Annotated in this window: 53 protein-coding genes and 1 tRNA gene (1 of these 54 only partly in view); 23 read left to right on the forward strand and 31 right to left on the reverse strand. The window is 62.9% G+C overall.

Annotated features, from left to right (window positions below; genetic code table 11):
• Positions 1-111: 111 nt before the first annotated feature.
• The 5 genes from FXB40_RS05525 to FXB40_RS05545 all read right to left on the reverse strand — a co-directional run bounded on the left by FXB40_RS05525 (position 112) and on the right by FXB40_RS05545 (position 4,935).
• On the reverse strand, positions 112-981 hold the full coding sequence (locus FXB40_RS05525; protein WP_148771199.1) for an MBL fold metallo-hydrolase: 870 nt from the start codon (positions 979-981) through the stop codon (positions 112-114).
• Between the two features lie 30 nt (positions 982-1,011).
• Entirely contained in the window at positions 1,012-2,175 is a 1,164-nt protein-coding gene (locus FXB40_RS05530; RefSeq protein WP_148771200.1) for a serine hydrolase domain-containing protein, read from the reverse strand.
• Positions 2,176-2,200: 25 nt separating this feature from the next.
• Positions 2,201-2,812 (reverse strand): glutathione S-transferase family protein, encoded by a 612-nt coding sequence (locus FXB40_RS05535; protein ID WP_148771201.1) that lies wholly within the window; start codon positions 2,810-2,812, stop codon positions 2,201-2,203.
• 185 nt (positions 2,813-2,997) lie between these two features.
• Positions 2,998-3,840, reverse strand: coding sequence for a fumarylacetoacetate hydrolase family protein (locus FXB40_RS05540; RefSeq protein ID WP_148771202.1), 843 nt, complete (start codon positions 3,838-3,840; stop codon positions 2,998-3,000).
• Between the two features lie 234 nt (positions 3,841-4,074).
• Positions 4,075-4,935, reverse strand: a complete 861-nt coding sequence (locus FXB40_RS05545) for an MBL fold metallo-hydrolase (RefSeq protein ID WP_187436682.1) — start codon at positions 4,933-4,935, stop codon at positions 4,075-4,077.
• 120 nt (positions 4,936-5,055) lie between these two features.
• On the opposite strand from FXB40_RS05545, the gene FXB40_RS05550 reads away from it, so the two are divergent.
• Positions 5,056-5,487: a DUF3775 domain-containing protein gene (locus FXB40_RS05550; protein WP_148771204.1), complete on the forward strand. Its 432-nt coding sequence runs from the start codon at positions 5,056-5,058 to the stop codon at positions 5,485-5,487.
• A gap of 3 nt (positions 5,488-5,490) precedes the next feature.
• Here the strand turns inward: FXB40_RS05550 and FXB40_RS05555 are convergent, their stop codons facing one another.
• The 5 genes from FXB40_RS05555 to FXB40_RS05575 form a co-directional block, all read right to left on the reverse strand.
• The gene (locus FXB40_RS05555; protein WP_148771205.1) at positions 5,491-6,480 is read right to left on the reverse strand and encodes an NADPH:quinone reductase; all 990 of its coding nucleotides are present in this window, start codon (positions 6,478-6,480) and stop codon (positions 5,491-5,493) included.
• A gap of 163 nt (positions 6,481-6,643) precedes the next feature.
• Positions 6,644-7,426 (reverse strand): SDR family oxidoreductase, encoded by a 783-nt coding sequence (locus tag FXB40_RS05560; RefSeq protein WP_148771206.1) that lies wholly within the window; start codon positions 7,424-7,426, stop codon positions 6,644-6,646.
• 126 nt (positions 7,427-7,552) lie between these two features.
• The gene (locus tag FXB40_RS05565) at positions 7,553-8,065 is read right to left on the reverse strand and encodes a CvpA family protein (protein WP_148771207.1); all 513 of its coding nucleotides are present in this window, start codon (positions 8,063-8,065) and stop codon (positions 7,553-7,555) included.
• Positions 8,066-8,234: 169 nt separating this feature from the next.
• On the reverse strand, positions 8,235-9,827 hold the full coding sequence (locus FXB40_RS05570) for a GMC family oxidoreductase (protein ID WP_148771208.1): 1,593 nt from the start codon (positions 9,825-9,827) through the stop codon (positions 8,235-8,237).
• A 60-nt stretch (positions 9,828-9,887) separates the two neighbouring features.
• On the reverse strand, positions 9,888-11,264 hold the full coding sequence (locus FXB40_RS05575) for a coniferyl aldehyde dehydrogenase (RefSeq protein ID WP_430646682.1): 1,377 nt from the start codon (positions 11,262-11,264) through the stop codon (positions 9,888-9,890).
• Between the two features lie 381 nt (positions 11,265-11,645).
• On the opposite strand from FXB40_RS05575, the gene FXB40_RS05580 reads away from it, so the two are divergent.
• Positions 11,646-11,722: transfer RNA gene (locus FXB40_RS05580), tRNA-Met, on the forward strand.
• A gap of 125 nt (positions 11,723-11,847) precedes the next feature.
• On the opposite strand, the gene FXB40_RS05585 is transcribed toward FXB40_RS05580, so the two are convergent.
• Together FXB40_RS05585 and FXB40_RS05590 are read right to left on the reverse strand one after the other, a co-directional pair.
• Positions 11,848-12,762 (reverse strand): complex I NDUFA9 subunit family protein, encoded by a 915-nt coding sequence (locus FXB40_RS05585; protein WP_148771210.1) that lies wholly within the window; start codon positions 12,760-12,762, stop codon positions 11,848-11,850.
• Entirely contained in the window at positions 12,744-13,640 is an 897-nt protein-coding gene (locus FXB40_RS05590; RefSeq protein ID WP_148771211.1) for a DUF2189 domain-containing protein, read from the reverse strand. Before FXB40_RS05590 ends, FXB40_RS05585 begins: the two co-directional genes overlap by 19 nt.
• 553 nt (positions 13,641-14,193) lie before the next feature.
• On the opposite strand from FXB40_RS05590, the gene coxB reads away from it, so the two are divergent.
• From coxB to FXB40_RS05630, 7 genes are all read left to right on the forward strand, one after another.
• The gene (gene coxB / locus FXB40_RS05595; protein WP_148771212.1) at positions 14,194-15,027 is read left to right on the forward strand and encodes a cytochrome c oxidase subunit II; all 834 of its coding nucleotides are present in this window, start codon (positions 14,194-14,196) and stop codon (positions 15,025-15,027) included.
• A gap of 76 nt (positions 15,028-15,103) precedes the next feature.
• The gene (gene ctaD / locus FXB40_RS05600) at positions 15,104-16,879 is read left to right on the forward strand and encodes a cytochrome c oxidase subunit I (protein WP_148771213.1); all 1,776 of its coding nucleotides are present in this window, start codon (positions 15,104-15,106) and stop codon (positions 16,877-16,879) included.
• Entirely contained in the window at positions 16,876-17,580 is a 705-nt protein-coding gene (locus tag FXB40_RS05605) for a cytochrome c oxidase subunit 3 (RefSeq protein ID WP_148771214.1), read from the forward strand. Before ctaD ends, FXB40_RS05605 begins: the two co-directional genes overlap by 4 nt.
• A 15-nt stretch (positions 17,581-17,595) precedes the next feature.
• A complete protein-coding gene (locus tag FXB40_RS05610) occupies positions 17,596-18,318 on the forward strand; it encodes a heme-copper oxidase subunit III family protein (RefSeq protein ID WP_148771215.1) in 723 nt (240 codons plus the stop codon).
• A gap of 9 nt (positions 18,319-18,327) precedes the next feature.
• Positions 18,328-18,729 carry a cytochrome C oxidase subunit IV family protein gene (locus tag FXB40_RS05615; protein WP_187436683.1) on the forward strand — a complete coding sequence of 134 codons (402 nt, stop codon included), beginning with the start codon at positions 18,328-18,330 and terminating at the stop codon, positions 18,727-18,729.
• Between the two features lie 33 nt (positions 18,730-18,762).
• Complete coding sequence (locus FXB40_RS05620) at positions 18,763-19,056, forward strand: GYD domain-containing protein (RefSeq protein ID WP_148771216.1); 294 nt, start codon at positions 18,763-18,765, stop codon at positions 19,054-19,056.
• A gap of 169 nt (positions 19,057-19,225) precedes the next feature.
• Positions 19,226-19,444 carry a hypothetical protein gene (locus FXB40_RS05630; RefSeq protein ID WP_148771217.1) on the forward strand — a complete coding sequence of 73 codons (219 nt, stop codon included), beginning with the start codon at positions 19,226-19,228 and terminating at the stop codon, positions 19,442-19,444.
• A gap of 238 nt (positions 19,445-19,682) precedes the next feature.
• On the opposite strand, the gene FXB40_RS05635 is transcribed toward FXB40_RS05630, so the two are convergent.
• Genes FXB40_RS05635 through FXB40_RS05650 form a run of 4 tightly spaced genes read right to left on the reverse strand, consistent with a single transcriptional unit; the run spans position 19,683 to position 25,570 of the window.
• On the reverse strand, positions 19,683-20,378 hold the full coding sequence (locus FXB40_RS05635; RefSeq protein WP_148771218.1) for a DJ-1/PfpI family protein: 696 nt from the start codon (positions 20,376-20,378) through the stop codon (positions 19,683-19,685).
• A gap of 1 nt (position 20,379) precedes the next feature.
• Positions 20,380-21,519 (reverse strand): NAD(P)/FAD-dependent oxidoreductase, encoded by a 1,140-nt coding sequence (locus FXB40_RS05640; RefSeq protein WP_148771219.1) that lies wholly within the window; start codon positions 21,517-21,519, stop codon positions 20,380-20,382.
• Between the two features lie 12 nt (positions 21,520-21,531).
• Positions 21,532-23,547, reverse strand: a complete 2,016-nt coding sequence (locus FXB40_RS05645) for a LodA/GoxA family CTQ-dependent oxidase (protein WP_148771220.1) — start codon at positions 23,545-23,547, stop codon at positions 21,532-21,534.
• A gap of 7 nt (positions 23,548-23,554) precedes the next feature.
• Complete coding sequence (locus FXB40_RS05650) at positions 23,555-25,570, reverse strand: tyrosinase family protein (protein WP_148771221.1); 2,016 nt, start codon at positions 25,568-25,570, stop codon at positions 23,555-23,557.
• 348 nt (positions 25,571-25,918) lie between these two features.
• Here FXB40_RS05650 and FXB40_RS05655 point away from each other — a divergent pair, with 348 nt between their 5' ends.
• Positions 25,919-27,616, forward strand: coding sequence for a hypothetical protein (locus tag FXB40_RS05655; protein ID WP_148771222.1), 1,698 nt, complete (start codon positions 25,919-25,921; stop codon positions 27,614-27,616).
• A 65-nt stretch (positions 27,617-27,681) separates the two neighbouring features.
• Positions 27,682-28,590, forward strand: coding sequence for a PhzF family phenazine biosynthesis protein (locus tag FXB40_RS05660; RefSeq protein ID WP_148771223.1), 909 nt, complete (start codon positions 27,682-27,684; stop codon positions 28,588-28,590).
• A 34-nt stretch (positions 28,591-28,624) separates the two neighbouring features.
• Here FXB40_RS05660 and FXB40_RS05665 read toward each other — a convergent pair whose 3' ends face one another.
• Together FXB40_RS05665 and FXB40_RS47695 are read right to left on the reverse strand one after the other, a co-directional pair.
• Positions 28,625-29,581 (reverse strand): LysR family transcriptional regulator, encoded by a 957-nt coding sequence (locus tag FXB40_RS05665; protein WP_187436684.1) that lies wholly within the window; start codon positions 29,579-29,581, stop codon positions 28,625-28,627.
• 169 nt (positions 29,582-29,750) lie between these two features.
• Positions 29,751-29,891, reverse strand: coding sequence for a hypothetical protein (locus tag FXB40_RS47695; RefSeq protein ID WP_187436685.1), 141 nt, complete (start codon positions 29,889-29,891; stop codon positions 29,751-29,753).
• 305 nt (positions 29,892-30,196) lie between these two features.
• Here FXB40_RS47695 and FXB40_RS05670 point away from each other — a divergent pair, with 305 nt between their 5' ends.
• The gene (locus FXB40_RS05670; RefSeq protein WP_148771225.1) at positions 30,197-30,619 is read left to right on the forward strand and encodes a DoxX family protein; all 423 of its coding nucleotides are present in this window, start codon (positions 30,197-30,199) and stop codon (positions 30,617-30,619) included.
• Positions 30,620-30,727: 108 nt separating this feature from the next.
• On the opposite strand, the gene FXB40_RS05675 is transcribed toward FXB40_RS05670, so the two are convergent.
• On the reverse strand, positions 30,728-31,243 hold the full coding sequence (locus FXB40_RS05675; protein WP_148771226.1) for an Lrp/AsnC family transcriptional regulator: 516 nt from the start codon (positions 31,241-31,243) through the stop codon (positions 30,728-30,730).
• A 158-nt stretch (positions 31,244-31,401) separates the two neighbouring features.
• Between FXB40_RS05675 and megL the strand changes: the two genes are divergently transcribed.
• Positions 31,402-32,601 carry a methionine gamma-lyase gene (gene megL, locus FXB40_RS05680; RefSeq protein WP_148771227.1) on the forward strand — a complete coding sequence of 400 codons (1,200 nt, stop codon included), beginning with the start codon at positions 31,402-31,404 and terminating at the stop codon, positions 32,599-32,601.
• An 82-nt stretch (positions 32,602-32,683) separates the two neighbouring features.
• On the opposite strand, the gene FXB40_RS05685 is transcribed toward megL, so the two are convergent.
• Together FXB40_RS05685 and FXB40_RS05690 are read right to left on the reverse strand one after the other, a co-directional pair.
• The gene (locus FXB40_RS05685; protein WP_148771228.1) at positions 32,684-33,721 is read right to left on the reverse strand and encodes a thermonuclease family protein; all 1,038 of its coding nucleotides are present in this window, start codon (positions 33,719-33,721) and stop codon (positions 32,684-32,686) included.
• A 187-nt stretch (positions 33,722-33,908) separates the two neighbouring features.
• The gene (locus tag FXB40_RS05690; RefSeq protein WP_148771229.1) at positions 33,909-34,220 is read right to left on the reverse strand and encodes an ArsR/SmtB family transcription factor; all 312 of its coding nucleotides are present in this window, start codon (positions 34,218-34,220) and stop codon (positions 33,909-33,911) included.
• Between the two features lie 95 nt (positions 34,221-34,315).
• Between FXB40_RS05690 and FXB40_RS05695 the strand changes: the two genes are divergently transcribed.
• Positions 34,316-35,068 (forward strand): SDR family NAD(P)-dependent oxidoreductase, encoded by a 753-nt coding sequence (locus tag FXB40_RS05695; RefSeq protein WP_148771230.1) that lies wholly within the window; start codon positions 34,316-34,318, stop codon positions 35,066-35,068.
• Between the two features lie 245 nt (positions 35,069-35,313).
• Here FXB40_RS05695 and FXB40_RS05700 read toward each other — a convergent pair whose 3' ends face one another.
• Entirely contained in the window at positions 35,314-35,814 is a 501-nt protein-coding gene (locus tag FXB40_RS05700; protein WP_148771231.1) for a hypothetical protein, read from the reverse strand.
• A gap of 305 nt (positions 35,815-36,119) precedes the next feature.
• Between FXB40_RS05700 and FXB40_RS05705 the strand changes: the two genes are divergently transcribed.
• From FXB40_RS05705 to FXB40_RS05715, 3 genes are all read left to right on the forward strand, one after another.
• Positions 36,120-39,167 (forward strand): ATP-binding protein, encoded by a 3,048-nt coding sequence (locus FXB40_RS05705; protein WP_148771232.1) that lies wholly within the window; start codon positions 36,120-36,122, stop codon positions 39,165-39,167.
• Between the two features lie 271 nt (positions 39,168-39,438).
• Complete coding sequence (locus FXB40_RS05710; RefSeq protein WP_148771233.1) at positions 39,439-40,659, forward strand: OpgC domain-containing protein; 1,221 nt, start codon at positions 39,439-39,441, stop codon at positions 40,657-40,659.
• A 41-nt stretch (positions 40,660-40,700) separates the two neighbouring features.
• A complete protein-coding gene (locus FXB40_RS05715) occupies positions 40,701-41,195 on the forward strand; it encodes a DUF2059 domain-containing protein (protein WP_148771234.1) in 495 nt (164 codons plus the stop codon).
• Positions 41,196-41,204: 9 nt separating this feature from the next.
• On the opposite strand, the gene FXB40_RS05720 is transcribed toward FXB40_RS05715, so the two are convergent.
• From FXB40_RS05720 to FXB40_RS05745, 6 genes are all read right to left on the reverse strand, one after another.
• Positions 41,205-42,701, reverse strand: coding sequence for a sugar ABC transporter ATP-binding protein (locus FXB40_RS05720; RefSeq protein WP_148771235.1), 1,497 nt, complete (start codon positions 42,699-42,701; stop codon positions 41,205-41,207).
• The gene (locus tag FXB40_RS05725; RefSeq protein WP_187436686.1) at positions 42,698-43,795 is read right to left on the reverse strand and encodes a hypothetical protein; all 1,098 of its coding nucleotides are present in this window, start codon (positions 43,793-43,795) and stop codon (positions 42,698-42,700) included. The genes FXB40_RS05720 and FXB40_RS05725 overlap by 4 nt, the downstream gene beginning before the upstream one ends.
• Entirely contained in the window at positions 43,792-45,915 is a 2,124-nt protein-coding gene (locus tag FXB40_RS05730) for an ABC transporter permease (protein WP_148771237.1), read from the reverse strand. Before FXB40_RS05730 ends, FXB40_RS05725 begins: the two co-directional genes overlap by 4 nt.
• Before the next feature lie 78 nt (positions 45,916-45,993).
• Entirely contained in the window at positions 45,994-47,010 is a 1,017-nt protein-coding gene (locus FXB40_RS05735; RefSeq protein WP_148771238.1) for a sugar ABC transporter substrate-binding protein, read from the reverse strand.
• Between the two features lie 46 nt (positions 47,011-47,056).
• Positions 47,057-48,028: an ABC transporter permease gene (locus tag FXB40_RS05740; RefSeq protein WP_148771239.1), complete on the reverse strand. Its 972-nt coding sequence runs from the start codon at positions 48,026-48,028 to the stop codon at positions 47,057-47,059.
• A gap of 19 nt (positions 48,029-48,047) precedes the next feature.
• The gene (locus FXB40_RS05745) at positions 48,048-48,800 is read right to left on the reverse strand and encodes a TetR/AcrR family transcriptional regulator (RefSeq protein ID WP_148771240.1); all 753 of its coding nucleotides are present in this window, start codon (positions 48,798-48,800) and stop codon (positions 48,048-48,050) included.
• 376 nt (positions 48,801-49,176) lie between these two features.
• Between FXB40_RS05745 and FXB40_RS05750 the strand changes: the two genes are divergently transcribed.
• The 4 genes from FXB40_RS05750 to FXB40_RS05765 all read left to right on the forward strand — a co-directional run bounded on the left by FXB40_RS05750 (position 49,177) and on the right by FXB40_RS05765 (position 53,780).
• Positions 49,177-50,790 carry an acyl-CoA synthetase gene (locus FXB40_RS05750; RefSeq protein ID WP_148771241.1) on the forward strand — a complete coding sequence of 538 codons (1,614 nt, stop codon included), beginning with the start codon at positions 49,177-49,179 and terminating at the stop codon, positions 50,788-50,790.
• Positions 50,791-50,844: 54 nt separating this feature from the next.
• Positions 50,845-51,648 carry an MBL fold metallo-hydrolase gene (locus FXB40_RS05755; RefSeq protein ID WP_148771242.1) on the forward strand — a complete coding sequence of 268 codons (804 nt, stop codon included), beginning with the start codon at positions 50,845-50,847 and terminating at the stop codon, positions 51,646-51,648.
• Positions 51,649-51,797: 149 nt separating this feature from the next.
• Complete coding sequence (locus tag FXB40_RS05760; protein WP_148771243.1) at positions 51,798-52,817, forward strand: alpha/beta fold hydrolase; 1,020 nt, start codon at positions 51,798-51,800, stop codon at positions 52,815-52,817.
• A gap of 15 nt (positions 52,818-52,832) precedes the next feature.
• Positions 52,833-53,780: a fatty acid desaturase gene (locus FXB40_RS05765; protein WP_148771244.1), complete on the forward strand. Its 948-nt coding sequence runs from the start codon at positions 52,833-52,835 to the stop codon at positions 53,778-53,780.
• A gap of 57 nt (positions 53,781-53,837) precedes the next feature.
• Here FXB40_RS05765 and FXB40_RS05770 read toward each other — a convergent pair whose 3' ends face one another.
• Positions 53,838-54,074 (reverse strand): hypothetical protein, encoded by a 237-nt coding sequence (locus FXB40_RS05770; protein WP_148771245.1) that lies wholly within the window; start codon positions 54,072-54,074, stop codon positions 53,838-53,840.
• A gap of 137 nt (positions 54,075-54,211) precedes the next feature.
• On the reverse strand, positions 54,212-55,192 hold the full coding sequence (locus FXB40_RS05775) for a helix-turn-helix transcriptional regulator (RefSeq protein WP_148771246.1): 981 nt from the start codon (positions 55,190-55,192) through the stop codon (positions 54,212-54,214).
• Between the two features lie 87 nt (positions 55,193-55,279).
• Between FXB40_RS05775 and FXB40_RS05780 the strand changes: the two genes are divergently transcribed.
• Together FXB40_RS05780 and FXB40_RS05785 are read left to right on the forward strand one after the other, a co-directional pair.
• Complete coding sequence (locus tag FXB40_RS05780; RefSeq protein WP_148771247.1) at positions 55,280-55,924, forward strand: glutathione S-transferase family protein; 645 nt, start codon at positions 55,280-55,282, stop codon at positions 55,922-55,924.
• A complete protein-coding gene (locus tag FXB40_RS05785; RefSeq protein ID WP_246207403.1) occupies positions 55,902-56,375 on the forward strand; it encodes a DUF6157 family protein in 474 nt (157 codons plus the stop codon). The genes FXB40_RS05780 and FXB40_RS05785 overlap by 23 nt, the downstream gene beginning before the upstream one ends.
• Here FXB40_RS05785 and FXB40_RS05790 read toward each other — a convergent pair whose 3' ends face one another.
• A protein-coding gene (locus FXB40_RS05790; RefSeq protein WP_148771248.1) for an enoyl-CoA hydratase/isomerase family protein crosses the window boundary here: on the reverse strand, positions 56,376-56,502 show its 3' end. Its footprint extends 659 nt past the window's final position; only the last 127 of its 786 coding nucleotides appear in the window; its start codon lies beyond the right edge, outside the window — the gene reads right to left on this strand; it ends in the stop codon at positions 56,376-56,378.

The raw sequence follows: 56,502 nt of genomic DNA on the forward strand, positions 1-56,502 counted from the left end.
AGGCGTAACCCACCGCTTCTGTCTCTGCAGAACCCAAAGAGGTGGGTTACGCTCTGCGACTACGCTTCGCGCAGCCGCAGAGCTAACCCACCCTACGGCATCTCAGCTCAATCACACCGCCGCACACACGAACGCGTTGCCCTTGCGCTTGATCTTTCCCACCGACGGTGACGGGAAATGCGCGGTGCAGCACAGCGTGTCGGTGTCGCAATAGCGCTCCAGGAAGCTTCGGCGCGTGGTGGCCGCCTTGGCCGGGTCGACGTCGAACTTGATCGACAGCTCCGGATAGAGCGTCTGCAACGGCGAGTGCATGAGATCGCCGGAGAACACGGCATCGTCCTTGCCGCGTCCCATCGCGACGGCGATGTGGCCGGGCGTGTGGCCCGGCGTCGGCACGATGCGGACGTGATCGCCAATCTGGTGATCGTTGCCGACCAACTCGTGCCGCCTGGCCTCGACCACCGGCAGCACGCTATCGGCAAAGGGTGGGATCTCCGCCTTCGCATTCTCCGCGAACCAGTGGTCGTATTCCTGCTTGGCGAAAACGTAGCGCGCCTTGGGGAAGGTCGGCACCCAGCGGCCGTTCTCCAGCCGCGTGTTCCAGCCAACGTGATCGACATGCAGATGCGTGCACATCACGAAGTCGATGTCGCCGACGGAGACACCAGCGGCATTGAGTGCGCGCGCGTATGTGTCGTCGGTCTTCATGTTCCATGCCGGCCGCTGTGGCCGCGGCTTGTCGTTGCCGATGCAACTGTCGATCAAAATGGTGTGGTGCGGCGTCTTCACCACATAGGACTGGAAGCACAGGATCAAGACGTCCTGATCGTCCAGTGCCTTGGCTTCTCGCATCCAGGCGCGGTTCTCGGTCAGCACCTCCGGCGTCAGGCCGGGTATGAAGTCCAGCGCCGGGATGAAGGGGGCTTCCTGCTCGATGATTCGATGGATGGTGAGATCGCCGACGGAGTATTTCAGGCTCATGCTCGCTTCCCTTGTTCGCTTTCCTTGCGCTCAGTGCGCATCGCGCACGGATGGAATGACGATGTTGGAGAGGATGTCGATCGCGGCCAGCCCTTCCTTGGGTTGGCCGTATTGGGCCGCGGTGGTCATCATGACGAGATCAAGCTCGGGCACGATGAAGATGCGCTGGCCGCCCCAGCCGAAGGCGGCAACCCATTTGATTTCCCTGTTGCCGGCGAGCGAGCGGCCCATCCACCATTGATACCCATAGAACTGCGTGCTGCCGAAAAAGCCGATCGCCTGAAAGCGCGGTGTGGTCGATTGCGCAATCCAGTCGGCCGAAACGATTTGCTGGCCGTTCCACTGGCCGCGATCGAGCACGAGCTGGCCGATCTTCGCGGCATCGCGCGGCCGCAAGCGCAGGCCTGAGGCCGCTGCGATCTTGCCGTTCTTATAGGCCTTCCACTCGACATCGGTGATCCCGAGCGACTGGAACAGCGCTTCGCGCGCAAATGTCTCCAGCGGCTTGCCCGAGACGCGTTCGAGAATGTTGCCCAGCAGTTCAGTCCCGCCGCCATTATAGGTCCAGAGAGTGTCCGGCGGCGCAGCGATCGGCCTTGCGAGCACATAGCCGATCGGATCGGCTTCAAAGGTGAGATGCGGCTCGTCATTCTTCGGATCGGTCCAGGCCCGCGCCTCGTCCCATTGCATCCCCGAGGACATCGTCAGCAGATGGCGCAGCGTGATGGCGTCCCAGCCCGCCTGCTTCAACGCCTGATGGTCGGGGAAGAACTTGAGCACGGGTTCGTCGACTCCTGCGATCAGCTTGCGATCGATCGCGATGCCGACGAGCAGCGAAACGACACTCTTCGATGCCGAACGCAGGTCGTGCTTCGTCGTCGCGGAGAACACCTGCTGGCCGTCCGGTTGTCCCCAGGGTTCGTCGTAGCCGGGAATATACTGCTCGAAGACGAGCTTGCCATGGCGTGCGACGACAACCGAATGGACCGAGGTCGCGCGTTGCGCTAGTCGTGCAGCGATGCCGCAGAGTTGCGCGCCGTCGATGCCGACGCTGTCGGGTGACGCAGTGGTCCAGCCGTCGTCGATTGACGATGGCGATCCGCAGATATCTGCCTGAACGGACCTGGCTGAGACGGCGAACGCGAGCACGAGGCTCGCGCCGAGAATGCTGAGGCGGGAGAAGCGGTCGCGCATCGTCTTTCTCCCCGCCATCCGGATGCTACGCCGCCGGCGGCACCGAGATTTTCACCGAGGGTCGCTCCAGCATCTTCTGATGGAAGGCGTCGAGCTTCGGATAGGCCTTGCGCCAGCCGCAATCGGCAAAGCGGAAGTCGGCATAGCCGAGCACGCAAACGAGGCCGATCTGCGAAATGTCGAACGGCCCATTCAGCACATCAGGCATGTTCTCGAAGCGCGCCATGCCGGTCCAGGCCCGGTTCCAGTGGTCGTCCGACCACGCCTGCCATTGCAGGCCCTGCGGCCGCACCATCTTCTCGTAGCGGCACAGCAGCATGGAATCGAGCATGCCGTTGATCAGCGAGTGATTGGTCTTGGTCTTCCAGCGCTGCGGGCCGTAGTCCGGGATCAGGCTGCCGCCGGCCATCTCGTTGAGATATTCGACGATGACATAGGAGTCCAAAATCACGTCACCGTCATTGGTGATCAGCACCGGCAGCTTCTTCAGCGGCGTGATGCGCGAATAGTCCTCGTTGGCCTGGCCGGGCGCGACGGTTGCCGGCGTGAATTCGATCTTGTCGATCAACCCAAGCTCGATCGCGGCAATGCGCACCTTGCGGGCGAAGGGCGAGGCGGCGGAGAAGGAGAGTTTCATGGGGAATGACCTCTATCCAAACATACAGACCTCATCCTGAGGAGCGCGCCGCTTGGCGCGCGTCTCGAAGGATGGGCAACGGGAGGTGTTGTCTCGTCACCCGGCGCGAACGTCGGGGGACGGTGTTTGTGGCGCATCCTTCGAGACGCGCGCGTTGCGCGCTCCTCAGGATGAGGCCGGAGACCTTACGCCGCAATGATCTCCTGGCGCTGCTCGCCGAGGCCTTCGATGCCGAGCGTGATGACGTCGCCGACATTGAGGAAGGTCGGCGGCTTCATGCCGAGGCCGACGCCGGGCGGGGTGCCGGTGGTGATGATGTCGCCCGGCAGCAGGGTCATGAACAGCGAGACGTAGGAGATGCATTTGGCCATCGAGAAGATCATGGTCTTGGTCGAGCCGGTCTGGCGGCGCTGACCGTTGACGTCGAGCCACATCGACAGGTTCTGCACGTCCTTGATCTCGTCCTTGGTGGCGAGCCAGGGGCCGACCGGGCCGAACGTGTCGTGCGACTTGCCCTTGGTCCACTGACCCAGGCGCTCGGTCTGGAAGTTGCGCTCGGAGACGTCGTTGCAGACGCAATAGCCGGCGACGTGGTTCAGCGCATCGGCTTCCGAGATGTATTTTGCCTGGGTGCCGATGATCGCGGCGATCTCGACTTCCCAGTCGAGCTTGGTCGAGCCGCGCGGCTTCTCGACCTTATCGTTCGGGCCGGACAGCGAGGTGTTGGCCTTCATGAAGATGATCGGCTCGGTCGGAATCGCGGCGCCGGTCTCCTTGGCATGGTCGCTGTAATTGAGGCCAATGGCGACGAATTTCGAGATGCCGGTGACGGGCGCGCCGAACCGCGGCTTGCCGGAGACGGCAGGCAGCGAGGCCGGGTCGATGGCGGCTAGCTTCTTCAGCGAGTCCGGTGAATAGGCCTCGCCGGTGAAGTCCTTCACATGCGCCGACAGGTCGCGCAACTGGCCGGATTTGTCGATCAGGCCGGGCTTTTCCGCACCCTTTTCGCCGTAACGAACAAGCTTCATTCTGGTTTCTCCCTTGGGATGGACTGATCGGTTGAATAGCTTCATGGAACAGCGCGGCGGGAAATTCAACCGCTCAAAAGGGAGCGCATTGCAGCCCCGTCAATTCAGGCGATCGTAGGGTGGGCAAAGGCGCGAAGCGCCGTGCCCACCATCTCTTTCAGCAGGCCCGGGATCGTGGGCACGCGGAGCCTGTCATCGGGCGCGCATTCGCGTGACCCGGTGGCTTTGCCCTCCCTACGAAGCCTGTGATTGCAGCGCCTCGAACCTGAACGCATCCCCCTCGCGCCGGATATGCCCGGCCGAAAAATGCCCGCCGATCACCAGCGTCGGCGTATCGGCAAACCGGCCGAACAGCGCGACCCGCGTCGCGGCTGATTGTTTCTGGTCGAAATCCGCCGTCGAGGACCAGTCGAGATGGGCCATCTGGCAGGGGTGATGGGCGACGTCGCCGGCGAGCAGCCCCTGTTCCCCCTCGGACCGGATCAGGACGCTCATGTGGCCGGCACTGTGGCCGGGCGTCGGGATCATGCTGATCTCGTCGCTGAGCCGATGGTCGCCCGGGATCAGGTCGGCCCGATCGGCATCGACGATCGGCTTCACGGAATCGTTGAACACGGCCTGCTTGTCCGGCTCGGTCGAATGGTCGCGCCAATGCTCGTATTCGGTGCGGCCGAACAGGTAACGCGCCTTGGGAAATGTCGGCACCCATTTGCGGCCGACCAGCTTCGTGTTCCAGCCGACATGGTCGACGTGAAGATGCGTGCACAGCACGGTGTCGATGCTGTCGGGCTCGAAGCCCGCCGCCGCTATCATCTCAAGAAACGGCGTGTTGCGGTTATTCCAGACTGGGACGCTGCGGCCCTGCTTGTCATTGCCGAGCCCCGTATCGACCACGATCCGTTGCGACGGCGTCTCCAGCACCAGCGAATGGATCGACATTTTCAGCCGGCCTTCTTCGGTGGCGAAATGCGGGATCAGCCAGGGTAGCTTCTGGATCTCGTCGTTGCTGGCCAACGGCAGGATGAAGCGGGTCGAGCCGACCGTCTCCAATTCCACGATCTTGGTGATTTTGACTCGGCCGACCTTCCACTGCATCGGGCGTATCCCCATTTTCTTGCTTTCGCGAAAGATGCGGCCTTCCGCCGTCGAACGCAATGGATCATCTGTCGTGATGTTGCGTTATCGGAGAAGCCGGAACCAGCCAAGGGGGAGCCCATGCCAGAGCTCGCGATTTCCGCCGACAAGGTCGCCTTCATCATCGAGAAGGCCCGCGAATTCGACGTCAAGGAGGGGGCGTCCGATCCGGATTCCGGTTCGAATGCTGCCGATGACGACGAGATCGACGTGCTCGAGGACACGACGTCCGATCCGGTTGCAGCCGAACTCGCCGGCTTCATCCGGGCGCTGAACGAGGACGAGCAGCTTGATCTGGTCACGCTGATGTGGCTCGGCCGCGGGGATGGTGATTTGGACGAATGGGACGATCTGCGCGAGCGCGCCGTGGAAGCGCGCAGCGAGTACAAGGCGCCCCGGCGCGAGACGGTGCAATATCTGCTGGGCGAGCCGATGCTCGGCGATCTCTTGGCCGACGGCATGGATGAGCTCGGCATCGACTGGAGCGACGAGCGGACCACGCCGGTCTCGTAGTCCTTAGCGGGCGCAGTCGACGATCACGGTGCCGAGCTTGTCGCCCTTCTCGACGGCGAGATGGGCCTGCGCTGTATCGGACAGCGCGAACTGCGCCGCGACGTTGTGAAGTCGCGGGGCCGCCGCCAGCCATTTCGAAATGTCGGCCTGCGCCGCCGCGAGCAGCGCCGGCGGCAGCGCGAACAGCACCAGCGCGCGCAGCGCGATGCACTTCTCCATCAGCTCGCGCATCGGCAAATTTGGCGTGCGGTTGCCGTTAGTGGCGTAGACAGCAATCGTGGAATTCATCGCCATGAGCTTCAGCGTGGTGGCGATATTGCCGCCGAAATCGACGTCGACGACGCGATCGACGCCGCGTCCACCGGTGAAGGCCATCGCTTTGGCGACGACGTCCTCGTTCTTATAATTGACCGCGAGATCGGCGCCCGCGCGCCGCGCCTGCTCGCCCTTCATCGCCGAGCTGACGGTGGCGATCACCTGCGCGCCGCCCCATTTTGCCAGCTGCACCGCATAGTGCCCGACTGCACCGGCGCCGCCGGTGACAAGCACGGTCTTGCCGACGATCGGCCCGTCCGCAAACAGGCTGCACCATGCCGTCATCGCTGGAATGCCGAGCGTTGCGCCTTCGGCGAAGGAAACACTATCCGGCAGGGGCGTCACCAGTTGCTCGGCGAGTGCGATGTATTCCGCTGCCGTGCCGAAAGCGCGGCCGTTGCGCTGGCCGTTGAACAGCCAGACCCGGTCGCCGATCTCAAAGCGCGTCACGCCGTCGCCGATCTGATCGACAAAGCCCGCGCCGTCACTGTTCGGAATCACGCGCGAAAACTCCATCGCGCGATAGGAGCCGCCGCGTCGGCCGACATCAGCCGGATTGACGCCGGAGGCTTCCAGGCGAATGCGAACTTCGCCTGGGCCCGCGACCGACGTCGCCATCTCACCATAGGTGAGAACGTCGACCGCCGGCCCCGTCTGCTCGTACCAGACCGCTCTCATCTGGGGCCCGCTTTCCGAAGTTCGTGATCCATTGCTGCTACCTCGAACGCGAACTTCGGAAAGCGCGCTCCAGAAAGAAATTAAAAGCTCTAGTGCCGCTTATCGATTTGAAGTTCCTGAAAGGACTCGCGGCATACACCGCAGGAGCTTCAAATCGGCGGCGCTAGAGCGTTCCTGGGAAAGCACCACCATCGAGCAGGATGTTTTGCCCGGTGATGAAGCCGGCCTTGGCCCCGCACAGGAAGGCGCAGGCATAGCCGAACTCGTCGGGCTGGCCGAAGCGGCCGGCGGGGTTGAGTTTGGCGCGCTCGGCCAAAATCTGCTCCGGCGTGGTGCCGCGCTTGTCGGCTTCGGCCTTCGCGGTGCCGGTCAGGCGATCGGTCTCGAACGGGCCCGGCAGCAGGCCGTTGATGGTGACGTTATTGATCACGGTCTTGCGCGACAGACCGGCGATGAAGCCGGTGAGGCCGGCGCGCGCGCCGTTGGAAAGGCCGAGAATGTCGATCGGTGCTTTCACGGCGGCCGAGGTGATGTTGACGATGCGGCCGAACTTGCGCGCCATCATGCCGTCGACCGTCGACTTGATCAGCTCGATCGGCGTGAGCATGTTGGCGTCGATCGCCTTGATCCAGTCGTCGCGGGTCCAGTTGCGGAAATCGCCGGGCGGCGGGCCGCCGGCATTGTTGATGAGAATGTCCGGCTCGGGGCAGGCCTTGAGCACGGCTTCGCGGCCCGCAGGCGTGGTGATGTCGCCAACGATCTCGGTGACCTTCACGCTCGGATAGGCCTTCCGGATCTCGTCGGCCGTCTTCTTCAGCGCGTCGGCGCCGCGCGCGGTCAGCGTGACGTCAACGCCGGCTTCGGCCAGCGAGATGGCGCAAGCGCGCCCCAGGCCCTTGCTGGATGCACAGACGATGGCGCGGCGACCTTTGATCCCAAGATCCACTGTTTCACTCCCGTAATGTCAGGCAGGTTTTTGGACGGGCGGCACTCTAGCCAACATCAGCGCCGCTGATAAGGGACGTGCCCGCGTCAAAATGCATGGCGCGCGGCAGCGCGATGCAAATGCGGACTAGATGCGCCGCTCCTGCTTGAGCCGGTCGATCGCGGCGGCGGCCTCCGGCGGCAGCGTCTTGAAGCCCATCTGCCCGACCGCCGAGAACAGCGGCCGCAGCTGCGAGCCCGCGAGGAAGGGCGGCTGGCGGTTGGCCGGCACGATCTGGTCGAACACCAGCACCAGCGTGGTGGCGACGAGGCCGACCCGGATGGCGCCGAGCGCGGCGCCGCCGAGCCGGTCGCCGATCCCGGCATCGCGGACCGTGTCATCAAGCACGAAGCGGCCGATATATCCGAGCAGCATGCCGACCACGAGGAAGATGCTGAAGAGCCAGATCCAGTTCTGGAATTCCGGCGCATTCGGATTGCCGGTGATCTGCGGCACGACCATCGGCATCAGCGAAACCGCAATGGGGGCGGCGAGCAGATAGGCGAGTATGGTCATGGCGCTGCGCAGCAGGCCGGTCTTGAAGCCGAAGCCGATCGCGATGGCGAGCGCCGCATAGACCGCGAGATCGAAGCTATTCATGAGCGAAACCCTGCCTTGGAACGAATGAACGCCGAACCGATCGTTCCGGTTTCAGATCGCTAAAATCGTCTGTATTTTTTCGCTCCGACAGCTCAGGATTGTGTCCATTCAGGACTATTTGACGTCAGTAAAGAAACCCTCTCCTCGCGAGCGAGGAGAGGAAGAGGACCTACCGCACCTCCGCACGGATCATATCCGCCGCTTTTTCCCCGATCATGATGGTCGGCGCATTGGTGTTGCCGCCGACCAGCGTCGGCATGATCGAGGCATCGACGATGCGCAAGCCATCCACGCCATGCACCTTCAGCTCCGGATCGACCACGGCCATCGCGTCGGTGCCCATCTTGCAGGTGCCGACGGGATGATAGACCGTGTCGACGCGATTGCGCAGGATGGCGCGGATGTCGTCGTCTGTTCTCACGTCAGACGTGAACATGTCCTTCTTCTGCAACGCGCGCAGCGCAGGCGTCTCCATCAGCCGTCGGGTGGTCTTGAAGCCCGCGACCATGGCCTCGAGATCTTCCGCCTCGCCCAGAAAGTTAGGATCGATCATGGGTGCAGCGAGCGGATCGGCGCTTTTCAGCCAGACGCTGCCGTGGCTCTTCGGCCTGAGCAGGCAGACATGGCATGAGAGGCCAGCCTCCTTGTGCTTCTTGCGGCCGTGGTCGTCGAGCATCGCGATAACGAAGTGGAGCTGAATGTCCGGTACGTCGAGGTGGGCCTGCGTCTTCAGGAAGCCGCCGCACTCGGCGAAATTGGTGGTCATCAGGCCGCGTCGCTCCTTGCGGTAGCGCTGGATGGCGCGGAGCAGGGATGGCAACCGACCGAGCGAGGAGTGAACGAAGTGCGGATAGTCGGAGGCGTAGACGAACACGAAATCCGGATGGTCCTGCAGATTGCGCCCGACGCCCGGCAAATCATGCACGACGTCAATGCCGTGCGGTCGAAGCGCATCGCCGTCGCCGATGCCCGACAGCATCAATAGCTGCGGGGACTGGAAGGCGCCGCCGGCGAGGATCACCTCGCGGCGCGCGCGCAGTTGTTTGGTCTGCTTGCCCTGCACATATTCGATGCCGACCGCGCGGCCGCCTTCGAACAGGATTTTCGTGGCATGCGCCCCCGTCTCGACGCGCAGATTCGCGCGCTTGTCGATGTGGGGCTGCAGATAGGCGCGCGCCGCGCTCCAGCGCTCGCCCTTGTGCTGCGTCACCTGGTAGCTGCCGAGCCCTTCATGGTCCTCTTCATTGAAGTCCTCGCGGATGCGGAACTGCGCCTCGCGCGCGGCCTGATGGAAGATGTCATGGATCGGATTGTCCGAGCGCAGCCTGTTGACATGCAGCGGGCCGCCCTTGCCGTGATATTCGCCGTCGAAGTCGCTGTTGTTCTCCGAACGCTTGAAATAGGGCAGCACGTCTGCATACGACCAGCCGGCATTGCCGAGCGCGGCCCAATGATCGTAGTCCCATTTGTGGCCGCGGATGTAGACCATGGCGTTGATCGCCGAGGAGCCGCCGAGGCCCTTGCCGCGCGGCTGATAGCCGATACGGCCGTTCAATCCCTTCTGCGGCACGGTGTCGAAGGCCCAGTTGGCCGCAGCGTATGGCAGCGCGAGCCCGAACGGCGTGGTGATCCGCCAGCTGTCGTTGTTGCCGCCGGCATCGAGTAGCGCCACGGATGTCCCCGCATCCTCCGACAGCCGCCCCGCCACCGCACAACCGCCGGAGCCCGCGCCCACGACGACGAAATCGAATGTGTCAGTCACTGATGTTTCCCCCTCGGAATGGTTTTTGTTGTTGTCGTCATTGCGAGCGATGACGGATAGCTACGACATGAACCGCATCATCTTCTCAAGCCGCGCGATCTTGCCGCCATAGGGCGGATAGAGATCGGCGAGGCGGTTGAATTTTGAGCGATAGAACACCGGCTTCAGCTTGCTGAACGTCCTGAACCCCCATTCGCCGTGATAGGCGCCGGTGCCGGAGGCGCCGACGCCGCCCATCGGCTGGTTGGTTTGCGCGAAGTGAAACAGGCAGTCGTTGATGGTGACGCCGCCGGAGACAGTGCGCGCCAGCACCTCGTCGCGCGCGTCGCGATCCCTGCCGAACCAGTACAGCGCCAGCGGCCGGTCGCGACGGTTGATGAAGGCAATCGCTTCCGCCGGATCCTGATAACCGAGCACCGGCAGCACCGGGCCAAAGATCTCCTCCTGCATGGCCGCCATCTCTTCGGTCGCACCGACGATCAGCGTCGGCGGAAATTTGCGGTGCGCCTTCCAGTTCGGATCGTCCGCCTTCGCCGGTTGCAGGATCTTTGCGCCGCGCTGCGCGGCGTCCGCGACCAGCGCCTCAAGCCGCGCGTAATGACGATCGGAGATAACAGAGGTGTAGTCCTTGTTGGCGGGATCGGTGCCGAACATGCGCCGCATCTGCGCGCGCACCTTTTCAGTGAAGGCCTGCAATGAGCCCTCCGGCACCAGCACATAATCCGGTGCGATGCAGGTCTGCCCGGCATTGAGCAGTTTTCCGTAGGCGATACGCTCCGCCGCCTCGTCGAGATCGGCTGACACATCGATGATCGCCGGCGACTTGCCGCCGAGCTCGAGCGTGACCGGCGTGAGATTGCGGCCCGCCGCTTCCGCGACCAGCCGCCCTACTCGGGTCGAGCCGGTGAAGACGAGGTGATCGAACGGCAGGCTGGCAAATCCCTTTGCGATCTCGTCCTCGACCCCGGTGACGAGCAACTCGGTCGCATCGAACCTCTCGGCGACCGTCTCCTTCAGCAGCGCAGAGAAATGCGGCACGAGCTCGCTCGGCTTGATGATGACTCGGTTGCCGGCGGCGATGGCACCGATCGCGGGCGCCAGCGTCAGCTGCAGCGGATAATTCCAGGGCGCGATGATGCCGACGACGCCGAGCGGCTGCGGGATCAGCCGGTTGCGCGCGGGGAGGAATTGCAGCGCCGTCGCGACGCGCTGCGGCGCCATCCAGCTTTTCAAATGTTTGGTCGCGTACCGGATCTCGGAAAACACCAGCATCGTCTCGGCGATATTGGTCTCGACCGCCGAGCGGTGGCCGAAATCGGCCGAGATCGCCTGCCGAAAACGCTCTTCATTGTCGGCGACGACAGCGCGCAGCCGCGCCAGCCGGTCGAGCCGCGCGGTGCAATCGGGCGCCGGCTCGGCCCGCGACCGCGCGACCATGGCCTGGAAGCTGTCCGTCAGGGCGGCGAGCGGGGCGCTCGCCAGGGGGCGATCCAAGGTATTGTTCAAGGCGGTCCTCCCCAAATCCGGCGTTTCGCCTCTGTTTTGTTGCCGCAAGCTGGCGGTTTGTGGAACTTCTGGCAAGTGTGTGGCAAATCGGCCGGAATCCGCGCCCGTCACCTGTCATAAAGTCGAAAAAAACGTCCCCGCAGCCCTTTCCAAAGGCAGCCCGGGTTGGTACATACCCCTCGCACCCGACGGGCCTTGCCCCGGGATTGCCTTCCAGGGAAGCCTTCGGGACGGGAGAAGCAAGCCACGCGAACAGCGTCGGCCCTGATCTACCGTCCCCGGCATTTTCACGAAGGCAAAGCATCGGTTTAACGCGGGGTGGAGCAGCCCGGTAGCTCGTCAGGCTCATAACCTGAAGGTCATAGGTTCAAATCCTATCCCCGCAACCAAGTTGATAGAGAACCCCAGCGATCTCAATTGATTGCTGGGGTTTTCTTTTGATGACCGAGGCGACCCGAATAGCATTCGCGCGTGAACCGTCGGCCGTCAAGGCGGATGAGCCGGGACGCTTCTTTCATCCTCGATTCGCTAACATCCTCTGGAGGATTTCCTCGATCGACTGTGGCGAAATGCCAAGTTCGGCAAATCCAGGCATCTCCGGTGATGACACGGAGTCGATCCGCATCAGCTCCACTTGATTTCGGGTAAGGGGTGGACGAGGCAGTATTTCGCAGGCCCATGCCAGCGCGTGCCAAATGGCAAACGGGATTGGAATCAGGAGAGGCGCGAGGCCAGCTTGGTGCGCGATTGCTCTGAGCAGTTGCTCGTAAGAGTAGGGGGTCGGGCCGCCGAACTCAAAGACCGTCGGGTGGGTCTCGGCTCGCGCCATGATTCGGGCAACCGCCTCTGCAACGTCTTCGACATAGGCCGGTTGCAATCTGGTCCGGCCGCGGCCGAACATCGGATAGATCGGAAGCCGGCGAAGGAGCTTGAGGACGGTGCTGAGAAACGCGTCGTCCGGTCCGAACATCACAGCCGGGCGGACGATCATTGCATCGGGGAATTCAGCAAGGACCGCCCGTTCACCTTCGCCGCGCTTTCGGATGTAGTGGGATGGCGAGGCGGCGTCGGCACCGATCCCCGAAACGTGAACAAGTCGTTCGACTCCAGCCCGACGGGCCTGGGCTGCTACAAGTGGAGCCGCCTCGACGTGAACGGAGTGAAAAGTCTCCCCTCCGCGCTCGCGATAAAGGCTGACCGCGTTGACGGCGCCGTAGGCGCCGACCAGCGCATTCGCGACGGATCGCTCGTCGTGAATGTTGGCTGCTACGGATTGAAGTTGCACGTCCGGATGCCGTGACGCGATCCGGACGGGAAATTCGTGATTGCGCAGATGGCAAACAATGCGGTTGCCGAGGAAGCCGGTTCCGCCGAACACGGTGATGGTGCGACCGTTCGTTGCTGCTCTGGCTAGCGTTCGCGGCTCCATGGGAAGAGTGAGGCCGGGAAATCCGCCGCATAGCGGTGACCTATCGATGGGCGAGGTTGTTCTTCCGGCGGATTCGGATCAGGCTCGACCACCTTCCGATAAAGATGCCAGGTGGCATGACCGAGCACCGGCAGAACGACGGCGAGACCGACGAAGAACGGTAGCGAGCCGATCGCCAGCAGTGCCGCGACAACCAGACCCCATGCCGCCATCGGAACTGGATTTTCCCTCACGGCCCGCAGCGACGTCCGGATTGCGTCGATCGCAGTCGCATGCCGGTCGAGCATCAACGGAAACGACACGACACTGACGCACAGCGCCACGACGGCGAACAGGAAGCCGACGCCGCAGCCGACGATGATGAGCGACCATCCTTCCGGCGTCGTCAAGACACGCGTTGCGAAGTCAGGGATGGTTGCAGCCGGAGCGTGGCCGAAGGTTGCGACGTAGATCGCGTTCGCGGCGCCGATCCAGACCCCGAACAGAACGAGCAGGAGGATGCCGAGTTCGAGCATGGCGCCGAAAGATGGCGCGCGCAGCACCTGCACTGCATCCCAAGCTGCGGCTTCCTCTCCGCGCTCGCGGCGGCGACTGAGCTCGTAGAGACCGAGCGCGGCAAAAGGACCAATCAGCGTAAAGCCGGCGGCCAGCGGAAACAGCAGCGGCAGCACCGAATAGCCAACCACCAGTCTGAACAGGACAAGTCCGAGGACGGGATAGATCACGCACAGGACGACGGCGTGAGTCGGGACGGCCTTGAAGTCTTCCCAGCCCAGGCGCAACGCGTTGCCCAAGTCGGAAAGGCTGATCTTGCGAACGACAAAGGGGGTAGAGACGCCGAACACTTGCAGTTTGGGTCTTGCGAATACCGTGGCCATGGCTCCGGTCTCCTTGCCTGTGATCGCAGGGGAACGGAGCGCACCCACACGCGCGCATCCGTCTCGTGCGCGAAAATCGCGATCGGGCCCGGCAAATCAGGTTCAACGAGAAGGAGCTTTGCCGGACGACACCTGTCGCGACCGGTACAGTGAAATTAGTGCGATATGCGACAGAAGCAAGATGGCGCTCGCGATTGGGCGAATTGTGCATCCGCACAAATCGATCTGTTGCATCGCATCATCGAATGGCGGTGCCGACGGCTGTTCTCCGGCTTGCATTGCATTCGGGCCAGTACCCGCTGGACCAAGGCGGGCATACTCCTCTATTGACGCCGGGCTCGACGGGGACCATCTTGAAAACACTGAACGGCCCCAGCTCCTGTGAGATGAGCGGTCGTGACGTGCAGTTCGTGTCAACCTTCTACGTCGCGACCGGTCGATGGGCGAGACAAGAGGCACGATGATGGCGAAGATGAAATTCGCCATCGCGACAGACGTGAGCTCCGCCCTTTAGCGCGTATCCGCAGCCTCTAGTGGCAAGGATGCATAAGGGATGGCTGTAGCGATCATACTGATTTTGGTTGCAGTGGCCTCGGTGCTGTTTCACATCTTCAGCCCGTGGTGGTGGACCCCGCTCGCCTCAAACTGGCGCTATATCGACGACACCATCACCCTGACATTCTGGATCACCGGCGCGGTTTTCTTCGCGGTCGTCGCATTCATGGCCTATTGCGTCCTCCGCTTTCGACATACGGAGGGCAGGCGCGCAGTCTACAATCCCGAAAACAAGAAGCTCGAATGGTGGCTCAGCGTCGGGACTGCAATCGGCGTCGCCGCCATGCTGGCACCTGGCCTGATTGTCTGGCACCAGTTCGTCACAGTTCCGGCCGGCGCGACCGAGGTCGAGGTCATGGGACAGCAATGGCAATGGAGCTATCGGCTTCCCGGAAAGGACGGCCGGCTCGGGACTTCCGATGCCCGCAATGTCAGTGCCGAAAATCCCATGGGGTTGAATCCCGACGATCCCGCCGGACAAGACGATGTCGTCATTCAAAATGACGACTTGCACCTGCCGCTTGGGAAACCGGTGAAGGTGTTGCTCCGCTCGATTGACGTCCTGCATGATTTCTATGTGCCGGAGTTTCGGGCGAAGATGGATATGATACCGGGCTCGGTCACATATTACTGGTTCACGCCCACCCGCACCGGAACATTCGAGGTTCTCTGCGCGGAACTCTGCGGTGCCGCGCACGCGCAGATGCGGAGCAAGGTCGTCGTAGAAGAAGAGAAAGACTATCACGCGTGGCTGGAGAAGCAGCGCACGTTCGCCGAGCTTTCCGGGCAGCGGGATGTCGCGAAAGCGACTTACACGAGAGAGAGCGAATGAAAATATCGGCGAGGAGCGCCGCATAGCAGAGGGCGAACTCTTCGCTGAAGAGAGAGAGACCAAGGAGGGTATTCCGATGGTCGATGTCCCGTTTGACACCGTCGCAGGCGTCCCGCCCGCCGAAGTGGGCGAGGTCGAGCTCTATCATCCGAGAAGCTGGTGGACGAGGTACGTCTTTTCGCAGGACGCCAAGGTCATCGCCATCCAGTACTCGATCACGGCGATGTCCATTGGAATGGTTGCGCTGGTGCTGTCATGGCTGATGCGGCTGCAACTCGGATTCCCTGGCACGTTTTCCTTCATCGATCCGAACCAGTATCTCCAGTTTATCACCATGCACGGCATGATCATGGTGATCTATCTTCTCACCGCGCTGTTTCTGGGAGGTTTCGGCAATTACCTGATCCCGCTGATGGTCGGCGCCCGGGACATGGTGTTCCCCTATGTGAACATGCTGAGTTACTGGATCTACCTGCTCGCGGTCGTGGTGCTGGCCTCGACCTTTTTCGTGCCCGGCGGGCCCACCGGTGCCGGCTGGACGCTCTACCCGCCGCAGGCGATTCTCTCCGGTACTCCCGGGCAGGATTGGGGCATTGTCCTCATGCTGGCCTCCCTGATCCTGTTCATCATCGGCTTCACCATGGGTGGGCTGAATTACGTGGTGACGGTGCTGCAGGCGCGCACGCGCGGCATGACGTTGATGCGTCTGCCCTTGACGGTGTGGGGCATCTTCACGGCCACCGTCATGGCGCTGCTGGCGTTCCCGGCGCTGTTCGTCGCCTCGGTGATGCTGCTGCTCGACCGCCTGCTGGGAACCAGCTTTTTCATGCCCACGCTGGTCGAGATGGGCACGCTGACGAAATATGGCGGTGGCAGCCCGATCCTGTTCCAGCACCTGTTCTGGTTCTTCGGTCATCCCGAGGTCTACATCGTGGCGTTGCCGGCCTTCGGCATCATCTCCGATCTGATCAGCGTCCACGCGCGGAAGAACATCTTCGGCTATCGCATGATGGTCTGGGCGATCGTGGGAATTGGCGCGCTCAGCTTCGTCGTATGGGCGCACCACATGTATGTGAGCGGCATGCACCCCTATTTCGGGTTCTTCTTCGCAACCACGACGCTCATCATCGCCATCCCGACTGCGATCAAGGTTTACAATTGGGTGCTGACGCTTTGGCGCGGCGACATTCATCTCACCATCCCGATGCTGTTCGCGCTGGCCTTCATCGTCACTTTCGTCAACGGCGGCCTGACCGGCCTGTTTCTCGGCAACGTGGTCGTAGACGTTCCGTTGTCGGACACGATGTTCGTTGTCGCCCATTTTCACATGGTGATGGGTATTGCGCCGATCATGGCCGTGTTCGGCGGAATCTATCATTGGTATCCGAAAGTCACTGGACGAATGCTCAATGAGGCGCTCGGAAGATTCCACTTCTGGGTCTCGTTCCTCGGGGCCTATGCGATCTTCTTCCCCATGCACTATCTGGGCCTGTTGGGCATGCCCCGCCGCTATCATGACATCGGCGAAACGGCCTTCGTTCCGGCATCCGCCCATGACCTCAATGCGTTCATGAGCGTGGCGGCCCTGATCGTCGGCTTCGCCCAGCTCGTGTTTCTGTTCAATCTGATCTGGAGCCTGTTCAAAGGAAGAGAGGCCGGCGGCAATCCCTGGGGCGCCGCGTCGCTGGAATGGCAAACGCCAGAAACTCCGCCAGGGCACGGCAACTGGGGCAAGGAACTCCCGATCGTCTATCGTTGGGCCTACGATTACAGCGTTCCAGGCGCCGCCGGGGATTTCGTGCCGCAAAATGAACCGCCGGCTGGAGTGCTGGCGCAGGGGGCCCACCCGTGAGCGCCATCATCCTGTTCATGGCTGGAATAGCTGCAATTGCGGGATGGTGGCTCTCGCAACAGCGGCTGGCAGCCAAGCCATGGCTGGAGGAAGGCGTGATGGTCGATCTTCGCGAGGAGCGCACTTCGTCGCTGCCTCCGGCGAAGATCGGATTGGGCGTGTTTCTTGCGGTCGTCGGTTCGCTGTTTGCACTCTTCATCAGCGCTTACTCCATGCGCATGAACATGGTGGACTGGCGCACGCTGCCCGTGCCAGCGCTGCTGTGGTTCAACACGGGCGTCTTGGTCATGAGCAGCATCGCGCTGCAATGGGCACAGATGGCCGCGCGCCGAAACGACATGGACGTTGCACTCGTCGGCCTGCTCGCAGGGGGAGTGTCCGCCTTTATGTTCCTGGCTGGGCAGCTCCTGGCGTGGCAACAGCTGAACGCCGCGGGGTATTTCCTCGCGTCCAATCCAGCCAATTCGTTCTTCTACCTGATCACCGCGGTGCACGGGCTACATCTGATGGGCGGCCTGGTGGGCCTCGGCAGAACGACGGCCAAGGTATTGCGTAGCGCCGAGGCGAGCCAAATTCGCCTGAGTGTGGAACTCTGCACTATCTACTGGCACTTCCTGCTGTTGGTCTGGCTGGTCCTGCTCGGCCTGCTGACGGGCTGGACAGACAATTTCGTCGACATCTGTAGCCAGTTGCTGAGCTAGGGAGGCAAGGACCAGATGGCAGAAACGGCGCTGATAAACAACATAGAAGCCCCGGCGCGCCCTGCAGGGTGGCGAGGTATCGCCGCCGATTGGTCCTCGGATCAGCGCGCCTTCAAGAACGTCTCCTGGGGGAAGGCCATGATGTGGATCTTCCTCCTCAGCGACACCTTCATCTTCAGCTGTTTTCTGCTGTCATACATGACGACGCGAATGACCACGACCGTGCCGTGGCCCAACCCGAGCGAGGTCTTCGCCCTCACGATCGGAGACAAGAAAATCCCGCTCATCCTGATCGCTATCATGACCTTCATCCTGATCAGCAGCAGCGGGACGATGGCGATGGCGGTCAATTTCGGTTACCGCCGTGATCGCGCCAAAACGGCAGCCTTGATGCTGGCAACAGCGGCATTCGGCGCAACCTTCGTCGGGATGCAGGCGTTCGAATGGACCAAGCTGATCAGGGAGGGCGTGCGGCCCTGGGGCAATCCGTGGGGTGCGGAGCAGTTTGGATCGAGCTTTTTCATGATCACCGGCTTCCACGGCACCCACGTAACGATCGGCGTGATCTTCCTGATCGCCATTGCGCGAAAGGTTTGGCGCGGGGACTTCGATGTCGGAAGGCGTGGCTTTTTCACGAGCCGGAAGGGGCATTACGAGATCGTCGAAATCACCGGCCTGTACTGGCACTTCGTTGATCTCGTGTGGGTGTTCATCTTTGCGCTCTTTTATCTCTGGTGAGGTCGCAGCATGACAAACGTCGCGGTACATCTGGAAGCGCAGCAACCCTCGCTGCAAGCTGACGTGCATGACGCACTCGCATCAGGAACCACGCACACAAAGGGCCAGCAGCACCCGATCAAGCTTTATCTCGTGGTCTGGGGATGGCTGTTCGTGCTCAGCACCTGCTCCTATCTCGTCGACTATTTTGGCCTCCATGGCCATCTCCGATGGTCGCTGATCCTGCTGTTCATGGTGTTGAAGGCTGGCCTGATCGTTGCGGTCTTCATGCACATGGCCTGGGAGCGGCTGGCTTTGGCCTATGCGATCCTGCTGCCGCCGGTGCTGGTGTTGGTATTCGTGGCGATCATGGCGTTCGAAGCCGACTACACGCATCTGCTCCGGGTCTTGTTTTTCGCCCCAACGGCCTAGCTACCATTGCTTCGTACCAGGAGGAGGACGGCCATGACCACCTACGTCATGCTTGCGAATTGGACCGAGCAGGGCATCCTGAAGGCGAAGGACTCGCCACGCCGTCTGGACGCTGCGAAGAAAGCTCTCAAGGAGATGGACGGCGAGTTCAAATCTTTCTACCTGACCATGGGCGACTATGACATGGTCGCCATCTACGAAGCTCCGGACGATGCGGTGGCAGCACGTTTCAACCTGCAACTGGGCATGCTTGGAAACATCAGGACGCGCACGCTGAAGGCGTTTCCCGAAGCCGCCTATCGGGAAATCATCAACTCGCTGGGCTAGAGCGTTTTCCAGCGAAGTGGATACCGGTTCGCGTCAAGAGAACGCGTCAAAGCAGAAATCTAGAGCTTCCGTTCCGATTCTATCGGAATGGAAATGGCTCTCGTCGGCTCGGGGACTGCGCCGGCCGGAAGAAGTTCGCAAGGACGGCGTAAGGCGTCGAGGTTTGTGGATGCAATTTACCGTTGGGCTCAAGCTAAAAGGAAAAGCTGACCATGTCGTCTTGGACGCACAGGACGCGCTCGCCGCCGCGCTGAAGGTGAAGGCAGAGTTTCCGGAAGCCGTCATCATGTACGTACGCCCACAAAACCGGCGTGGCGACATACGTCATCCGTCACAAGCGTTCGCCGAAGACGTTGTTCGAGGAGAGAGGCCGGTGGAACCGGGATAGCGACATAAAAGACAGGCCGGGAATCGTCCTCGGCCCCTGATGGATCGAACCAAGAGCGGAGCTTTATCGATCGCTTGGTGGTGCGTGACCCGGCTAGATCTGAACCATCAGCGAGTGTCGGTATCGGTGGTTGCGCCTCCCCGCAACCAAATTCGGACTTCACCGGTTCCGATACGAAAATGGCCCGCATCGCGCGGGCCATTTTTGTTTTGGGATAAGGGCGTCGACGCCTTCGGTCTTACGTCGCTGCCTGCTGCGGGTAGAAGATCGGCGCCTGCGGATCACGGTGCCAGTCATATTCTGCGGCCGTGGCGGCATTCTCGGCGACTGCTCGGCCGGCAAGCCGTGAGACGAGATAGAAGCCCATGTCGGTCCCGGCAGACACGCCCGCGCTGGTGACATATTTTCCGGCGTCGACCCAGCGCGACACGCTGTCCCACAGCACCTTGGGACCGTACCCCGCCACCCAGCTGAAGGCGGAATGGTTGGTCGCGGCAGGCCGGCCATCGAGAAGCCCGGCGCGTGCCAGGACCGCGGCACCTGTGCAGACCGACGTCATGGTGGAGATCCTGGCATCCATCTCATGGACCCACGCCAGCAGCGCCTTGACCTCTTTCGGATGCTTCTTTTCATCGAGCAGCGGCCGCGTGCCTTCGCCGCCCGGTATCATCAGCAGATCGAGCGGCTCCTTGAGCGCGCGCGCAAAATCCCAGTCGGGCGCGACCGAAGGTCCGTTGCTGCTCTTGACGTTTTTGCCATCGCGGCTGATCAGCTTGATCTCGAAGGGATAGGCGGGTGGCGCGTCATAGGACGTGCCGAGGAAGCGCGAAATCGAGAACGCCTCGACGAATCCCCAGACATCGATCGGCTCGAATCCGTCGAACACGACGATTCCGATCCGCTGAGTGCGGGGGAAGACCTTGTTGCCTGCCATCCTACGGTTCTCCTGCTGAATGCATGGCCGGTTCGCGATCGAACGGCTCGGCCGCGTGCCGGCGCTGCCAGAATGCCGATCCGCTCCAGCGCCGCTCCATGCGATAGACGGCGCGCCTGTCTCGCCGATAGCGACGGTACTCGGCTTCGATCAGCCGGCGGTATTTCGCGCCGGCGCCTTCGACGCCGCGGATCGCATCGAGCAGGACGAACGCGCCGAGCTTGCCGGTGCGCAACGCTTTCATGATGCCGGCCGATGACAGTGGATCCCAGCTCGAGACCGCGTCTCCCACCGCAACCCAGCTCCGGCCGCAGGGTTGATCGAGGCAATGCGAGCGTGCGGGCCAGGTGAACACGCGCTCCGCGGTCTCCGCCATGTCAGCGCGTGCCGCCGTCAGTGGTGCCGCGCGCAATTGTGCGAGCCAGGGTCCAAGCCGGGCGCTGGAATTGTGATGGACGATGTCGCTGTCGCTCATCCATGCCAGCACCAGCCGGTTGCCCGGCAGCACGGTCGAGTACCACCATCCGTGCTCGCAGGCCTCGACCAGCGTCGCGTGATCCGCGGCGGCATCCTCGCGAAGGTGGACGGCGGCGGCGACGCCGACCAGGCGATCGGCAAAACATCTGCGACTGCCCTGGCTCGTCGCAAACCGCGCCGATCGTCCCGTGGCATCCGCGACGAAGCGCGCTTCGACGTCGACGCGCCGCCCTTGGCGGTCGAGCGAAAGCTGCCATGTTTCGGATTCCGCAACTGCGGACAGGAAGCGCGCGCCGCGCCAGATCTCTACGCCTCCAGCCTCAGCTGCGGCTCGCAAAGTCTCATCGAAGCGGACGCGGTCGAGGTGCCAGGCACTGCCGCGCGTCGAAAAGATAAAGTCGTGCGCATGAAGGCGGTCGCTTCCCCACGCGGCCTCGGACCGGACGCCCTCGATCAGTCCATCGCGCATGACGTCGTCCCAGCAGCCCAGTCCGTTCAGGAGTTGCGCGGCGCCCGGCGCGAGCGTTTCCCCGATCCGCCAGTCCGTCGCGATGTCGGCCTCGGCGATCAGGATTTTCAGATCAGGCTCGTTACGCCTCAGCTCAAGCGCCAGCGCCGTTCCGGCAGGGCCTCCCCCGAGGATGGCCACATCGTAAGACGACATGTTTGCGTCGCCTTACGATTTGGGTTGATCCGGCGGAGTGGGTGCAAACCCGTATTGTCCGTCGCTCTTGACGATAAAGCGCAGCGACGCCCACGCCGTGGTCATGGCGAGATCGCCGGCATTGTTCTGAGCCGTCGGCGACCACGGCAGCCCGTTGAAAATGAAGGGGCGATGCACCGGCCACCAATAGGTCAGTTGATAGGCCTGCGCGACGGGATCACCGACGCTGTCCGGCTCGATGTTGTTCCAGTCGCGATAGGTGATGTCGATCGGCTGGTTGGTGCATTCGTTGAAATCGGATTGCCACGGCAGCGCGCTGTATTTGGTGATGTCGCCCGGCTCCAACCCGTCCTTGAGGTCGGCTGCGCCTGGTTGCGAGAGCTCGCCCTGCGACGGCGGCGCCGGCTTGATCCGGTAAGCGGCGGAATAGATCGCGGGATTGCGCATGATCCAGCCCGCCTCTGCGCCCGGACAGAATGCCCCCCCAAGCGCTGCAGCCAGCGCGCCGCGATCAAGCGCTGCGCCCGGTCCCGGATGCATTGGCCCGGGTGTGATTCCTTCGGTCTTCTCATCGATGAAGAGCCCGTCGGCCCATTGCTTGAGCAGGAACAGCATGGTGTCGGTCAGGCGCAGGAATTTCGAAGGCGCCGTGTTCGAGAGCGCATTGTCCCCGCACAGAAGCGGCATCGCGAACAACTTGCCGCTCGGGAGGTCCGGACCAGGTGGCGCCAGCAGTTCGTTTTCCTGCCCGGGTTTGCGCAGCACGCCATAGAGCAGATGGCGCATGTCACGGCGGCGGCGGCGATCCGCCTCCGGCTCGCCCGGAAATGGCGGTACGGACAGATCGGAGAAATCAAAATTGCCGCCCGGCGCCGTGTTGTGCGGGTTTCCACCGGTCAGCGCATCGGCGTCCATGAAATTCTGCGCATCGAGTGGGCGCAACAGGATCGGCAGGATGTCGCGGCGGAAATACGGGCGAAAGTCGGTGTTCCATTTCGCCTGCGCGCGCCAAAGCCGCAAGCCAGCCTCGTCCTGCGGGACCACGGTCGATCCCGTGTACGGCGGAATGCCGTAGAGATAGGGCACGTAGCCGAATTGTCGAACGGCGATGTCGAACACCAGATCGTCCATGGTAACGACATCGACGGCCTGTGGCACATACCGGGGGTAACCGACGACGACCCAGGCCGGATCGATCGCAGCCGGCGCGAGAACGGGCCTGCCCGGCGGTGTGACAGGACGGTCGTCGATTGCGACCACGGTGCCGATGAAGCGCGCATTGACCGGTCCGTCGGATATGTCGTCGAACCAGCCGTCATTGTTGGCGTATTCCTCGATCTTCGGATTGCCAAACCCCTCGAGCATCGAACCTGAATTGCCGAAGCCGCCGAGCACCAGAAGCCGGTTCTTGTTCGCCATCTGGGTGCATCGCAGCTCCCCCAGCTCGGAAATCGAGTTCGGCACGAGTTCGGGAGGGAAGCTGGTCGGCCCGGGATTGTTCTTGTCGAAGACGGCCTGCTGCGTTCCCGTGAAGCTCACGGTTCGCGGTCCGGGGTCGATGATAAGGCGCTGGCGCTCCTCGTCATTGGTGATGTCGGCGTTGCGAAGCGGATGGTCGGACGTATAGCCGTGCTCGCCATCGGTCTCCGCGAACGCGTACCAGCTCGCCTTTTTGTTGGCGAGATAAGCCGTCCACTGGATGTCGTCGATCCGCAACGTCAGCAGCTGGCCGTTCCTGCGATTGACGATGTTGACCTGATCGCCGATGGCGGCCTCACGCCCCTCCGGCGATTTGTCGTCGTAGACGAAGACGCGAAAGCGCGCCGCCTGGCGCAGGATCCGGCCCTTGTCGTCAATGAAATATTTGACGCTCTCTTCTTCGCCGTTCTTGTCCAGCACGGGGTTGCCGCGATCGTCGCATTTGATCGGCAAATGTCCGCCCGTGTCCGGGGAGATGCAGAACTTGTCCGGCGAGTTGCCGAGCCGCGCGATGCCGATCGCGGGATGAATGCGAAAAATTGTTGCCATGACGGACCTATTGTCTCGTTATCGAGAACCGATCGAAGAAGTTGAGTGAAACGCCGTCGATCTTCAGTGCGTCCGCCGCCGGTGTTCCGTCGGTGTTGAGGACGACGAGGTTGACACTGAACGAGGTCGCGCCCTGCGCCCTGAGCCGCTTCACCGCCTCAGTGGCATCGATCCTGAAATTGCCCGGTGTCTTGTGCGGACGCGGCCGCAGATCGAAGCGCGCGGTCCGCGGTTCCGGGACGTCGCAATGGCCGGGGCCTCCGACGCAGACACCGGTGAACATGCTGACCAGCCCGACATAGTTGGGATTGCCGCGCGTCGGTGTCTCGACGGTCGCGCCCGGAGTGTTGAGAAAGGCGCGGATGTGAAAACCGGGGCGCGTGACGTATTGAACCGCGTGCAGGCGGATCTCCGCGTGGCTGTGGTCGGCAACCACCTTGGGATGGACGGGAGCCGCGGCGGACTGGAAGCGCTGGATCGGCACGGCGCTGTTGGTCACGAACATGTTCGCCGCCATCATGTATTCGTATCCGAGCCGCGAAATGCTGGCGGTATCGGCCACGGTGAAATTCCACGGCGGCAGGACGTCGCCGGGATCGTCGGGGCCGCCGCTGGGGTTGCGACGCTGCCATTCCGCCCACAGCCGGTCGCAATTGCTGTGATGGCCCCAGAAGATCGGATCGAACGCGGTGGTGCCGGGATCCTGCATGTCGCCAAACGGCTGTTCGCCCTTCACGGTGTCGGAGAACGGGTTCTTGCCGCCCGAGAAATTGTGAATCAGATTGTGGACGGTCTCGAGCGCGCCGAAGAACTGGTTGCCGCGGCTGCCGCTGGCGAAATCGAAAAAGCTTTCGATGTTGAGAATGCGCTCGACGTCGTCGGGCGTCGGGTAGGCTTCAAAGATCAGGTCCGCATTGCCGCCGGGCCATCGCTTCCAGTCCCAGAGCGGATTGATGTCGGCGAGGACCGACTTGATCGCCGCGTCACTCTCCGGGGCCGCGCCATAGCTGATATGGGCGGCGGCGAACAGCCGCGCGCCGGAATTGAAGTTTTTTCCGATGGTGCCGCGCAGACCGGCGAGCACTTCAGCCGACACCTTGCCGCCGTCGGTCAGCTTGCGCAGCCCGTCCTCGTCGATCCAGCACCGGTAGGCGAGGGGCACGCAGCCGTTGTCGTTTGCGACCTTGCCCATGTCCGCGAGCGACGCCTTGACGTTCTCGCTGTCGGCCGCCCAATCCCAGTAGGGCAGTGTCACGGTCGGATCGATGTCCTGGAGCTGCTTTTCGAAGCCGTACAGATAGGCCCGGTGCCAGGTCAGAAACTGCTCCCAGCCGTGCTGGCATTGGTTGGCGTGGATGCGGGCCCAATAGGCGAAGCTGCGCTCGTCCTGCGGATAGGCATCGAGGGACTTCATTTGCGCGATCGCGGCACGCAAGCGGCGCAACTCCTCGTCGGACAGATAGGTCACGTTCTTGCGCGCGCGCACGCCGCCGGAATCCTCCGCGAGCTGGTTGGTCGGCCCCGTGAACAAGGCGTGCGGCGCGTCCCCCGTCACCAGAGCGCGCGTGAGGGCGCTGGCCTGTGCAGCGCCGACATGGTGCTTGTCCTCTTCCGATCCCGGACAGCCGTCGGTGATCCACTGCGCGATGAACGCAATGTCGGCTTCGCCGACGCGTTTGCCGCCCCAGGGAAGCGGCGGAAACTGCGTGCCGTCGAACGGATATTGGCCACGCAGGCCCTTGATGAGCCCCGCGTCGTCGCCATTGCCGGGCGAGGCTGCGGCTGAGTGCTCGTCGCAGCCACCATGACAGCAAGATGATGGCTTGGCTGCCGGCAAGTGACCGTCCCCGCCGCGCATCATCGGGACGCCATAGAGCTCGAAAGCTCTCAGTTCCGGCAGCGGCAAATTCCAGAAGCGCGGGTGCGACATGTAGCTTGCCGTCGAAGCGCTGGCAGCGGCTTCCATGATGGCCCGAAACCGGTCGTAGCGCGAGGGCGGCGTGGCTTCGCTCAAATCCGGCATGCCTTGTTCTCCTGGCGAGACGTCGCGGCCGCTTGCTTCTCGCGCACGACACGCAGCGCCGTCTCAATTGCACGCACTCATCGCATTCAGGTCAGCGAAGTGTCGGAGGTGAATTCCAGCTCGACCTGGAAGGCAACGAGATCCACCAAATATCTGTGACCGACAGCCGGGAAAGCGCGCGTCAAGGGCACCTCCTGTTGTCGAATTGATTCAATAACACTCCAGGCTGACGAACACCGAACGCGTTCACGCCTTGGTCATTGCTTTTTCAAATATGCAATTTAAGGTAGCGCGTATTCCGCCTGCAGTCAACGAACACCTGGCGGTGCGCCGAGGAAGGACACTGCGATGATTTGCTTCTCCAAAAAATTTCTCACATCTGTTTTCAACGTCACGACGGCCATCGCTGCGGCCGCAACGCTCGCGTTACCGGCAGTCGCGCACGCACAGGCGACGCCGCCCTATCTTGCGTCGTTTCCCGGTTTCGCACCTGCACTGACGCCGGACATGCCCGGCGATGTCGACATCGCATTGAAGCAGCGGTTAGAGCGGGCCCAGGAATTTTCCAAGGTGCAGCGTGAGTTCGACCTCAATGCCTGGCAGATGTTCCTCGCGCTCAACTGGCCGACGAACGACCAGGGACAGTCCGCACCGCGCATCGAAGACACCGGATTCGGGCCGCCGCACTGGACCCTGTGGCACGATTCGAGCTCGATCTTCCAAGCCAAGGGCGCCGTCCCGGAATCCTGCGGCAAGCCGCCGCAACAGCGGCAGTTCGTGCTGTCGCGAAATCTCGCCGCACCCGTGAGCGCGGGCCTGCCGGCGTTCCGGGGCCCGAACGAGGCCAGCGTCGCCTCGCGCTCGACGCGCTTCCTCGGCGTCATCTCGGCGGTCGGCGAGCTCAACGTGTCCAAGCTTGGCGGCGACATTCAGCAGGCCTTCACCGGGCCCTTGATCGACCAGAACGGAAACTTCGTGTTCTACGAGATCATGATAGATCCGAACGAGGTCAATTACCTCTGCGACAACAAGCTCTACAACATCAACGGTCAGGTGGCGTTTTCGACGAGCGGCGGCAAGGTCGACATGCCGACCGGCCATCCGCAGCAGAACTGGAGCGGCTCGTTCGAACTGAAGCTCGCCTGGAAGGTGATCGGCGGCACCGGCGACCACAAGGACGATCCGAGCCGCTTCTTCACCCAGCGCGCCGAGATCATCGATCAGGGCGATGACGGCAAGCCGGTCAAGAAGACGGTTGAGGTTGGGCTCGTCGGCATGCACATCGGTCACAAGAGCGAGACCTCGCCGCAATGGATCTGGGCCACCTTCGAACAAATCGACAATCTCGACGTCGACCAGGTGGCGCATCCCAATCTGCATCCTTCCTTCTTCGATCCCGGCTGCCCGCTCTGCACCGTCAATGTTCAGCCGCAGACGGACCCGAACACGCGGCTGTATCCGCGGACGCCGGTGCAGGCCTCGCGCACGATTCCGATTCCTGCCGACAAGGTGGCATTGAATCGCGAGGCGCAGGCCGTGCTCGCGAAGCTCGGATCGGTTTGGCAATATTACCAGCTGGTCGACACGCAATGGCCGACCGCGCCGTCATCCAAGCCCTCCGCCTGGAATAGCGGACTGAGCCAGGCCGTGAGCAACAAGCCGGGTGGTCAGCCGACCCCGGTCTTTCTGACGAACATCACGATGGAGACCTACTTCCAGTCCGGCAACCAGCCGGCCTGCAATCAGGAAGAAAATGTTCCGAGCACCGTGACTTGCCCGCCGGACTATCCGTCGGTGCCCCCGGGCGGCGCGATTGCGGCCTATACGCCGGATCCGCCGATCTGGACGACGCCGCTCAACAACGGTGGCGCCGCCAAGCCTGGAATCTCGACACAGATCATGGCAACCGAAAGCTGCATGGGGTGCCATTCTTCGGCTGGCATCGTGACCGCTTACGATCCGCAGACGGGAGCCAAGAAGACGGCAGGCCAGTTGTCGGCCGACTTCTCCTGGCTCCTGTCGAAAAAGGCACAATTTGCGCCGTAGGGCCGGTTCCGGTACGAAAGTGGCCCGCTTGAAGCGGGCCATTTTTGTTTTGGGGCCGCTATCCGATGACCGAGGTCGAGCTTGTCAACGTGTTCACTCACATGGGGCGGGGCGGCAACCCCTGTCCAATTGTCATCGATGCATCGAACCTTCCTGCCGCGGCGATGCAGTCGGTGGCTCAGCATTTTGGGCATGAGTCGGGCTTCGTCCTGCCGTCACCGGGACTCGACTCTGACTATTCCTTCCGGTTCTGGGTTCCGCGACACGAGATGGAGATGTGCGGTCACGCGACGATCGGCGCGCTCTGGGTCCTCGCGACCAAGGGGCGCTTGCCCGCTGAACAGGTCCGCATCGAGACGCGCAGTGGATCGGTGACGGGCTATGTCGATCGTGCGGGCTCGGGCGATCCGTCCGTCGAGATCAGCCAGCCGGTCGGAAAGGTCGTTGATCTCTCGCGCGCCGATGAGGAGGATATTCTGTCGACGCTCAAGCTATCGCGCCGCGATCTGCTCGACCTGCCCATCCAGAACGCCGTCACCTCGCGCGTGAAGACGCTCATCCCGATGAAGGGCGTGCGCGAGCTCAACGCGCTAGTGCCGGATCCGTCACCGATCGAGGCGTGCTGTGGACGGATCGGATCCACGGGACTTTATCCTTACGCCATCGACCACCAGGGCGAACGGCGTTTCGAGGCGCGGCAGTTTCCGAAATCGTCGGGCTACCCGGAAGATGCTGCCACCGGCATCGCCGCCGCGGCGCTGGCGTTCGGGCTGCTCAGGAACGGCCTTGTCGACCGCAATAGCGAGCGGATCACCGTCATGCAGGGGCGGGCCATGGATGCCTTGTCCGAAATCCGCGTGCGCTTCGGCTTTGCCGGCGAGAGGCCTGTCGGTTGTCTTCTTGGAGGCTCCGTGACGCTCGTGGAGTCGCGCGTCCTGCAACTTGAGGACGCGAGGCCCGCGGCTGATTCATGACGGCGCGCCAGCCTTGAGCCTTCAAACCTGGCCTTCAGACCTGAGCCTTCAGCGCGGTAGCGAGAAAATCGATCGTGGCGCGAACGCCGGGCAGCATGCCGCGCCGGGACGGAAACACCAGATGGATGATGCCGTCCTTGGCGCTCCAGTCCGGCAGAATGCGGACCAGCAGTCCATCGCGGAGCGCATCCTGACATTGAATTTCGGGCAGCAGGGCCACGCCGATCCCGGCTTGGGCTGCCTGGATGAGAATGGCAAAGTCACCGGCCGAGACTTTCGGCTCGACCGCGATCGAGGCCTTTTGCCCGCGGGGGCCTGAAAGCTCCCATGTGCGCGGGCCGGGCATTTCCGTTGCATCGAGCAGCGGCAGCCGCGAAAGGTCGGTCGCCTCTTTGGGCGCTCCATGTTCGCTGAGGAGGGCGGCGTTCGCGACCAGGATCCTCCGGCTGATCCCGATCTTGCGCATTTGCATCTCGCTGTCGGTATCGAGGCTTTCCCGGATGCGAATGGCGACGTCGACCTGCTCTTCGATCAGGTTGATGGGCCGGTTGGTGATGAGGAACTGGGTCCTGAGGCGCGGATATTTCGTGAAAAGCTCGGGCAGTCGTGGCGCAAGCGCCCTCTGGACGCCGACGGGGCAACCGATGCGGACGAGGCCCTGAGGTTCGGATTTCATCCGCAAGGCGACTTCATCGACGGCGTCTGCGGCGTCGACCACGGTTTGCGCGTACCGATAAACGTCCCGCCCGACCGCCGTGATGCTCAGGCGGCGCGTCGAGCGCTCGATCAGGCGAACGCCCAACTGCTCCTCCAGGAGCGCGACGTGGCGGCTGATCCTGGACTTCGGCAAGCCGAGTGCGCGGGCCGCTGCCGAAAACCCCTCGTGCTTGACCACAGCCGCGAAGAAGTAGAGATCGTTGAAGTCCCGCATGAAGGGCGCCGCCGGATCGATTCCTCCCGCGTTCGGCGGGATCAGGGCATTCATCCGCATCATAATTCCTCCCGGCTTTCAACGCCGAATCGCTGCTGTCGACCGGAAAGCGGGTCGAAAGCCATCCAATGGAAATCCCGGTGATCGGTCGCATCGGCGTCTCCGCCTGATGTCCATGGCCATGACGCCCGCGGCAAGAATCGCCCCAAGCATCGCGCCAAGTCGCGCTTCAGAGCTCATCGTCCACGCAGGTCTTCGGCGTGGCGATGTCGCCGTCGTCTCCGTCGTCGTCCCGCGGCACCGGTGTCAGACAGGCGTGCTGGAAGCTCCGCAGCGTTGCGATCAGTTTGATTTTCAACATGTCGAACATGATCCGTCTCCTTCGATGAGCCGGTTATAGAGACGCTTGATCCGCCGCATTAGCCGGCGCGGGTCGGACGGAGCGTTCCATTGGCTGAACGACGTCGGGCAGGGCCCCCGATAGCTGGCGATCGTTCACCAGATGGAACGATCCGTCTGAAATTGACCGACTAATCGCCAGACCGGTTCAGGCCGATAACAGCGGGGAAGCGAACGCCGACAGGGTTCGCGACCGGCGAGGCCAAGGCCTGTCAAGGCTTTCGAAGTCAAGGCTTGGCTCGCCGAAATTCAATCATTCGAGCAAGGATCACGATCATGAGCTACACCCGTTATCTTCCCTTCGCCGGCCGTCTTCTGATCGGCCTCCCGTTTGCCATGAGCGGCCTCGGCAAGCTGGGCGCCTATGCGGGGACCACGGCCCTCATCGCCTCGGCCGGACTGCCGCTTCCGCCGCTCGCTTTTGCCGTGGCTGTCGCCGTCGAGCTCGGCGGTGGCCTGCTGCTGATCGCCGGCTACCAGGCCCGCGCTGTGGGACTTGCACTCGCCGTGTTCTCGATCGCGACCGCTGTTGCGTTCCACAGCAACTTCGCCGATCAGAACCAGATGATTCACTTCCTGAAGAACGTGATGATGGCGGGCGGATTGCTCCAGATCGCGGCCTTCGGCGCCGGTGCTCTCAGCATCGACAACCGCGCGAAGGGCACGGCGTCTTACGCCGGGGCAACGGTTACCGGCTAAGCCAATCTGACCGGTCTTGGTAGCAAATGGCCCGCATTGTGCGGGCCATTTTTGTTTTGAGGATGCGAGTCCTGACGTCATCGCGAGGTATGCTCGAGTCTGAGGATATCATCTCAGCGAACGGAAGACGGGGAGCTCGTAGCGCCGCCTGGCGTCGAAAATGATCGACGTCTCGATGCGCGTGACGCCTGGCCGGATCGTGAACTGATCGAGAGCAAGATCCTTGAGGTGCTGGGTGTCGTGGACCACGACATGAACAACCAGATCGTAGCGCCCGGAGACGAGGAAGGCTGACCTCACTTCGGGCACGCTGACAATGTCGTCCAAGAACTGGTCGACGATGCCCCGGTTGTGTTTCGAGAGCTCGATCATCAGCAGGGCTTCGAGCCCGATGCCGAGCGCCTTGGGGTTCACTTCGACATGAGTGCCCCAGAGGATGCCGGTCTCACGCATCCGTCTGACCCGCTCATGCGTGGTGGAGGGTGCAAGGCCGATTTCGGCGGCGATCTCTTTGACCGAGAGCCGGGCGTTATTCTGCAAAAGGCGCAAAATGCCGACGTCAATTCGGTCGAGGTCGGGGACCTGAGCGATATCCCATGATTCATTCGGTCGATCTTTATCCATGCCGATGTAATATCAGCATAATGTCGAATTTGGCAGATTAATTATGGCTGAGGGGGGGGCCGATCGCCGCTTGTTTGACGGACACAGCCGCGGCGAGCCGGACAGCTCGCGGGGCGGCTGGCAGCCGCATTGCGCGCTCCGAGCCGGGAAGGATTGTGATGTCACGACGTAACGAACAACAGGGGTTCGCCACCAGATCGATCCATTTCGGATACGATCCTCTCGACTACCACGGCGCTCTGAACCCGCCCGTCTTCCTGACATCGACATACGCCTTCGACAAAACGGAGTCCGGCAGCGCGCGTTTTGCCGGCGAAGCACAGGGATACATCTACGGTCGCGTCGGCAACCCGACGGCCAATGTCCTGGAGACCCGTCTCGCCGCGCTGGAAGAGGGTGAAGCCGGCCTTGCGACGTCATCGGGCATGGGGGCGCTGACAGCGGTCATCTGGACGCTCGCCAGGACCGGGGACGAGATCATTGCCGACAAGACGCTTTATGGCTGCACCTTCGCCCTGCTTCACCATCAACTCGGGCGATTCGGAATCACCACGCGCTTTGTGGATATGACTGACGCGAGCAATGTTGCGGCTGCGATCGGCCCGAAGACGCGACTGGTCATCACGGAAACGCCGTCCAATCCGAACATGCGCGTCGTCGACATCGCCGCCATTTCCGAAATCACCGCCGGGCACGGAGCGTTGTTCGTCGTCGACAACACCTACTGCACACCCTATCTGCAGCGACCTCTGACGCTCGGTGCCGATATCGTCGTTCATTCGGCGACGAAATATCTCGGCGGCCACGGCGACCTGCTGGCGGGCGTCGTCGTCTCGCGCAAGGAGCTGGTCGACCAGTTTCGTTTCATCGGTATCAAGGAAATGAACGGCGCATGCATTTCCGCGCTGGATGCATTCCTTGTTCTTCGGGGCCTCAAGACCCTGTCGCTGCGAATGGATCGCCATTGCGCGACCGCCGAACGATTGGCCCACGACCTCGAGAGCCATCCTGCGGTCGCGCGCGTTTTCTTTCCCGGCCTGTCCAGCCATCCTCAGCATGCTCTCGCGACCCGGCAAATGAAGGCCTATGGCGGCATGATCGCGATGGAACTCAAGGGCGGGCTCGCCGCCGGCAAGGCGTTCATGGATGCGACGGCCTTGGTGACCCGTGCGGTCAGCCTCGGGGACGCCGAGACCCTGGTTCAGCATCCCGCCAGCATGACGCACGCGACATACGCGCCCGAAGAACGTGCCAGGCACGGATTCACCGATGGGCTCATCCGCTTGTCGGTCGGCCTGGAGGATTACGAGGATTTGCGTAGCGATATCTTCGGCGCTCTCTCTAGGATCGAGCAATAGAATAGTTCAGGCTAGCTGATCGATCTGCTTCGGTCCATTCAGCAGCTTCGAGATACGGCGGCCTCAACGGCCTGGTTCAGGCTCAGAACCCCGTAATCACCTTCCCATCCGCCCCCACCAGCGTCGACGGCGCTTCGCCGAACACCAGCCCGTCCGGCTGAAACTTGATCGTCTTGCCGCCCTCGACGAACTCGGCAAAATTCCTTGGTGTTGCCGAGTGCACGCCGTTGGTCAGGAAATCGTCGATCTCGTAGCAGGTATCGGGCTTGCCGCCGGAGCCTTCGCCCAGAAACTTCTGGAAATTCTGGCTCGTCACCTTGGCCTTCTTGCGCGCCGACCAGTTGGTCTGGCGGCGGAAGAGTTTTGGCAGGATCACCGGGCCCTTGTCGGTCGCGAGCACGTCGGTCTCGTTCCTCTTGGGCTCGCGCAGGTCGAAGTCGAAGGCGGGGATGGCTTTGGCGAGGTTCTTCCAGACCGGCAGCTTCTTGGTGCGCGTGGTCTTGGTCAACGCGAGGAAGGCCTTGATCTCGTCGTCGTTCATCGAGGAGTAGAACGTCGGATAGGCAAAGCCCTGCTCGACCAGCCAGTGGTTGATGTCGACCGTTTTGTTCGCAACGGTGACCTCGATGTCGCCGACCATCCGCCCATAGGTGTCGAACACCTCGTTCGGCGTATCGACGTGGGTGAACACCCGGCAGGCGAGTGTTGCCTCGCCTGTGTCGCTGAGGAAATCATGCAGCGCCTTGGTCGACGTCGCGCCGAGGAATTGCCGGTAGGAATGCGTGACCTCGTGATAGGCCTGCCGCTTGGCGTCGGTGAGGCCCTTCTTTTCGGCTGGCGACAGCGGCGACGGCATATAGTGCAGCTCGGGCGCGTCGATGCCCTGGAGGCGGATGGTAAGCTTGCCGTTCTTGATCGGCGCCGTGTTGGTCCGCCCCTTGACCTTGGCGTTGTCGAAAACGTGGGTCGGCTGGAACGGCGATGAATCGTTCTTGCGGAAACGGATCGCGTCCGGGGCGACGTTCACCACGACCTTGGTGGTGTCGGCATCCGATCGCCCCTCCGGCCAGAACTGGCTGACCTCGATCGTGCCTTCGACCTCGAGCAATCCAACCGGCATCGGCCGCTCCTCCCATGAGCCTGCGGCCGCAAGGCGACTCGCAGGCAATGAAACGGAGCGGACCATCTTCGTACGACAGGCCCATGACGGAAGAAGGTGCGGAGACACACCGCCGCAGTGCTGGCTTGGCCCGCTTCCAACCCCGCAACAAGAAGCGCAAGCTTTGACCAAGAGCAGACGAACGCGCTCAGTCAGGAAAGCTCAGGATCATTTTTAACAGTTTTGGAAATCGTGCATTGATGTCCTCCTCGCGCACGACATTGCGGTGCTGGACACCCTGCTTTGACGTCCGGATCAGGCCGGCCTCCCGCAGAATGCGAAAATGGTTCGATAGTGTCGATTTCGCCATGTCAGGGCAAGGCGCCGCCTCGGTGCACGACATGCAAGCGCTCTGAGCGACCAGGCTTTTGACGATACGCAGCCGCATGGGATCCGCGAGGGCTCCGAGCACTCCGGCCAGCGTAATCTCATCCCGCGATGGGTGAACGAACTGCACCATGCCCAAAATATAGCATGCCCCTTGTAGTCGTTCAATAGTTCACTAGTATTGAACTATTGAATATCGGCATCCCGCCGAACAACGGAAGACATGCGATGACCAAGAGACTCGAAGGCAAAGTTGCGCTCGTGACCGGCGCATCCAAAGGCATTGGTGCCGAAATCGCCACTCGGCTCGCGGCGGAGGGTGCGGCGGTCGCCGTCAACTACAGCAGCAGCAAGCAGGCTGCCGACCGCGTGGTCGCCGCCATCGTCGAGAAGGGTGGCAAAGCCGTCGCCGTCCACGGCAACCTGGCCGATGCCAAAAACGTAAAAGGCGTGGTCGCGGAGACTGTGAAGGCGTTCGGTCCGATCGACATCCTCGTCAACAATGCGGGCGTTTACGAGTTCGCGCCGCTCGAGGCCATCACGCCTGAGCATTTCCACAAGCATTTCGATCTCAATGTGCTCGGTCTTCTCTTGATCTCGGGGGAGGCGGTGCAGCACTTCAATCCCAAGGGCGGAAGCATCATCAACATCAGCTCCGGCGTATCGACCATCGCGCCGGCGAACACCGCGGTCTACACCGCGACGAAAGCATCGGTCGATGCGATCTCCTCGGTGCTGTCGAAGGAGCTTGCGCCGCGCAAGATCCGCGTCAACGCCGTCAATCCGGGCATGATCGCCACCGAAGGCGTCGTGTCCGCCGGCCTGCACGAGGGCGACATGCGCAACTGGATCGAATCCGCCACTCCGCTCGGCCGCATCGGCAAGGTCGAGGAGATCGCCGCCGCGGTGGCCTTCTTCGCGTCGGACGACGCGTCCTACATCACGGGCGAGACGCTTCACGTCACCGGAGGCCTTCGCTGACGAAGCGTGTGCTTTGGCGGGACTTCACCCGTTCCGATGAGAAGATGGCCTGCCTCGCGCGGGCCATTTTTATTTGGCGCAAGCCAATGGAACTACGAAACTACGGTGACGGGAGAAGGTACGGAGACACACCGCCGCAGCGCTGGCTTGGCCCGCTTCTAACCCACGCAACAAAAAGCGCGAGCCGGCAAAGTGCCGGCCCGCGCCGTTCAGATCAGAAGATGCTGTTGCGATCTAGCCCAAGCTCAAGCCTTCGCCGGCTTATGCGGACAGACCATCGTCAGATTGAGCAGCGTCGGCGTCTTGCTGTCGCCCTCGTACTCCCACTCCAGCCGAATCTCGTGCCGGTCGGCGTTACGGTCGGTCGGCTCGTGCGTGATGATGTTGGTCTTCATCGGAATCGGCGGCTCCGCGTTGAAGCACTTGCGGACGCAGGCATCGAGCAGCGCGCATCGGGTCAGCGGAACGACCTTGGGTTCGTCCTTGGACAGCGGGGTGGTGTTCGGCTGGTTGGTGAGGTCGAGACGGGCGCGGCCCTTCTCCTTCTGCCAGTGCTTCGCGCTGCCCTGCGGCCACTTGCTCTTCGGCGTCAAAATTAGGTGATACTGGCCGTATTCCAGCGTCGGCAGGTGGATGTTTTCCGATGCTTTGAGCTTTTTGACGCTCTTCTTCATGTTCTCCAAAGGAAAGTAATTCGCATTCATCAGATCCTTAAATGGCCGGCCCGTATAAACTCGCATGCCCATATGTTTGCCCCTCAATGAGTCCCTTGGCTTCCCCGGGAAATATGCCGCTCTGCGAAACTTGCCGGCTGGAACGAGAGCCTGGCAGCCCACGATTCGCAGCCTCTTTTCCGCGCGACATTCATGAGGCTACCACCAGAGACTGTGAATCGTCCAGATTGTCACCCGCTTTGGCAGCTCTCCGCCGGGGATGGAGCGCCTGCCCTGTTACTAGGCGTTGCTAAGCAAGGTTCGATCAGCGATCTTGTTGCGATCCGCGCGCGGGAGCCCGATCGACAGTGCCTTTGGAATCACTTGAGAGCGCGGGAATGCATTGCGCTGCATGTCAGTCGACACTCGCCCCAGGCGACAGCCGGTGCCCTAAATGCGGCGCGGCGGTTCGGCGGGCGGATCCGGACAGCGAACGCCGATTCGTCACGATCCTCCGCGCCGACGTGATCGATTCCACCGGCCTCGTCGCCGAGCTCGATCCGGAGGCAGCGGTCTCGCGCCTGGAGCCGGCGCTGGCCGCCATGCGCGGCGCGGTCCGACAATTCGGCGGCATCGTCAGCAAGGAGCTGGGCGACGGGCTTGCCGCGGTGTTCGGTGCCCCGATCGCGGACGACAACCATGCGCCGCTGGCGTGCCATGCCGCGATCGAGCTGGTCCGGCGCGTTGCCAGCCTCGGTGATCCCGCCCTTCAGGTCCGGGTCGGCCTGCACTCCGGCCACGTCGTTGCCTACATGGTCGCCAGCGAATTCTCCAAGGTCTACGAGATCGGCGGCGCCGCCCAGCATCTGGCCGCGCGGCTGGAGCAGGAGGCCGAGGCGAACCAGATCTACGTCTCGGAAGCCTGTCAAAATCTCGCCGACGGGCATGTCCGGTTCGAGCATCTGGGCGGCAAATCGCTGCGCGGCTTCAGCCAGCCCGTGCCGGTCTACCGGATCGTGGGTGCCAGCGATCTGTCGAGCTGGCGGGTCCGGCGCGCCCGCAGCGTCTCCCGATTCGTCGATCGTACCACCGAGCGAGCCCTGCTGGACCGCGCGGCCGGGCAGGCCAGGGCCAGCCGGCAGACCGTCCTGCTGCTCGGCGATGCCGGCATCGGCAAATCACGGCTGGGGCACGAGTTCGCCCAGAAGCTCAGGGCCGAGGGCTGGCGGCTGATCGACGCCGAGTGCAGCCCGAATCTCCAGGGCGCTCCCTTCAGCACGCTCAAGCGAATCCTGCTGTCGGCCATGGACGCAGCCGCAAGGGACCCCGGCAATCCCGGCGACCCCCTGAAGGACCTGACCGCGATCCAGCAGAGCGCCCTCGACGCGGTGCTCGATGTGCCGATCGCGAACCCGCAATGGGACGAGCTCGAGCCTCATGCCCGCGGGCGCGTGATCTCCGATGCGAGCTGCGCCGTCATCCGGAGCCTGGCCAGTCGCCAGCCGACGGTCCTCCTGTTGGAGGATCTGCACTGGATCGACCGGGCCAGCGACGTCGTCGTGGCCGCCATTGCCTCGCTGGCGGCGCCCGATCTTCTCGTGCTGTTCACCTCCCGCCCGAACGGCATGCCGGTCTGGATCGCGCGCTGCCACGCCGAGGTCGTCGCGATGCGGCCGCTCGACGACGATTCGGGACTGGCAATGCTGTCCGACATGCTCGGATCATCCGAGACGAATGCCGATCTGAAGAGCCGGATCATCTCCCATACCGCCAACGTACCGCTGTTCATCGAGGAGGTTTGCCGGGGCTTGAAGGACAGCGGTACCTTGCGTGGCGAGTGGGGCGACCTCGCATTGGTGCGCCCGATCGACGAGCTCGGTATTCCCACCAGCATTCAGGGCGTGATCGCGGCGCGCCTCGACCGCGTGTCGAAGCAGGAGCGGTCCGTCTTGCAGGTCGCGGCCGCGCTGGGGTCGCGGTCGAGCGAGGCCATGCTGCGGAAGATTGCGATCCTGCCGGAAGATGCCCTGCGCGGCTGCCTCGTCTCGCTCGATCGCGCCGAGCTGCTGGTCCGGATCGACAGCGAATTGGAAGATTCGCTGGAGTTCCGCCACGAGATGGTCCGTCAGGTCACCTACGATTCGATGGTCGAAAAGGTGCGCGAGGATATCCACGCCCGCATTCTTGCCGCACTCGAAGGCACCGAGGCTGAGGATTCCGACAAGCTCTGCTATCACGCCACGCGGGCCAAGGATTGGGACAAGGCGTTCGCTTACGGCCGGGCCTCGGCGCGAAAATGCCTGGCGCGATCCGCCTTCACCGATGCTGCGGACTATTTCGAGACCGCGATGCGATCGCTGGATATGACGCCGGTGACCCCCACGCGGGAAGCGAGCGCTGTGGATATTCGCATCGAGGCCCGCGCGGCGTTCATTGCATCCGGCCACCTCTCCGAATGGCTGAACCTCGGCAAGGAAGCCGAGCGTCGCGCCGATGCAATCAACGACATCGGTCGGAAGGTGGCGGCGATGACGGTCATGGCGGCAGCGCAGAATTTCTATGGCTCGCCGGCCGAAGCGGTCGCGCTCAACGAGGAAGTCGTGGGCCTCGCAGAGCAATCGGACAGCTCGGGCTGGCTCAACGCCGCGCAATACGGCCTCGGTCAGGTGTACTTCCTCGCCGGCCGCTATCGCGAGGCGGACGGTTTGTTCGCACGAACCCGCGCCCAATTGATGGGGCCGGAGGCGAGTGCGCCCTTCGGGACGACAGCGAAATACGCGTTGCTGCTTTGCTGCATGATGGGCAGCATCAATCACACCGTCATGGGCGACCTGGACGCCGCCGAACAGGTCCAGCGACACGCCGACGCGATCGCGGATGAAACCAACCGCCCCTATGACCGCGTCGCAGCGGCCTATAGCGGCGGCTGGCTGAAGCTGGGCCGGGGCGATCTCGCGGCAGGCGTGGCGATCCTCGAACAGGGTTTCGTGCTCGCGCAAAAGCACGGCATCCGGCTGTTCGTGCCGGTGCTCGCCTGCCATCTCGGCATCGCCTATCTGGAGCAGGGCCTGTTCGACCGGGCGCGCGGCATGCTGGCCGAGGCGCGCGAAGAGGCCCGCAGCGTCGGCTACACCTCGGCGGTGCTGCGCTCGTCGATCTACCTGGCTTTGGCGACCAACCAGCTCGGCGATGCCCAGGCGGCCCAGAACATGCTGCGCGAGGCGCGCAACACCGCGCGCCAGCAGGGTTTTTCCGGCCTCGAGGCCGAGGCCCTGTTCGGCGAGGCCGTGGTGACGCCGCCATCGAACGAGGAGAACCGGACCATCATCCTCTCCGCGCTGCGCGCCGCGATCGCGATCGCCTCCGAGAGCGGTGCGAAGCCGCTGCTGCAGAAGGCCGAGGCGATGCTGAACGGCATGCTCGCCGCGGGCGATCAGCTGACCTGAGCCGCGGTCGCGAGGCCTTTCGTTTTTGCCCGACGGGTCAACCAGGTTTCGCAGGCGGCGCAAGCACTTAGCTACTGTGCATGGGGTTGTTTTCGCAGTCCTTTGTTGAGAGGCCGGCGCGTCGTCATGACAAAGTCCCTTGCGCGGACCTCAAGGTCGGCTACCGTTCGGTTCTAGTCGCCGGATCAGGTGACGATTTGATTGATCTATTTTAGCATCCGAATTCATCGGCGCCGCGACGGCGCGACGCCCACCGGACCGAGGCGGGGCCATGACCATACGGGACCAGCAAGCTCTCTTGGCTCCGGTCGAGCGCGATTTGCGGCTCGACCTCTTCCGCGGCATCGGCCTGTGGATGATCTTCCTCGATCACATCCCGCACGACGTCGTGGCCTGGCTGACCTTGCGCAATTACGGTTTCAGCGATGCTGCCGAGTTCTTCGTCTTCATCTCCGGCTACCTGGTCGGCTGGATCTACGGGCCGATCGTCGCCGGCGGCTGGTTCCTCGCCGCGCTGAAGCGGCTGTGGCGGCGCGCGGCGGAAATGTATGTCGCCCACATCATGCTGTTCCTGCTGTTCACGGCGCAGATCGCCCGCACGATCAGGAGGTTCGACAACCCGATGTATGCGGACGAATTCAACGTTCACAGTTTTCTCGACCATCCGGACATCCTGATCGGGCAGGCGCTGTCGCTGCGCTATAAGCCGGTCAATCTCGACGTGCTGCCGCTCTACATCACGCTGGTGCTCGCAGCGCCCTTCATCATTTGGTGCCTGGTGCGCCGGCCGAACCTGACACTTGCTGCCTCCGCGGTGCTCTATGTGCTGTCGCGCTGGTTCGACTGGAACATCGCTTCCTATCCGCCGGGCACGACCTGGTACTTCAATCCGTTCTGCTGGCAGCTCATGTTCGTCGTCGCCGCGTGGTGCGGCGTCGGCCAGATCGAGAAGATCGCCAAATGGGTCTGGTCGAAGCCGGTGATGGGCCTGGCGGCGGCATGGATTGCGTTCGCCCTCCTGATCGTGATGACATGGCACATTCACGCGCTCGAGGCCCTGATCCCGAAATGGATGATCAAGGCGATCTATCCGATCGACAAGACCGACCTCGACATGCTGCGCTTCACGCATTTCCTGGCGCTCGGGATCTGGGTGACCTATTTCGTCCCGCGCCACTGGAAGGCATTGCATTTGAAATGGCTGCGCCCGGTCATCCTGTGCGGCCAGCACTCGCTCCCGATCTTTTGCCTCAGCGTGTTCCTGTCGTTCTCGGCGCATTGGATCCTGATGCAATACACAAGGGGCGTCTGGGAGCAGCTCGCCGTCTCCTTCGCCGGCTTCGCCATCATGGTCGGCGCCGCGTGGCTGCTCGACCGCGCCGAGCGGGTGCCCAGCCTCTTCGTCAAGGTGACCGATGTCGACGACGAGCCGGAGCCTAGCGCCGAAGGCGCAACGGTAAAGGTCATCGCCGCAGCTCCCGTTAGCCGCTGAGGGCCCATCGCGTCGCGCGGGCGATTTTTCAGGGGATATCCATGTCGAGACTCTTGTTGACGATGGCCGGCGCCCTTCTGCTCCTCATCTGCAACGCATCGGCGCAGGCGCAGGCGCCGTCGCCCGAGGCGATGGATGCTGCGCGAAAACTCGTCACCACGCTGAAGATCGCGGATCAGTATCGCGCGGCTCTCCCGCAGCTCATGCTCAAACTGAGACCCGTGGTCGCCCAGGACAGGCCGGAGATCGAGCACGATTATGATGCGATGACCGCGCCGGGCTCCGACATCTACGCACCGTTCGCCGCTGCCATGATCGACCAGATCGCCGCCCTCTATGCCGCCAGCTTCACCGTGGAAGAGCTGCGCCAGATCGAGGCATTCTATGTCCAGCCGGCCGGCCGGAAGCTTTTGGAGAAATCGGATGCGCTGGCCCAAGCGAGTGCACAGATCGGCCAGGACGCGAATCAGAAGGCCGTCGACGAACTAAAGCAGCGCCTCACCGAGGCGTTGCGCCAGAAGGGGCGCAAGCCGTAGGCGCTGCCTCTAGTGAATCGCCGCGTACATGATCTTCTCTTCCGTCGCCTCCAGCGCCGAAAACTCTTCCACGACCTTGCCCTGACGTGAAACCAGGATGCGGTCGGAGAGCGCCATGATCTCGGGCAGATAGGATGAGATGACCACGACCGCCTTACCCTCGTTGGCGAGCCGGTTGATCAGTTCGTGAATCTCAACGATGGCGCCGACGTCGACGCCGCGGGTCGGCTCGTCGAAGATGATCAGGTCCGGCTCCTGCACCAGCGATTTGGCGATCACGACTTTCTGCTGGTTGCCGCCGGACAGCTCGACCACCTTGCCATCGTTACCGATGGCGCGAACCTTCAGCTTTTCGATCCAGGTCTTGCCGACTGTGTCGTTTTCCCGCCGCGACAGCATCATCCGGCCCTTGGGAAACTTCGACAGCAGGCCGAGATAGATGTTGCGCGCGATCGAGGATGTCTCGAAGAAACCCTCGACCTTGCGATCCTCGGTGACATAGGCGATGCCAGCCTTGACCGCCGGTGCCGGCACCCGGTAGCGCACCGGCTGGTCGTGCAGCAGGATTTCGCCGCCGTGGAAGAAGTCGCGCTTGAGCACGCCGGCGACGATCTTGAAGGTCTCGGTGCGGCCCGCGCCGACGAGGCCGAACACGCCGGTGATCTGTCCGGCGAACACCGACAGCGAATTGTTCTTCACCATCGGCGCCATCTTCAAATTCTGCACCGTGAGCACGCGCGCGCCAGCCGGCCGCACGCTGCTTTTGCGCGCGCCATAGAGCGTGTTGGAGAGGTCGCGCCCGACCATGGCCTGCACGATCGCGGCGCGGTCGAACTTGGCGACATCGTCGGTCACGACGTGCTTGCCGTCGCGCAGCACCGTGATGCGGTCGGCCAGCAGCAGCGCTTCTTCCAGCGCATGCGAGATGAAGACGATCGAGACGCCGCGCTTCTTGAGATCGCGGACGAGGTCGAAGAAGTATTTCTTTTCTTCCGGCGTCAGCGATGCGGTCGGTTCGTCGAAGATGATGACCTTGGCGCGGTGCAGGACCGCGCGTGCGATTTCGACCATCTGCTTCTTGGCCGCGCCAAGGCCGCCGACGGTTGCGGTCGGCGTGACGTCGAAATTGAGCGACTGCAAAAACTGCTGCGCGGCGATGTAGATGCCGCGCAGGCGGTTGTAAAACTTCTCCTGCCCGAGAAACAGGTTCTGCGCGACCGTCATGGTCGGCACCAGGCTGTTCTCCTGGAACACCATGGCGATGCCGAGATTGCGCGCCTCCAATGGCGTCTTGGGCGCGACATCGGCGCCATCGACCGTCATGGTCCCCGAGGTCAGCGTCACCACGCCCGCCATGACCTTGGTGAGGGTGGACTTGCCGGCACCGTTCTCGCCGACCAATGCGTGGATCTCGCCGCGGCGGAGGTCGAAGTCGACCCCGTCGATGGCAGGCACGCCGGCGTAGAGTTTTGTCGCCTTGCGCAGCGAGAGTGCAATGTCGCTCATGGGCGAAACTCCTCGGCAAGGCCGGCAAGGGGCAATCGCAGGACTCGGCCGGGCCCCTTGGCAATCAGGACGAGGTCGCCGCCCATCTCGATGGCGGCGACGACGCCGTGATTGAAGCCGTCGACCCGGCTGTGCAGCGAATAGAGCGGCTGGCCGTCCGCATCGAGGCGGATGACGAGGCCGTAGGAGCGAGGCGGCGCCCACGGCTTGATGACACCCATGGTCTTGATATGCGCGCCCTGCATCGGCTCCTTGAAAGAGCGCCCGGAGCGCAGGCGCGGCGCGACCCAATAGGCCGGATCGATCTCGACCATCATGCGGCGTCGATATCCGGGCTCGCGCAACACGAACTCGACGAGCTGGGTCCGTGCGGTGAAGGCGGTGAGCCAGTAACCGCCGCCTGAGGCCTTCGACAGCCGCGACGGGTAGACGGGAAGGTGAGCGAGTACGACCTTCGGCGATGCGCCGGGCGAGACGAGAACGAGGCGATGACGCCAGCTCTCGCTGACCAGCATGCCATTCCCATGTCCGCAAGCGCCGAAGGCATAGCCGAACCCCTGGGCCAATCGTGTCACGGCTTTGCTGCCGGGATCGAGCTTGAACACGCGGCCGGTCCGATTGAGCTCCAGCAGGTCCCGTGCCCAATCGTCGATGCCGCATGTCGTCGAGCCGTCCGTTGCAATCAGCGTGTTATCGTCCGCGAGCGCCAGCGCATTGATGGCGTTGAACGTAGCATCGGTGAAGGTCCCGCTGGGTTGCTCGGCCGAGGGGCTTGCGTACACACGCACCTCGCGTCCGCCGAGTGCGACGGCAAGGCCGCCGCCGGGAAGGGCACAGAGCGCCGATATCGGCTGCTCGAAGCTGCGCACCTCCGATGCCGTGCCGCCGTTCAGGCACATTAGCCGCCGGCCGTCGGCGATGAAGAGGTTGCTTCCATCGGTGGCGAGATCTTCCGGCGCCTCGCATGTCAGCAAGGTCTCGGCCGATTCCAGCTTCTGGTTGGGCTTCAATGCGCCGTCGAAGGACGGCACGGTGATAGTGGCGTCGCCGCGCCCGAGAAAGCGGTTGGCGAAATCTCTGACGGCAGCGATCACGACTGCTTCCCCCAACGCTTGTCATACTGGACGAAGTTCGGATCGGCGTTGTCGAGCTTGTAGCGACCGATCCTGTTGTTGAGGATGCCGCCGAGATAAAGATAACCGCGATGCTCGCGCATCGAGGTGATCATCGGATGGTTCTCGCCGTGCAGATCCCAGAACGATTCGACGATCTTGCCCTGCTCGTTGAACTTGACCACGCAGCCGGTGTTGATGTTGGGGAACAGCCATTCGTCGACCGGCACGCGCTTGGCCATGCGACGGCGGAAGCCCGGCATCTTCCAGGCGAGGTCGAGCGAGGGGCTGCGCATGCCGACCAGCGCCAGCCAGTAATTGCCGTCGGAGGCGAGGTTGATGTTGTCGGGGTAGCCCGGCAGATTGTCCATGACGATTTCGACCGCGCCCTTCTTGGCGCCTGCGAACCAGTAGCGCTTGATCGAGCAGCCAAAGGTTTCGGCAAACAGGATCGACTGGCCGTCGCTGGCGACGCAGATGCCGTTGGGGAATTTGAGGCCGCGCAGCTCGGTGCGTGTCGTGCCGGTCTTGGTGTCGTAGGAAATGATGCGGCCGTTGCCGCGCGCTTCCAGGCCGTCGATCGGCCATTCGTCCATCTCGTAACGGACAGTCGCTTCCGAAAAGAAGATCAGCCCGTCGTCGGTGATGTCGAGGTCGTCGGCAAGCCGCAGCCGGCTGTCGTCGTTGACCGAGCGCATGCTGCGGTTGGTCTCGTCGGTCGCCTTTTCCACGGTGCCTTCAGGCTTGATGCGATAAAGCCCCATGCCGCCGATGCAGACGTAGAGATTGTCCTCGCGGTCGAAGGCCATGCCGAGCGGCTGGCCGCCGATATGGGCGAATACCTCCATTTTCTGGTAGTCGGGCGCGAGGAAACGCATGATGTCGCCGTGGCGCGAGCCGGCATAGAGATTGTCATGGCGATCGAGGATGACGTCTTCCGGCGCCTCGATGCGGCCAAGGCCGATCGCCTCGACGACACGCAGCTTGTCGTTCTGCTCGAACGGCCCGCCTTGACCGATCTCGGTCGGCGGCGGTGGCGGCAATTCGTGATAGGTCGGCGCGACATAGACCTTGCTGATGATGCGGGTCCGGTTCTTCTGCCAGCGGATGTCGACCATCGCGGCGACGAGCAGGATGCCGGCGAGCGCCATGCGGTTGACGCCGCCGCGCGCGTTCATGGTTGTGAGACCGTTGGTGATCAAGAGCACGATCAGCACACCGACCGCCGATTTGGCGACCGAGCCCTTGCCGCCGCCGAGCGTAATGCCGCCGAGCACGGTCGCGGTCAGTACGATCACCTCAAGGCCGACGCCGATGTCACCGCCGACGGTGCCGAGCCGGGAGGCGAAGAACAGCGCGCCGACGCTGGTCAGCACGCCACTTGCGACGTAGCAGAGCGCGATCGTGCGGCGGACGGGAATGCCGGAATTGTACGCCGAGCGGCGCGAGCCGCCGATCGCGGTGATGTGCCAGCCCGGCCGCAGCCGCGTCATGAAGATGTGGCCGAAGATCGCGATGACGATATAGGCCAGCGCCACGGTGGGGATGCCGAAGACAGAACCGGCGCCGATGAAATCCCAGGACGGGATGTCGGGGAACGCCGACGCGATCGCGTTGGAATAGCGCTGGATCAGGAGATCGTAGGCCGAGCGATAAATGATCAGCGTGATCAGCGTGGTGATGAAGGCGCGCAGCCGCAGATATCCGACCAGGATGCCGTTGACGGCGCCGAGCATCGCGCCGCAGAGCAACGTCGCGACCACCACGGCCGGAACCGGCCAGCCCAGCACGTCGAGCAGATAGAGCGCGCAGAAATCCGTCAGCGCGAAGATCGAACCGACGGACAGATCGATGCCGCCGACGATAACGACCAGCGCAAGCCCGAGCGCGATGAAGCCGATCTCGCCGGCCTGGCGCGCGGTGTCGGCGAGGCTCGCCGGCGACAGGAAGTTGTCGATGGATCGGCTGAACGCGAAGCCAACGATCAGGAGAAGGATGACCGGAATGGCCGTTTCGGTCCATCGCTTGGACAGAATTTCGCCGAGCAGATGATCCGGCCAGTAGCGGTAACGCAGGCTTGTAATTGTGTCGCGCATCAGCATTCCAGCAGGGCATGAAAACTATCGGGAGCGTAGTCCCCGGGCTTTGATGGCCCGGGGATCACGAGCGTCAGCGTCGGACTATTTCTTGAGGTCGCTGAGATTCCAGCAGGCCGTCTGGCTGTCGGCGTTCTCCTTGGTGATCGGAATCAGCGTGGTGTATTCCGAGCCCTTGATCGAGCCGGGCTTGGCGCCCGACGACAGCAGGAATTTGATCGTGCCGGCCATCTGAGCCGCCTGGGTCGGCACGTCGTAGCTCATGTTGAGGTCGAACGCGCCGGACTTGACCAGCTCGCAGGCGCCCTTGCGCTCGCCACCGCCTGATGTCGCGAGGAACACCTTTCCGGTGAGACCTGCTTCCTTGACCGCGGCTGCGGTGCCGATGTCCATGCCGTCCCAGAAGCCGACGATGCCGCAGAGATCGGGATTCTGCTTCAACACGGTTTGGGTGATCGCCTTGGCCTTGGCGGCATCCCAGTCGGCGGCCTGGCTCGATACCACCTTGATCTCGGGATGCTTGGCGAGAACGTTTTCGACGCCCTTGAGCGTATAGGCGCTCGCGGCGGCCGACAGCGCGCCCTGGATGATGGCGATCTTGTTCGACTTGCCCTCGCAGGCCTTGACCACGCCTTCGGTCTGGCGTTCGCCGATCTCGACCCAGTTGGCGCCGACGAAGGCGGAGCTGCGATAGGCCGAGCCCATGTTGATCTGGATGACGTAGATGCCCTCGTTCTCGGCGCGCTGGAGCAATTTGGCGTAGGTCTGCACGTCCGGATTATGCACCACCATCACCGCCGGCTTCTCGGAGATCAGCGACGTGACGGCCTGCGCGCCCGCATTGGTGTTCCAATTGGCATCGCGGATCACGAACTTGACGCCGAACGGCTCGAGCTCCTTTTTCAGCCCGGCATACCAGCCCTCGGTGAGGTCGAAGTTCATTGCCACCGGCACATAGGCCACGGTCTTGCCCGCGAGCGCTTCCTTGAACGGCTTCTGGAACGGCTCGTCGAGGCCCTGCTGGGCCAGAGCCGGTCCGGTCAGTGCCGCGAGAGCCAGTGCGGCAACGATTGCCTTTGTCGGATTGCCAAGATGTTTCATTGCTTCCTCCTTGGTTGTACTTGTCGTGGTCGTTCTTGTCGGTCGTTCAGATATCGCCTTGCTGGGCCGTTTCTTCGTTGCGCGGATTCAGGAAAGAGTCCGTGATGACGGCGAGCAGCAGGACCACGCCCTTGATGAGATTTTGTCCGGCGTAGGAGATGTCCATGATGGTCATGCCATTGAGCATGGTGCCGATCAGCAGCGTTCCGATGATGACGTTCAGCACGCCGCCACGCCCGCCTGAGAGGCCGATGCCGCCCAGCACGACGACTAGGATCACATCGTAGATCAGCGTCGAGTTGAAGATGCGGGTCGGCATCGAATTGACGGAGGCCGCCAGCACGAGGCCGGCAAAGCAGCCGATCAGGGCGGTGATCACATATTGCAGCACGATGATCGGGCGGGAGGGAATGCCGGTCACGCGCGCGGCGTAAGGATTGTCGCCGATCGCGTAGATGTAGGCGCCCCAGCGGGTCTGGCGCAGCAGGAATGCGACCACGATGCAGGCGATCGCGAACATCCAAATCGACGTCGGAATGCCGAGAATGGTGCCCTGTCCAAGCCGCTCGAAGCCGTTCATGCCCGGGCTCCACTGCACCACATCGAGCTGGAACAGTACGGCTTGCCCAAGTCCGGCGAGCAGCAGGCCTGTTGCCAGCGTCGCAAACAGCGAGGGGACCTCGGCATAGGCGATCAGCCAGCCATTGACGAGGCCGAAGGCGATCGTGAGCAGCACCGCGACCAGCAGCGAGAACGGCAGCGAATGCCCGTTTTGCACCATTTGCAGCACGAGTCCCGGGGGTACCGCGAGCGCCGCGATCAGCGAGATGTCGATGCCGCGGCCGATCACGACGATCGCCATGGCAAGGCCGAGGATGCCGAGCACTGCCACGTTCTGGAGCAGCGTCAGCATATTGTCCGCCGTCAGAAATCCGCTCAGGAAGATCGAAAACACGAGGAACAGCAGCGCGAAAACGGCGAAGACGATCTCTTGTTGATTGAACCGGAAACGCTTCATCGCCTGGTCCTTCTGCGTTCTATGGGTGGGCCGCCTGCTTTGGCTTCGAGCGGCTCCTGACGGCCGTGCGCGCGTTGATGCGGCTGCCGTTCGACAATGCGGCGCTCACGAAAGTTCCGACGCCATCGATGTATCCGTCGATCGACGTGCCGCGTCTGCGATATTTGGCGCGTTTGACGTACCAGTCCTGGAGCAGGGGCTTGATCAGTGACGCCGTGAGCCTGACATGGTCGATTGTGAAGGCGCCGCTGGCGACGCCCTGCTTGAGCACATCGGCGATGATCTTCTCGGTCGTCGCCTCCATGTCGATCGCGCGCTGGCGTTCCGCCGGCGGAAAGGACTTCGCCTCCATGAAGGCGAAGACGAACCAGGGCTGCATCGCCTCGCTCATGCGGATGTGGGTCGCGATGATCCAGTCGAGGTGCTTGTGGGCGTCATTCCTGACGTCGTCGGGCGGCGCCGTCAGTACCTCGGTCGCCGTTGCCGCGACCTCACCGAGGATCATCGACAGCAGCTTGGGCTTGCTGTCGATATAGGTATAGAGGCCGCCCATGCTGAGGCCGGAGGCCTCCGCGAGCTGGCGCAGCGTCGTGGCGTGAAATCCCTGCTTGTTGGAGAGCGTGAGGGTGGCGCCGATGATGCGTGCGAGATTTGCGACCGCGAGCCGCGGCTTCTGCACGCGGATCGAGGCGCGATGACGTTCCAGAATGCGCGCGCACAGCGCTTCTGTCGAGAACGCGTTGGTCCAAGGTCGTCGGCGCGCGATATTCACGCTGCCTCCCAGATTTCTTCCCGGACCTTTTGGCGTTGTTATTGATCCAGGCGTGGGCTTTGCGCCCTTGTCATCATTCCTAGCGCAAAGCGTGGCCGTCGCGAAAGGGGGCAGACCAGAATTTTCTGAGAGAGCGCTCGCTCGCTTTTTCCGCGCGATGCGATGGGGCGGACCTGCTTCCCGGACAGAGGCAGGTCCATGATTGGGTGCAAACCCACTTCACCAGCGGGCAGCCGCCGCGTCAGGGCTCCGGCTGATTTGACGCGGCAGATTGCGCCGACTACGCTTTGTGCAAACTCGAAAAAGCGTAAGGGCGATGGCCTGACGAAGGTCCAGGCCGGTCGTCACGCAGATTGCAAATTCCCGGGGGGCGGAAATGTCGAGCGACATGGCAGCGACCATCTCGAAAGCGCGCGAGCATTCCATCGGGGATCTCCTGCGCCGCGCAGGCAGCCGCGAGCCGGGCAAGCTTGCGGTGAGCTGCGGCAGCGTGAGCTGGACCTTTGCCGAGATGGACGCGATCTGCAACCGGCTCGGCCGCGGCCTGCTCGGCCTCGGCGTCAACAAGGGCGATCGTCTCGCCGTGCTCTCGCGCAATTCCCATGCTTTCGCTGCCCTGCGTTTCGCGGTGGCGCGGATCGGCGCCGTGCTGGTGCCGATCAACTTCATGCTCAATCCGGACGAGATCAATTTCATCCTGAAGAGCTCCGGCGCGAAGCTGCTCGCGACCGGCCCCGATTTCGTCGAGCCGGCGCGCGCCGCGAGCGCGAAGGATTGCGCTGTCGAAGAGATGATCTGGCTGCCGGGCGAGGATCCCGCCACGGCGCCCGCGGGCCTCACCACCTTCGACGATCTGCTCCATGCCGACGGCTCGTACCTCGATGCGTCCGTCGACAGCCGCGACCTCGCGCAGATCGTCTACACCAGCGGTACGGAATCGCTGCCCAAGGGGGCGATGCTGACCCATGAAGCTGTGATGTGGCAATATGTCAGCTGCATCATCGATGGCGCCATGAGCGCGGACGACAAGTTCCTGCACGCGCTGCCGCTCTATCATTGCGCTCAGCTCGACGTGTTTCTGGGGCCGCAGATCTATCTCGGCGCTTCCGGCGTGATCACGGGCAAGCCGACTGCCGACAACATTCTGGCGCTGATCCAGGCGCACAAGATCACCTCGTTCTTCGCGCCGCCGACGATCTGGATCGCGATGCTGCGTTCGCCGAATTTCGACAAGACCGATCTCTCGACGCTGCAGAAAGGCTATTACGGCGCCTCGATCATGCCGGTGGAAGTTCTGCTCGAGCTGCAGCGCCGTCTGCCCGCCGTAAAATTCTGGAACTTCTACGGCCAGACCGAGATCGCGCCGCTCGCGACCGTGTTGCGTCCGGAGGACCAGCTCCGCAAGGCCGGCTCCGCCGGCAAGCCCGTGCTCAATGTCGAGACGCGTGTGGTCAATGTCGCGATGGAGGACGTCAAGGTCGGCGAGGTCGGCGAGATCGTGCACCGCTCGCCGCATCTGCTCTCCGGCTATTACAATGATCCCGTGAAGACTGCGGCAGCGTTCTCCGGCGGCTGGTTTCACTCCGGCGATCTCGCCACCGTTGACGCCGAGGGCCACATCACCGTGGTCGACCGCGTCAAGGACATGATCAAGACCGGCGGCGAGAATGTCGCCAGCCGCGAGGTCGAGGAGATGGTCTATCGCATCCCCGCGGTCTCGGAAGTCGCCGTGGTCGGCCTGCCCGATCCGCGCTGGATCGAAGCGGTGACTGCGATCGTCGTGGTCAAGACCGGCGAGAAGCTGGATGAAGATGCCGTCATCCAGCATTGCGCCGGCCAGATGGCGCATTTCAAGGTGCCGAAGCGCGTGATCTTCGTCGATAGCCTGCCGAAGAATCCCAGCGGCAAGCTGCTCAAGCGCGAGCTGCGCCAGCGCTTCGTCGGGGCTGATACCCTCGACAAGGCGATCCAGAAGAATTTTGCGACGTGATCTGCGAAGAGGCCGACGCACAAAGCCGTTCCGATCTCATCATGGATCATAGCCATGCCCCTCTGGACCTGCGAAACCTGCGGCGCCCAATTCCCGGTTAGTGAAAAGCCGCCAGCGGCGTGCCCGATCTGCGAGGACGAGCGGCAGTTCGTGAACTGGAAGGGCCAGACCTTCCTCACGCCCGAGACGCTCGCCGAGCGTCACCGCCTTGTCTGGCACGACGATCTCGGCCTTACGGGCATCGCGCTCGAGCCGAGCTTTGCGATCGGCCAGCGTGCGCTGCTGGTCCCCGATGGCGGGGGATACCTGATGTGGGATTGCATACCGCTGGCAATGTCGGACGCGATCGCGCATGTCCGCGCGCACGGCGGCCTGACGGCGATCGCGATCTCGCATCCGCATTACTATGGCGCGCTTGTCGACTGGAGCGAAGCGTTTGGCGGTGTACCGGTCTATCTCCACGCGGATGATCGCCAATGGGTGACGCGTCCGCATCCGTCAATCGTGCACTGGACCGGGGATCATCATCGTATCTCGGACGATGTGTTGTTGCTGCGTACCGGCGGCCATTTCGCAGGCGCCACCATGCTGCATCACGCGCGCGGCGCCGACGGCAAGGGAGCGCTGCTGACTGGCGATATCGCGCAGGTGACGATGGACCGCCGCTTCCTCAGCTTCATGTACTCCTATCCGAACTACATGCCGCTCAACGCCGCCGCGGTACGGCGGATCGCGGTCGCCGTCGAGCCGCTCGCTTTCGATCGCATCTATGGCGCCTGGTGGGGCCGTAACATCGCCGCTGGCGCCAAGGCCGCCTTCGCTGCGTCGGTGGAGCGATACATCGCAGCAATCGCCTGACGGTCGGAATTCCATTGCCTTCATTAAATAATTGTACTATTGGTACAGTTATTAAACGCGACGCAATGATGCGTTTGCTGGTCCGGCACGATCGATGCATCGTTGTTGCGGCGGGCGCGTTCTGCGGCGCGCGAGCGGGAGTTGGACGGATGGCGGGGCAGCGCGACTACGAGATCTTTGAGGCCGGCGACGTCGCGCTTCAATCCGGTGCCTTCTTCCCCGCGATGAAGCTTGCCTACCAGACCTATGGCACGCTGAGCCCGGCCGAAGACAATGTCATCCTCTATCCGACCTCGTTCAGCGCGCAGCATTTTGACACCGAGTGGTTGATCGGGCCTGACGGCGTGCTCGATCCCACGCGCTATTTCATCATCATCCCGAATCTGTTCGGCAACGGCTTGTCGTCATCGCCGTCGAACTCTGGCAACGGGCCGTTCCCGCAACTCACTTATCACGACACGATTGCGGTCCAGCATCAGCTGCTGACCGAACGCTTCGGCATCACAAGACTCGCGCTTGTCTATGGCTGGTCGATGGGCGGCATGCAGGCCTATCACTGGGCGGCGCTGCACCCCGACATGGTCGAGCGTGCCGCAGTGGTCTGTGGCAGCGCGCGCTGTGCGCCCTATAATCACGTGTTTCTCGAAAGCGTGAAGGCGGCGCTGACCGGCGATCCCGCCTTTCGCGATGGTCGCTTCGTCGAAAGGCCCGTTGCCGGCTATCGCGCCATGGGGCGCGTCTATGCCGGCTGGGCGATGTCGCACGGCTTTTATCGCGACGAGATCTGGCGCGAAGCCGGTTTCACCTCGCTGGAGGACTATCTCGTCCGCGCCTGGGACGCTGCGTTCGCCCGGCGCGACGCCAACGATCTCTTGGCGCAGGTCGGGATCTGGCAGCGCGGCGATATCAGCGCTTGCGCGGCCTACGACGGCGATTTCGATCGTGCGCTGGCAGCAATCAAGGCGCACATGCTGCTGATGCCGGGCGCGACCGATCGCTATTTCGACGTCCGCGACAACGAGGACGAGCTCGGCAAGCTGGTCAACGCGAAATCGGCGGTGCTGCATCCGATCCCGTCGCTGCATGGTCATCGCGCCGGCAACCCCGTCAACAATCGGCACGACAAGGCCTTCCTCAAGGCCGAGATCGCAGCCCTTCTCAGCAAGTAATGCAGGCATCCGATCATGACTGACGCGACTGTTTCAGAGCCCGGCCATCGCCTGAAGCCGCTGAGCCCGGCCATCCTGCGTGAACTATCGGTGCGCTCGAACCTCAGGGGTGCGGCGCAAAGCCTCGGTCATTACGGCATGATCGTGCTGGTGGGCGTGCTGATCTGGATGGTGTCGTCGCGCTATGGCGTGCTCTGGGCGCTGCCGCTGATGCCGGCGCAGGGCTATCTCGTCGCCTTCCTGTTCATGGCGGTGCATGAGACGGCGCACAAGACCGCATTCAGGAGTCGCGGCCTCAATCTTGCGGTCGGCTATCTCTCGGCCTTCATCATCGGCTTGCCATACGAATATTACTGCCTGTTCCACTGGGACCATCATCGCTACACCCAGGATCCGGCGAAGGACCCGGAGCTGATCGTCGGCGTGAAGCCGACATCCGATACGCAACTCGCGATCGCCTACAGCGGATTGCTCCAGGTTGCCGGCCGCCTCCGGCTGATGCTCGGCCATGCCATCACCGGCAAAGTGGTCGTGCCCTGGATCCCCGAGAACAGGCGCGTCACTATCGTGACTGAGGCGCGAATCTATGTCGCGTCCTACGCGTTGCTGCTCGCATTGTCGCTGTGGTTCTCGTCTGCGCTGCTGCTGTGGGTCTGGATCGTGCCGCTGATGATCGGGCAATTCTTCCTGCGGCCTTATCTCTACGCCGAGCACACCGGCTGCGAGCGCACCCGCAGCGCGTTTCAGAACACCCGCACGACCTACACTGGGGCGATCGTCAAATGGATTGCGTGGAACATGCCCTACCACGTCGAGCACCACGCCTATCCCTCGATCCCGTTTCACGCGCTACCGAAGCTGAACGGAATCGTCGATGGCGAAATCGTCTATCGCGGACGCGGCTATATCAGAACGACGCGCGAGACCTGGGCCTGGTTTCGCCGGCATCGCAAGAGCGCTTAAGCTCAACGCAAAACTCCGGCCGCAGCGCGACCGGAGCTTTGTTGTGAAGGCACGATATCAGTAGATGCCGTAGGCGCAGACATTCACGACGCGAACGCGCATGCCGTGGCGGGTCGGGACGACGCGCTCCTGGTAGCAGTTGCTGACGCCGGTGTTGACGTAGAGACCGCCATAACCGAAGCCCCAGCCGGGACCCCAGTGGTGGAAGCCGTGGGCCGACGCAGCGGTGGGCGCGAGGGCGGCAGCGCCGAGCGAGCCGGCGGCGATCAGACCAAGTGCAAGCTTGCGAAACATTCTCATTCTCCAGTGTGGCGCGAGGCCGTTGTTGTGTCCCTGCTTCTCGGTCGGGCCGAAGCGTAATTGCGTTCACACGGAGGAGGGAGAATCGTGTTTCAGGATTGTTTCGTCGGTTGCGGCGAGGTGCGCCGCCGTCAGGCTTTCCGCGCCGTGCGATAGCGTGCGGCCATCGCCTGCGTCATCTCGGCCATCTTCTCGCGGAGATCGGCGGGCTCCAACACCTCGGCCTCGGACCCGAGCCGCAGCAATTCGGCTGCGGCATGCCACGACGTCTTCCCGGTCGGCACCCTTGCGATGCGCCAGCCGTCGGCATCGATCGTTTCTTCGATCTGCGTGCGCGCCCTGACGTAAGGCTGGCTCAGCGCATCGAGCAGTTTTACGCCGAGTGGTGAGAGCCGCACGGTCGCGATGTTCGGGTGCATCTCGGCCTCGAGCCGCAGCGTCGCATCCTGCCAGTAGGCGGCGAGATCGAAATCGGCGGGACGATCGAAGCGGTCGTCGAGCGCCGTGCAGTCGAGCACGCGCGCGATGCGATAGGTGCGCACGCTACCGTCGACCTGGCCTGCGAGATACCAGCTGCCGCCCTTCAGCACGAGGCCGAGCGGGGCGACACGGCGCTGCTTCTCGGCGCGCCAGCTCTGATAGCGGATTTTGATGAGTGTCCCGCGCAGAGCGGCGCCCGCAATTGCGCGCAGATGTCTTGGCTCGTCCGTCTCGCCGAACCAACCGGGCGCGTCGAGGTAAAAACGCTGCTGCATCCGGCCGGCATCTTCGCGCAAGTTCGCGGGCAGCGCCGCCATCAGCTTGTTCTGTGCGGCGATCATCGCGGCATCCAGCCCCAGCGCCGCCGCCGGGCCCGGCAATCCCGCCAGGAACAGCGCGCCCGCTTCGCTCTGCGACAGCCCGTTGAGGCGCACGCGATAGCCGTCGAGCAGGCGGTAGCCGCCTTCTGCGCCGCGGTCGGCATAAACGGGGACGCCGGATGCCGCGAGCGCATCGATGTCGCGATAGATCGTGCGTACCGAGACCTCGCAGGCCTCGGCAAGTTCGGGCGCGGTGACCTGCCCCTTGGCCTGAAGGGTGGTGAGGATCGACAGCATCCGGCTCGCGCGCATGATGTCTTAAACCATACCTGACACATGATGTCAGGTATGGTCGGCTACAAGCGCGTCCATCGCAAGCCGGCCCAAGGGAGATCCGCCATGACCGATCCGAACCGCATCACGCTGTATTATTCGCCGCAGAGCCGGGCCACCGGCACGCGCGTGTTGCTGGAGGAGCTCGGCGCGCCCTACGACCTTCACGTCCTCAACATGAAGGCCGGCGAGCAGCGGCAGCCCGCCTATCTCGCCATCAATCCGCTCGGCAAGGTGCCGGCGGTCCGCCATGGCGAGGCGCTGGTGACCGAGCAGGTCGCGATCACCATCTATCTCGCCGATCTGTTTCCGCAGGCGGGGCTGACGCCCGCGCTCAAAGATCCGCTGCGCGGTCCCTATTTGCGCTGGACCGCCTACTACGGCTCCTCCTTCGAGCCCGCGCTGATCGACAAGTTCATGCAGCGCGAACCTGCGCCGATCACGCAGTCGCCCTACGCCGATTACGACACCATGCTGGGCGCCCTCGAGACGCAATTGTCGAAGGGGCCGTATCTGCTCGGCGAGCGGATGACGGCTGCCGATATCTTGTGGGGTGTTGCATTCAGCTGGACGATGATGTTCGGTATCGTGCCGAAGAAGGATGTTTTCGTCCGCTATGCCGAACGCATGACCTCGCGGCCCGCATTCCAGCGCATCAATGCGGCGGATGACGAGATGGCGGCGCAGCATGCTGCTGCTGTTGGGGGTTGAGCGATTCACGTTGCAGATGACGAAGCCAATGCACACCACCAACTGCTTCAACACCTTCATCCAGGTTGCTGAAGACTGTCCTGCGCGTACTGGCGAGGAACCGCTGCTGCGTGCGGGAAAGCCGACGGTGGCGTGCCTGCAATACGGGATGATCGCCAAGGCACCCTACAAATACACGTCCGACGATGTGATCTTCGCGACGTCTGCCGCGGGACGCGCGCTCGATATGAAGGCGACGAAAACGGAGAAGCATGCGGCCCGTGAAGTGTTCTTCTCCCGGGGGCAGGCGTGCATGAGGGCGTCGAGCCTGGGCAAGCGCTTCGGCTGGGGCGTTCATGCCGACAGTGAGGGCCGGATCGCGATCTACGCCGTCGACAGCAAACGCTATCAAGCGCTCGTCCGCGATCCCGTGCTCACGCAAGTGCGCGCGATGCGGTCGAAGCGGGCGTGATCAGAATTTTGGCGGCCGCTTCTCCGCGAACGCCTTGATGCCTTCCTTGATCTCGTCGCCGCGCATGCTGTCGCGGTGGCGCTGATCGGCGGCGGCCTCATCCAGCTCGCCGCGGGCGAATTCGTTG

Origin of the sequence: Bradyrhizobium rifense, assembly GCF_008123425.1 — a bacterium.
Lineage (GTDB): Bacteria > Pseudomonadota > Alphaproteobacteria > Rhizobiales > Xanthobacteraceae > Bradyrhizobium > Bradyrhizobium rifense.

Bases quoted from the DNA above. Each gene is read 5' to 3' on its own strand.
- FXB40_RS05630 (WP_148771217.1), top strand. From the start codon at position 19,226: ATGCAATTTACCGTTGGGCTCAAGCTAAAAGGAAAAGCTGACCATGTC.
- FXB40_RS05655 (WP_148771222.1), top strand. From the start codon at position 25,919: ATGATTTGCTTCTCCAAAAAATTTCTCACATCTGTTTTCAACGTCACG.
- FXB40_RS05735 (WP_148771238.1), bottom strand. From the start codon at position 47,010: ATGAAACATCTTGGCAATCCGACAAAGGCAATCGTTGCCGCACTGGCT.
- FXB40_RS05665 (WP_187436684.1), bottom strand. From the start codon at position 29,581: ATGCGGATGAATGCCCTGATCCCGCCGAACGCGGGAGGAATCGATCCG.
- FXB40_RS05525 (WP_148771199.1), bottom strand. From the start codon at position 981: ATGAGCCTGAAATACTCCGTCGGCGATCTCACCATCCATCGAATCATC.
- FXB40_RS05620 (WP_148771216.1), top strand. From the start codon at position 18,763: ATGACCACCTACGTCATGCTTGCGAATTGGACCGAGCAGGGCATCCTG.
- FXB40_RS05740 (WP_148771239.1), bottom strand. From the start codon at position 48,028: ATGAAGCGTTTCCGGTTCAATCAACAAGAGATCGTCTTCGCCGTTTTC.
- FXB40_RS05685 (WP_148771228.1), bottom strand. From the start codon at position 33,721: ATGCCGGTTGGATTGCTCGAGGTCGAAGGCACGATCGAGGTCAGCCAG.
- FXB40_RS05785 (WP_246207403.1), top strand. From the start codon at position 55,902: ATGCTGCTGCTGTTGGGGGTTGAGCGATTCACGTTGCAGATGACGAAG.
- FXB40_RS05535 (WP_148771201.1), bottom strand. From the start codon at position 2,812: ATGAAACTCTCCTTCTCCGCCGCCTCGCCCTTCGCCCGCAAGGTGCGC.
- FXB40_RS05775 (WP_148771246.1), bottom strand. From the start codon at position 55,192: ATGCGCGCGAGCCGGATGCTGTCGATCCTCACCACCCTTCAGGCCAAG.
- FXB40_RS05780 (WP_148771247.1), top strand. From the start codon at position 55,280: ATGACCGATCCGAACCGCATCACGCTGTATTATTCGCCGCAGAGCCGG.
- FXB40_RS05610 (WP_148771215.1), top strand. From the start codon at position 17,596: ATGGCAGAAACGGCGCTGATAAACAACATAGAAGCCCCGGCGCGCCCT.
- FXB40_RS05755 (WP_148771242.1), top strand. From the start codon at position 50,845: ATGCCCCTCTGGACCTGCGAAACCTGCGGCGCCCAATTCCCGGTTAGT.
- megL (WP_148771227.1), top strand. From the start codon at position 31,402: ATGTCACGACGTAACGAACAACAGGGGTTCGCCACCAGATCGATCCAT.
- FXB40_RS05700 (WP_148771231.1), bottom strand. From the start codon at position 35,814: ATGGGCATGCGAGTTTATACGGGCCGGCCATTTAAGGATCTGATGAAT.
- FXB40_RS05585 (WP_148771210.1), bottom strand. From the start codon at position 12,762: ATGGAGCCGCGAACGCTAGCCAGAGCAGCAACGAACGGTCGCACCATC.
- FXB40_RS05635 (WP_148771218.1), bottom strand. From the start codon at position 20,378: ATGGCAGGCAACAAGGTCTTCCCCCGCACTCAGCGGATCGGAATCGTC.
- FXB40_RS05650 (WP_148771221.1), bottom strand. From the start codon at position 25,570: ATGCCGGATTTGAGCGAAGCCACGCCGCCCTCGCGCTACGACCGGTTT.
- FXB40_RS05545 (WP_187436682.1), bottom strand. From the start codon at position 4,935: ATGCAGTGGAAGGTCGGCCGAGTCAAAATCACCAAGATCGTGGAATTG.
- FXB40_RS05670 (WP_148771225.1), top strand. From the start codon at position 30,197: ATGAGCTACACCCGTTATCTTCCCTTCGCCGGCCGTCTTCTGATCGGC.
- FXB40_RS05550 (WP_148771204.1), top strand. From the start codon at position 5,056: ATGCCAGAGCTCGCGATTTCCGCCGACAAGGTCGCCTTCATCATCGAG.
- FXB40_RS05760 (WP_148771243.1), top strand. From the start codon at position 51,798: ATGGCGGGGCAGCGCGACTACGAGATCTTTGAGGCCGGCGACGTCGCG.
- FXB40_RS05705 (WP_148771232.1), top strand. From the start codon at position 36,120: ATGCATTGCGCTGCATGTCAGTCGACACTCGCCCCAGGCGACAGCCGG.
- FXB40_RS47695 (WP_187436685.1), bottom strand. From the start codon at position 29,891: ATGTTCGACATGTTGAAAATCAAACTGATCGCAACGCTGCGGAGCTTC.
- FXB40_RS05765 (WP_148771244.1), top strand. From the start codon at position 52,833: ATGACTGACGCGACTGTTTCAGAGCCCGGCCATCGCCTGAAGCCGCTG.
- FXB40_RS05720 (WP_148771235.1), bottom strand. From the start codon at position 42,701: ATGAGCGACATTGCACTCTCGCTGCGCAAGGCGACAAAACTCTACGCC.
- FXB40_RS05715 (WP_148771234.1), top strand. From the start codon at position 40,701: ATGTCGAGACTCTTGTTGACGATGGCCGGCGCCCTTCTGCTCCTCATC.
- coxB (WP_148771212.1), top strand. From the start codon at position 14,194: ATGGCTGTAGCGATCATACTGATTTTGGTTGCAGTGGCCTCGGTGCTG.
- FXB40_RS05695 (WP_148771230.1), top strand. From the start codon at position 34,316: ATGACCAAGAGACTCGAAGGCAAAGTTGCGCTCGTGACCGGCGCATCC.
- FXB40_RS05675 (WP_148771226.1), bottom strand. From the start codon at position 31,243: ATGGATAAAGATCGACCGAATGAATCATGGGATATCGCTCAGGTCCCC.
- FXB40_RS05640 (WP_148771219.1), bottom strand. From the start codon at position 21,519: ATGTCGTCTTACGATGTGGCCATCCTCGGGGGAGGCCCTGCCGGAACG.
- FXB40_RS05575 (WP_430646682.1), bottom strand. From the start codon at position 11,264: ATGGTCGCGCGGTCGCGGGCCGAGCCGGCGCCCGATTGCACCGCGCGG.
- FXB40_RS05530 (WP_148771200.1), bottom strand. From the start codon at position 2,175: ATGCGCGACCGCTTCTCCCGCCTCAGCATTCTCGGCGCGAGCCTCGTG.
- FXB40_RS05645 (WP_148771220.1), bottom strand. From the start codon at position 23,547: ATGGCAACAATTTTTCGCATTCATCCCGCGATCGGCATCGCGCGGCTC.
- FXB40_RS05615 (WP_187436683.1), top strand. From the start codon at position 18,328: ATGACAAACGTCGCGGTACATCTGGAAGCGCAGCAACCCTCGCTGCAA.
- ctaD (WP_148771213.1), top strand. From the start codon at position 15,104: ATGGTCGATGTCCCGTTTGACACCGTCGCAGGCGTCCCGCCCGCCGAA.
- FXB40_RS05750 (WP_148771241.1), top strand. From the start codon at position 49,177: ATGTCGAGCGACATGGCAGCGACCATCTCGAAAGCGCGCGAGCATTCC.
- FXB40_RS05730 (WP_148771237.1), bottom strand. From the start codon at position 45,915: ATGCTGATGCGCGACACAATTACAAGCCTGCGTTACCGCTACTGGCCG.
- FXB40_RS05565 (WP_148771207.1), bottom strand. From the start codon at position 8,065: ATGAATAGCTTCGATCTCGCGGTCTATGCGGCGCTCGCCATCGCGATC.
- FXB40_RS05690 (WP_148771229.1), bottom strand. From the start codon at position 34,220: ATGGTGCAGTTCGTTCACCCATCGCGGGATGAGATTACGCTGGCCGGA.
- FXB40_RS05770 (WP_148771245.1), bottom strand. From the start codon at position 54,074: ATGTTTCGCAAGCTTGCACTTGGTCTGATCGCCGCCGGCTCGCTCGGC.
- FXB40_RS05710 (WP_148771233.1), top strand. From the start codon at position 39,439: ATGACCATACGGGACCAGCAAGCTCTCTTGGCTCCGGTCGAGCGCGAT.
- FXB40_RS05660 (WP_148771223.1), top strand. From the start codon at position 27,682: ATGACCGAGGTCGAGCTTGTCAACGTGTTCACTCACATGGGGCGGGGC.
- FXB40_RS05555 (WP_148771205.1), bottom strand. From the start codon at position 6,480: ATGAGAGCGGTCTGGTACGAGCAGACGGGGCCGGCGGTCGACGTTCTC.
- FXB40_RS05540 (WP_148771202.1), bottom strand. From the start codon at position 3,840: ATGAAGCTTGTTCGTTACGGCGAAAAGGGTGCGGAAAAGCCCGGCCTG.
- FXB40_RS05590 (WP_148771211.1), bottom strand. From the start codon at position 13,640: ATGGCCACGGTATTCGCAAGACCCAAACTGCAAGTGTTCGGCGTCTCT.